Below are 56,091 nucleotides of genomic sequence, written 5' to 3' on the forward strand. Positions count from 1 at the left end.
CACCTTGCCACGCACCTCGCCGGTGGCCAGGTAACGCAGCGCCTCCGGGGTCTCGGCCAGCGGAACCACCCGATCGAGTACCGGCTTGATCGACCCGTCCGCGAGCAGGCCGGCAACCGTGTCCAGATCATCACGCTTGGTGATCGACAGGATGGAGACGAAACGCTGGCCGATGAACGGGGAGACGGCCAGCGCCCGCATGCCGCGATCCATCCCCATCAGGAACCGGCCGCCGCCCTCGCCGCCGACCAGCACCGTCGTGCCCTTCGACGTCAGCAGGGAACGCAGCGTGCCGACCGGGCACCGGCCCGCGGTGTCGATGATGACGTCGTACCGGGCCTTGATCTCGGGTTGTGTGCCCACATCGTGGTACGTGACGTGCGCCGCGCCCAGACCGCGGACCACGTCGGCCTTCGCGGGGCGGGCGACGCCGGTCACGTCGGCGCCCAGGTGCCGGGCGAGCTGGACGGCGAACGTGCCCACCCCACCGGCCGCTCCGAGGACCAGGACGCGCTGGCCGTTCTTGATCTGTGCGGTGCGGATCGCGTGCAGCGCGGTCACCGCCGAGACCGCACAGGCCGCGGCATCCTCGTGCGAGACACCGGCCGGCTTCGAGGCGATCTTCGTGATCTTGGCGCGGGCCAGCTCGGCGAAGGAGCCGTCACCCACCCCGAAAACCTCATCCCCTTTCCGGTACGCCGTGACGCCGTCGCCGACCCGCTCGACGACGCCGCTGAGCTCGATGCCGCGGGTCTTGACTCGCGGGGCGCGCAGCCCGAAGCCGATCCGGCCGATCAGCGGGGTCCCGGTCATGAAGTGCCACTGGCCCCGGTCGACGCCGGCCGCGTGCACCCGGACCAGCACCTCGCCATCGCCGGGTTCCGGCTCGTCGATCTCCCCGAGCCGTAAAACATCAGCGTTTCCGTATTTATCCTGAATAATCGCCTTCATTGTCTTCGCCCTCCGGATAGTGGAAAACCTCGTCGAGTGGCACCCGGAAGATCCGGGCGATGCGAAACGCCACCTCGAGCGACGGGGAGTAACGACCCTGCTCGATGGCGATGACTGTCTGCCGGGTGACACCCAGCCGGCGTGCGAGCTCGGCCTGGGTCATGTCGTCCGACAGTTGGCGCAGGTCCCGGATCCGGTTCGTGATCCGGGTCGGTTTCACCATGCGTGTTCGCGGGGCAGTCCGTAGCGGTACGCGGCGATCTTGGCGGTGGACGCGAGCACGGCGGACAGGACGAAGCCGAGCAGGATGACGTTGGCGATCCACTCGTAGCGCACCTCGGCGAGCGCGAGCAGCAGCGCCGCGACCGCGCCCGCGACGACGGTGGAGTTGCCGATCGCGTCGCCGAAGTGGCCGATCGCGCGGTCACGCTCGTCGCGCGGCTCTCGCGGCGAGCGGATCGTCACCGCGATGTGCAGCACGATGTTCACGACGATGGCGATCCCGATGGACCAGAGCATCGCCGGTGCGTAGCCGGCGCCGGCGATCGTGACGGCGGCCAGATAGCCCAGATAGCTCAGCACGCTGACCGGACCAAAGATCCATGCGCGTTTCTCTTCGCTGGTCATGGATCCACGGTAGAGGGCCGTGTCAAAAAAGTTTGACACGACCCTCTGTCGGGTTTCGTCAGTCGACCTCGGCGACCGCCTGCGCGAACTGCGCCGAATACAACCTCGCGTACGCCCCGCCGGCCGCGATCAGCTCGTCGTGGGTGCCCTGCTCGACGATCGTGCCGTCCTCCATCACCAGGATCACGTCGGCGTCGCGGATCGTGGACAGCCGGTGCGCGATCACGAAGCTGGTCCGGCCCTCGCGGAGCGTGCTCATCGCCCGCTGGATCAGCACCTCGGTGCGGGTGTCGACGGAGCTGGTCGCCTCGTCCAGGATCAGGATGCTCGGCTTGGCGAGGAACGCCCGCGCGATCGTGATCAGCTGTTTCTGGCCGGCGCTGACGTTGGAACCCTCTTCGTCGATCACCGTGTCGTAGCCGTCCGGCAGCGTCCGGCAGAAGGCGTCGACGTGTGCCGCCTCGGCCGCCCGGTGCACCTCGTCGAGATCGAACGAGTCGGCCCCGTACGCGATGTTGTCCGCGATGCTCCCGCCGAACAGCCACGTGTCCTGCAGGACCATGCCGATCTCCTCGCGGAGCTGTTCGCGCGGCATGGTCTTGATGTCCACGCCGTCCAGCGTGATGCGCCCCGAATCCACGTCGTAGAACCGCATCAGCAGGTTGACCAGCGTGGTCTTGCCGGCGCCGGTGGGCCCCACGATCGCCACGGTCTGGCCCGGCTCGACCGACAGCGACAGGTGCTCGATCAGCGGCTTGTCCGGCAGGTACCGGAACGACACGTCCTCGAACGTGACCCTGCCGCGCACCTGTCCGAGATCCACCGCGGGCGGCTCGGGGCTCTGCTCGGGGGCGTCCAGCAGCGCGAACACCCGCTCGGCGCTGGCCACCCCGGACTGGATCAGGTTCGCCATCGACGCGACCTGGGTGAGCGGCTGGCTGAACTGCCGCGAGTACTGGATGAACGCCTGGACCTCGCCCAGAGTCAGCGAACCGGACGCCACCCGCAGACCGCCGACGACCGCCACCAGCACGTAGTTGAGGTTGCTCATGAACATCATCGCGGGCTGGATGAGCCCGGAGATGAACTGGGCGCGGAACGACGACGCGTACAGCTTCTGGTTGTGTTCCTCGAAGGTCTGCTGCGCCTCCTGCTGCCGGCCGAACACCTTGACCAGCGAGTGGCCGGTGAACATCTCCTCGATGTGGCCGTTCAGCTTGCCGGTGGTCGACCACTGCGCCACGAAGTTCGGCTGCGACCGCTTGCCGATCCGGGTGGTCAGCAGGATCGAGACCGGCACGGTCAGCAACGCGATCAGCGCCAGCAACGGCGAGATCCAGAACATGGCCCCGAGTACGCCGACGATGGTGAGCAACGCCGTGACCATCTGCGCGAACGTCTGCTGCAGCGTCTGCGCGATGTTGTCGGTGTCGTTGGTCGCGCGGCTGAGCACCTCACCGCGCGGCTGCTGGTCGAAGTACGACAGCGGGAGCCGGGACAGCTTCGCCTCGACATCCGAGCGCAGCTTGTAGACGCTGAGCTGCACGACCCGCGCGGTCAGCCGGCCCTGGAACACGCCGAACAGCCAGGCGGCCAGGTATAGCAAAGCGATCCAGCCCAGCAGGTGCGCCAGCCGGGTGAAGTCGATGCCGTGACCGGGCGTGAAGTTGACCGCGTTGAGCAGATTGGCCCGCGTGTTCTGGCCCTGCGCGCGCAGCGCCTCGACCGCCTCCGCCTTCGTCACGTTCGGCGGGACGGACTTGCCGATCACCCCGGCGAAGATGATGTCGGTGGCGTGCCCGAGCAGCCGCGGCCCGAGCACCGAGAGGAACACACTGCAGATACCGAAGAACAGGATGACCCCGACCACGACCCGATGCGGCTTGAGCAGGCCCAGCAGCCGTTTCGTGGAGCCCTTGAAATCCTGCAGCTTCTCGGTGGGCGCGCCACCGGACATCATCATCCGCATGGCCGGCGGTCCGCCCGCCATCGGCCTTCGTGCCGGCGCGGTCACGCTGCTGCCTCCTGCTCCGTCAACTGCGAAAGAACGATTTCCCGGTACGTCTCGTTGTCCGCCATCAGGTCGGCATGGGTGCCGGTGCCGACGACCTTGCCGTCGTCCAGCACGATGATCTGGTCGGCGTCCCGGATCGTGCTGACCCGCTGCGCCACGATCACCACTGTCGCGTCCGCGATGTACGAGGTCAGCGCCGCTCGCAGCGCCGCGTCGGTGGCGTAGTCCAGTGCCGAGAACGAGTCGTCGAACAGGTAGATCTCCGGCCGGTGCACCAGCGCGCGGGCGATCGCCAGCCGCTGCCGCTGACCGCCGGACACGTTCGTGCCGCCCTGCGCGATCGGCGCGTCCAGGCCGCCCTCCATGCGCTCCACGAAGTCGCGGGCCTGGGCCACCTCGAGCGCCTCCCACAGCTGCTCGTCGGTGGCGTCCGGATTCCCGTACCGCAGATTGGACCCGATCGTGCCGCTGAACAGGTACGGCCGTTGCGGGACCAGGCCGACCGCCGTCGACAGCAGGTCCGGGTCGAGCAGGCGTACGTCGACGTCGTCGACCAGCACCTGGCCGCCGGTCGCGTCGAAGAGCCGGGGGATCAGATTGAGCAGCGTGGTCTTGCCACTGCCGGTGCTGCCGATGATCGCGGTGACCTCGCGCGGGCGGGCCGCGAGGCCGACGCCGCTGAGCACCGAGGCCTCGGCGCCCGGGTACTTGAAGGAGACGTCGCGCAGTTCCAGGTATCCGTGCTTGCCGACACTGGTCACCGGCTCGGTCGGCGGCACCACGCTGGACTCCGTGTTCAGCACCTCCTCGATCCGTTCGGCGCAGACCTCGGCCCGCGGGATCATCACGAACATGAAGGTGGCCATCATGATCGACATGAGGATCTGCAGCAGGTAGCTGAGGAACGCGGTGAGCGCGCCGACCTGCATGGCGCCCGACTCGATGCGGTGCCCGCCGAACCAGAGAACGAGCACACTGGACACGTTCACGATCAGCATGACGGTCGGGAACATGATCGCCATGAGCCGGCCGGTGCGCAGCGAGTAGTCGGTCAGTTCGTCGTTGGCGTCCTGGTAGCGCGCCTGTTCACGGTCGTCGCGCACGAACGCGCGGATGACCCGGATGCCGGCGATCTGCTCGCGCATGATCCGGTTGACGCCGTCGATCCGCTTCTGCATGTGCCGGAACAGCGGCCGCATCCGCCTGATGATCAGGCCGACCGTGACGACCAGGACCGGCACGATGACCAGCAGCAGCCCGGACAACGGCACGTCCTGCCGCAGCGCCAGCACCACGCCGCCGACGCACATGATCGGCGCGGAGACCATCAGCGTGAAGGTCAGCAGCACCAGCATCTGAACCTGCTGCACGTCGTTGGTGGTCCGGGTGATCAGCGACGGGGCACCGAACTGCCCGACCTCGCGGGCGGAGAAATCCTGCACCCGCGCGAAGATGTCGCGCCGGACGTCGCGGCCGACCGCCATGGCCGTCCGGGCACCGAAGTAGACGGCGACGATCTGCGCGGCGATCTGGAACACCGTGATGCCGAGCATCACGCCGCCGATGCGCATCACGTACATGGTGTCGCCCTTGACCACGCCGTTGTCGATGATGTCGGCATTCAGCGTCGGAAGATAAAGCGTGGCCAGGGTTTGCAGGAATTGGAAGAGAACGACCAGGGTGATCGCTCTCCGGTAGGGCCCGAGATGGGCGCGTAACAGTTTGATCAGCACGTTGGCTGAGCCCCCGTTTCGTCTTTTACGTCCTCGCGCTTCAATAGCCCGTCGAGCAGCAGCGACACGGTCTCCTCGCTGCTGAAGCCGTCCGGGTCGCCGAACGGCCCGTACGTGTTGGCACCGCAGAAAAGCAGGAGCAGCCGGACCACCTCGGTCGGCGAACGCCGCAGCCGGGACGCGTCCGGCTCGACCACCGAGCACAGCGCGGCCTGCAGGCGCTCGCGGGACGACGCCATCCGCTCCTGGGCCTTGGAATCCGTCGCCCCCGCGAAGATCAGCTTGCGGGCGGCGGTCATCAGGTGCGCGTTTTCCGCGAACCGGGCATGCACCAGCTCGGTCGCCTGCACCAGACGCTCGCGCAACGGAAGCGACCGGTCGATCGCGTCCAGCCCGTCGAGCGTGCCCTGCGGGTCGAGCGCCTTGACCACCGAACACACGACCAGCGAGCTCTTGCTCTCGAAGACGCCGAAGATCGTCCCCTCGGCCACGCCCGCGGCCGTCGCGATCTGCCGCGTGCTCACGTCGAGACCGTGCTCGTGCAGCAGCGGGATGGTCGCCGCGATCAGCGCCTCGCGGCGCTCCTCGGGGGCGAGCGCCGGCACCCGTCTACGCCTGTTCTCCACGGCGCCGACTCTAACTGAGCGAGCACTCACTCATCCACTGACATTTGTCATGGGTATTTATGTCCGGGCATGGCGACGGGGGCGGCCAAGAGGCCGCCCCCGTCTTCGTCGGGTCAGGTGGTACTTACTTGATGGTCACGTTCTGGCCGTCCGAGTAGCCCGGGAGCAGGCCGTCCGGCCCGTAGCCCTGGACGAAGGCACGCAGCTTCCAGGAGCCGCGGCCGGGCTTGATGTTGCCCTTCCACTGGCCCTTGCTGTCCGTGGTGCCCTTCCACGTGGTGTTGGCCCACTTGCGGCCGTCCCATCGCTGAATGATCACGGGCTGGCCGGGATCCTTCGGGTCGCTCGTCACGGTCAGGTCCACCGAGCCGCGCGACGGCGGGCCGGCCTTGAAGTACGGGTCCTGCTCGACCTGGACCTTCTTCTCGGCGGACTCCGAGTCGTTACACCTCGTCTTGAAGCGGTAACCGCTGCCGATCCACCGCGAGAACGAGTAGTTGCCGTTGCTGTCCGCCTTGGTGGTGGTGATCCGCTTCAGCTCGGAGTCGTCGCCCCACGGCGCACCCCACAGCTCAACCGTGGCACCGGGCTCCGCCTTGCCCTTGATCGGCACCGCGGCGCCGCCGGTCACCTTCGCCGGGGTCGTGATGGTCGTGGCGGTACCGCCGGTGCCACCACCGCCCTCGCTCGACTGGATGGTGACGTCACCACTGCCGTCGGTGACCGAGGCGCCGGCCGGGCCGGGGCTGCCGAGCTTGACATAGAACTTCTTGGCGCTGGTACGCGTCTTGTTCGCGATCGGCACGATGACGTTCTTGGTCAGCTCGCCCGGGGCGAAGCTCAGCGTTCCGGTCTTCGTCGTGTAGTCCGAGCCGGCCTTGGCCGTGCCGTCGGTCGTCCAGTACGGGACGGTGACGGTCTGGGTGGTCGAGGTCGCGTCGCTGGTGAAGGCCAGGTTGACCGGCACGTTGACGGTGCCCGCGTTACCCATGGTGGTGGCGTCGCCGACCGAGGCCGACGGCGGCAGGTCACCGGGATCGTCATTGATCTTGTAGACCCCGGAGGTCTGCTTGAACCCGATCGGCGTGCCCGAGACGACCTCCTTGACCAGGATGCTCGCGGTCTCGGTCGGCTCGTCGATGTTGTCCGGGTCCAGGTAGACGAGCGCCATCGCCGAATTCCACAGCGGACCGGGCGGCGTGCCGTGCGGGATCGTCATGGTGTCGGTGTTATCGGACTCCAGACTCATATTCCCCATCTGGAAGGAATAGTCCGTGTCCTTGGTGGCCGTGTCTCCGGGGTTACCCCCGAACGTCATCGAGAGCGGCAAGTCGTATTGGGACTGGCCGACGAGGTCGGCGGAGATGCGCAGGAAGGTGCCTTCCGATCCGGACGACTCGTTGAACTTGATGGTCGGCGAGTCGTCGTCGTTGCGGATCGTCAGCACGGCCTCGTGGCCACTGGTACCGCTCACCTGCTGGTCACTGTCGGTGGCGCTCACCTTGACATTCACGGTTTCGTCGTGCTCGAAGATCACGTCGCCGTTGACCTTGAGCTCGGCGTATCCCACGGTGTCGCCGGCCTTGATGATCAGCGGGCTGGACGGCGCGTCGTAGTCGTCGCGGCCGACGTTCAGCTCGTCGGAGCTGGGTTCCTCCGTCGCACCGTTATCGTCCTGATCGCCGTCGGTCGCCTCGACATCGAGCGAGACATCCTTGTTCGTCGGGCCGCTCAACGTCACCGGGATCTTGGCGGTCGTGACGCCCGAGTTACCCTCGTTGATCGCGAAGTCGCCGATGCTGTACGTGGGTGCCGTCATGTCGTCGTCGGTGATCGTGAACTCGTAGGCGTTGTCGTCGCCCAGGCTGCCCTTGTCCACCGAGCCGTTCGGGCTGGTGAACGCCACGGTGAACGTCTCGCCGTGCGGCTCGTACACCTTGTCGCCCACGATGGAGACCGGGATCTTCGCGCTGTCGTCTCCCGGAGCGATCGTGAGGGTGCCGTCGGTGCCCTTGTAGTCGACACCGTTCGTCGCCGTGTCGGCGTCCGACCCGAACATGTAGTTGAGCCGCACCGGGATGGTGGACTTCTTGGAGAGCTTGACGTAGACGAATCCGGCCGTCTCGCCGCTGTTGCCCTCGGGGTCGTAGGTGTCGGAGTCCGTCTCGTCCTTGACCGAGTAGACGGTGAGGCTCGGCGCCTCGGACGCGTCGTTGATGCCGCCGGTCGCGCTGGTCTGGCTGCCGAGGGTCGCGTTCATCGGGCTCGAGATCGACACCGACATCATCTCGGGGCTGGCCTCGATGACCTTGTCATCAATGGTCTTCACCAGCACCAACGACGATGTGGTTCCCGGCTCGAACGAGTACTTCGCGCCGGCGATCGCGTCGTAGTCGCCCGGGGCGACGGCTCCGTACTTGTCGCCGGACGTCACGCCGTTCGCCGTGGTGACCTTGACGTTGACGTCCCGCTCGGACGGTCCGGAGAGGGTGAGCGGGAAGACGAGTTCGTTGTCCTCGGTGGTCTCGCCGGCATCCTCGATGGTGACCGAGGGTGTGGCCTCGTCGTCCTGAATGTAGGCCTTGGCGACGCCGGCCCCGGGAAGCAGGGTGAAGACGTCACCCGCGCTTCCAGCGGCGGTGACCGAGAAGTATTGAGTGTCGGCCTCGTCCAAATCGTCGTCGTACAGCGTGACCTTGTAGGTACCGGTCGTCTTTCCGGCCGGAACGTCAATGGTGGCGCCGTCCGGGATCTTGTCGTAGTCACGCAGCGAATCGTCGTCGGCACCCGATTTCGCGGTGTCGCCGTTAGCTCCGGAGGTGATCGGAATCTTGAGACCACCGTCCGGGGCCGGAGACGTCAGCCGAGCGGTGATCGTCACCTGCTTCTGGACGGGCACCGCCTCCTTGGTGTCCGGGTCGATCTTGCTGCCGGCGGTTTCCAGCACCGGCGTGCTCGACGCGGAGATCTGATACTGGTTCGCGGCCGCGTACGCGGGCGAACTCACCATCACGACGGGAACTAGGCCGATTAAGCCGGCGACGGCCGTCGATACGGCCGCCCGCACGGGCTTCGGGCCACGCAGCATGAGCGGTACAGAGCCGCTCCTGCCCGCATGGGCTTCTGGATAGCGCATGTCTTTCCTTCTCCTTCGGCGGCTGGGCTGCCTCCGGCGGGGAGGCCCCTGGCTTTGCGTCCCCGTCTCGCGACGGGTATGCCTGTTCGGGTACCGCACCTGAGGGGCGGCGAGGTAGCGCCGGCTAGGGCCGGCGGACCAGCGCAAACACCGGCTGAGAGAGATCCGGCAGGAGGCTGCGCCTTCCGTAATCTAACCGGCTTATCATCCCTTTATCGGCGGATCGCTTCATTGGGCGTAAATGGGGCGGTCAGTCGAAAAGAAGCGGCCGGGAGCCCTCTCCCGGCCGCTAAAATGCGATTACGAAACAGACAAAATAGCCCTAAGAGCGCACCACCAGACGCAAGGCCAGCGCCGGGCAGCGATCCACCGCAAGCTTCGCCGCCGATTCCAGTTCCCCCGGTACGCCCATCGAAGCGCGCGCCGCCGGATACCCCCAGTCGTCCGTGGTGAGCAGTTCGGGCAGCAGCTCGGCGCACAGACCGCGTCCGTCGCACGCCGTCCAATCGATGTGCATCGTCTTCATCGGGCCGCCTCCGCGAGACACCGTCCGTGCAGGTGCGCGTCCACGTCCGCGGCGAACATCCGCATCGCGCTCCCGATCAGCCGCGCGGTCCCGTCCGGGTGCTTGCACGCGCCCCGCCCTGCTACGAGCCGCCGCATCCGGTCCACCTCGGCCGTCATCCCCGGCCAGATCCGGTGGTTCGCGAGGTCGCGCAGCGTCCCGGCCAGCCGCGGCAGCCCGTTGACGCACGGCCCGCACTGCCCCGCCACCTGCCCGGCGAGATAGCCGGCGATCCGCGCCGTCTCCCGCAATCCGCACGCCGACGCGGCCAGCGCCACCACGACACCGGCCCCGGGCGCCGCGCCGAACGCCGCCAGCGCCGCCGAACTCACCGGAAGTGAAGGATCCGCCGGCACCCAGCCCCCGTGGTAGCCACCGACCAGCACCGCCGACAACGGTCCAGCCGCCCCACCGGCGGCCGCGAGCAGCTCCCCCAGCGGCACCCCGTACCCGGCCTCCACGACCCCGGGCGCCACCACCGCACCACTGACCGTCGCGAGGAACGTCCCCGGCTCGTCGGCCGTCCCGCGGGCCCGGAACCACCCCGGCCCGTACCGCGCGATCAACGCAAGATGGGCGAGCGTCTCCACGTTCTGCACCAGCGTCGGCACGGCGGAAGCCGCCAGCCGCACCAGCTTGTCGGCCGGCACCGCCGCACGCCCCGCGACCGCCGACGCCACGGCCGACGCCTCGCCCGCCACGAACGCGTCCGGCGCCGCCGTCAACCGCACCGGCACCGCGTCCCGCCGCTGCGCCAAGGCCGCGGCCACCGAAGGAAGGGACGCCGCCGGGGCGTACAGGAAAGCCTTGCCCTCCCGCGCCAGAAGCTGAAGGCCGTCGAGAATCAAATGCGGTTGGTACGCCATGAGGAACCGGTCTTTCGCGCTGGCCGGTTCGCCCTCGGCCCCGTTCGCGATGACCACGGCCGGCCGCCCGGCGACGGCGGCGAGCTTGCGCCACAACGGAAAACCCGCGCCGCCACGGCCGGTCAGCCCCGAATCCCGGGCGAGCCCGAAGACCTGAGCACTGTCGAATGTGGATGATATTGGCTCCGCAGGCGTGCCGAGCAGGCTGGTCATCGAACCCCCTCCGAAACGAGCAGACGCGCGGCCACCCGCCGACGCGTACGCCGGTCGAAATCGGGTGTGAGACGCCAGCCCACCGCCGCAATCACCAGCGCCGCACCGGACATCGCGGTCGCCCACAGCCACCACGTCCCGCGATCCGTGCCGGTGCCGAGCCCGTGCAGCAACGCCACCGGCCAGCAGAGGTAGGCGAGCCAGTGCACGGCCCGCCACCCCGAGGCCCCGATCCGCCGCCGCAGCAGACTGGTCACCACGATGGCGGCGAGCAGATCCAGGCCGACCGTGCCGAGCCCCAGCCAGAGCGGCCGATAGTTCCCCGCGAACGGCACCACCAGGTCGAAAACGCGAAGCTGCGCGTACGGATCGAACAGCAGGCTCAGCACGTGCCCGCTCAGAAAGACGACGGCGGTCAGACCGACGTTGCGGTGCAGCATGCTGACGGCGAAGCGGGGCAGCCCGAACGGCGTACGACCGGACCGCGCCGCCACACCCAGCGCGACCACCAGGCTCAGCAGCACCAGCGAGACGACGCCGCTGCCCCGCCCGAAATACCAGAGCGCGTCGGTCACGACGGCCACCCGCCCGCGAGCACCACGCCGCCACCAAAGCCGACCAACCGGCCGAGCGCACCGGTCATGACGGCCACCCGCCCACCCGCACCACGTCGCCGCCGAAGCTGACGAGCCGGCCCGGCGCACCGGACAGCGCCGAGACCGCGCCGTGCCCGCGCACGATCGCGGCCGTGCTCAACGTGTTCGCCCGCAGGCAGGTGTGTGCGGCGACGGAAACCGTGCGCCACACCCGTGAAGCCGGCCGCCCGGTGCGCGGATCGAGAATGTGGTGCAGGCGGTCGCCCCACGTGCGCGAGACCGTGCTGGAGGTCGCGAGCGCGGCCCCGGCCGGCAACGCCACCGTGCATTGTGGATCGCCGGGCCGGTCCCGCACCAGCACCCGCCAGCCGCCGGACGGACCGGGGCCCGCCGTCGCGATGTCCCCGCCGAGCGCGACCAGCACGCCGATGCCCAGCCGGGCGGCGACCAGCGAAGCCGCCCGGTCCGCGGCGACCGCCTTCGCCGTGGCCCCGAGATCGAGCAGCACCCCCTCGGGGACCACCAGATCGCGGTCGTCGAGGCGTACGGATCGCCAATCGGGGTTGGGGAAAACGCGCACCCGGCCGCCGGTGATCCGGGCGAAGTCGCGGTCGTATCCGAGGCCGCACATCGCCGCGCCGACCGTCGGGTCCACGTCGCCGCCGGTCTGCTCGGCCGCGTCCAGCGCCGCTCGCACCAGCGTCGCCAGCAACGGGCTCACCCGCGTCCGGCCCGCCGCGCACGCCCGCCGCAGCTCGGAATCGGCCCGGAAGCGGCTGCACGCGGCATCGATCGCGGCGAGTTCGGCGCGGACCAGCGGCACGGCGAGAGCCAGCCGTGCCGGGTCCGTCACCACGATCCGGGCGGTGGTGCCCCAGACCGTCCACTGTGCCGTGTCGGTGTCCACCGGGAGCGTCTCGACAAGCGGCATCAGGAGCCTCCCGACGTGGCTTGGCCGCCGCCTCCGGCGCCGTCGAGCGACGGAAAATCGGAGCCGGCGCCGCCCAGCGACGGGGAATCGCCTCCGGTGCCGCCCCGCGACGGGGAATCGGAGGACGAAGCCGAGGAATCGGACGACGCGCCGGACGACGCCGGGGAATCCGAGACCGACGCGGAATCGGATGAATCCGACGCGTACGCGGCAATCCCGACGGCCAGCGTGCCGGCCGCACTGACCGTGACCAAAGCTCCGGTGATCAGCGCCGTCCGGCGCAATCCGGCATCCCGCTCCATCCGATCCCCCTTCGTTGATGCTTCAACCGAGCTTCACCAGGGGTCTTAGCGCTGACCTGTGCCTTTGTTAGGTGCCAGCTGTGACTCTGGCCATGCTCGGTTCGGCGAATCGGGTCGTTTCGACTACGTTCGGTACGCGTGACACATGATGTCGACGTTCTCGTCGTGGGTGCCGGCCCGGCGGGACTCAGCGCGGCTCGCGCCGCGGCGGCAGCCGGTGCCTCCACCCTCGTGCTCGAGAAGCAGAACGAGGTCGGATACCCGGTCCACACCAGCGGCGGTTCGTGGGTCAGCGACATGCGCGCCCTCGACGTACCCGAGCACCTCTACCACCCGGTCGACGACGTGACCCTGCTCGGCCCCGCCAGCCAGGTCTCGTGGCGCCTGCCGGACACGGTCTGCATGATCGACGTCCGCGGCCTCTACCAGCATCTCGCCGAGAAAGCCGTCGCGGCGGGCGCCCAGCTGCGCGTCCGGCACAGCGTCACCGACGTGCTCCGCGACGGCACCCGCATCGCCGGCGTCACCGCGAACGACCACCGCGGCACCCGGATCGAGCTGCGCGCCGCGGTAACCGTGGACGCCAGCGGCTTCTCCCGCCGGATAGGCCTCAAGGCGGGCATCGGCGAGCCGTTCCGCCGCTACGGTTTCGGCGCCGAGTACGAGCTGGTCGCCCCGAACTTCCCGGACCGCACCATCTACGTCGTGGTCGGCTCCGAGGTGGCCCCGGACGGCTACGCCTGGCTGGCGTCGGTCGCGCCGGGCCGGGTGCGCGTCGGGGTCGGCACCATCCACTCCGACGGCAACGTCGACCCCCGCCTGTACCTCGACCGCCTGAGCGAGATCCCGCAGCTGCGCGACCTCCTCGCCGCGTCGAGCCCGGTCGAACTGCACACCGGTCTGATCCCCGCCGAGGCGCCGCTCGAGCGCATGTCCGCCGACGGCCTGCTCATCGTCGGCGACGCGGCCGGCCAGGCGTCGACGCTGATCGGCGAGGGCATCCGCTTCTGCATGTACTCCGGCGACATGGCCGGTTCGGTAGCGGCCGACGCGGTCAAGGCGGGCAACGTCAACGCGGCCGAGCTGGGCCGCTACGACAAGATGTGGCGCCGCCGCTTCGGCCGCTCCATCGAGTGGGCCTACCGCATCAACCGCTACATGGCCTCCGAGTCGGGCGGCCAGGGCGGCGCGGGCTGGGACGACTACGTCTCCACCATGGGCGAGATCGGCATCGAACGCGCCGTCCCGCTGATCCGCGGCGACTTCACGGCGTCGAACCTAGCCGCCTTCGCCGCGACCAAGCCGTGGCTGTTCGGCCGCCGCGGCGTCAAGGCACTCTGGCAGCTCAAACGATAAAGACCGATGTCGCAGCGGGGTGGGGTGGTGCGGTTCGCTGCTCCCGCCGAGGGCCGCGGCGGGCACCCCTCGATCAGCGGCCCTCCAGCAGCCGCCTTTCCTCCTCGGGTGACAGCGGCTCGGTTGCCTCGCGCGTCGCGTTCCACTCGTCGACGGCGGTGACGGTCTCGGCGACCGGGTGGAGCGTCAGGCCGGCCGCAAGCGCGCGGGTGTTGTCGACCAGGTTGGCCGCGCTCCAGTCCGGGTCGCCGATCCAGAGCGGCACGCCCATCCACGGGTCCACGCCAGCGTTCCGGAGCTCGGTCGTAGACATCCAGACCAGGTCCTGGTTGCCGCCGGCGGCCGTGCGGCAGGCCGCGAGCAGATCGGCCATCGGCAACGGTGATCCGACGACGTTGAACACCGGGGCGCCGCCGGCCGCAAGCTCGCCGGACGCCCCGGCGACCAGGAAGCCGGCCAGATCCCGTACGTCGGTGAACTGCATCGGATCGTTCGGGTCACCCGGCGCGAGAACCGGCCCGGGTCGCCGGAAGCGCCGCGGCCAATAGCTGAATCGCTCGGTCGGGTCGTGCGGACCGACGATCAGCCCGGGCCGGGCGATCAGCGCGCCGTCGCCAAAGCGCTCCAGCACGACGCCCTCGCACGCCGCCTTGCGCCCGCCGTAGGAGTCGTCGCCCAGCAGCGCGGCGCCCTCCACCGGCGGCACGCTCTGGTCGGCGTACACCGAGACCGACGAGACGAAGACATATCGATCGGCGGTCAGCACGCCGGTCGACAGCGCGACGACCGCGGGGTCATACGCGGCGCAGTCGATGACCGCGTCGAAATGCCGCCCGGCCAACGCCGACAGGTCCGCCGTGCGGTCGCCGAGCACCGTTTCGACGTGCGGATAGAGCCCGGGAGCCGTCCGCCCCCGGTTGAACAAAGTTACCTCGGCGCCCGCGTCCAGCGCCCGGTCGACGACGGCCCGCCCGACGAACCGGGTGCCGCCCAAGACCAGTAAATGCATGTGATTGATGTCCTTCGCAGAAGATGAGTCGTTTTCCGGGCATGACAAAGGGAGCTCAGCTCTCGCATGGCCCCACCCCGAACTCGATCGTCTGCGTCCACACCGGACACCTAGCACCGCATACTAGCCTGCGAGGATGGCACGCTGGTACCGGGGCGATCTGCACACCCACACGCGGCGGTCGCACGCGGGCGAGCTCACCCCCGCGCAACTGGTCGCGGCCGCCCGCGCGGCCGGGCTGGATTTCATCGCCATCACCGAGCACCAGGCCACCGACACGTACGCCGAGCTGCGGGCGCTGGCCGGCGACGATCTGCTGGTCATCCCCGGTCGCGAGGTCCTCACCGACCACGGTCACTGGCTCGACCTGGGCGCCCTGCGCGTGGTCGCCCACCCGTTCGGCCCGTATCCGTCGAGCGACCCCGGTGAGTTCGACGTCGTCGAGGTCTGGAACGGTTCGTGGAGTTCGGATCTGCCCTGGAACGCCGACAACGAGGCCGCGCTGGCCTACTGGGGACGCGAGCTCATCGAGGGCCGCGTGCGCCCGGCGATCGGCAACAGCGACGTGCACCTGCCCGGCCAGCTCGGCACCCCACAGACGGTGGTGCTGGCCGACGCGTTGTCCCCGGCGGAAATCCTCGCGGGGGTCGGCACCGGCCATTGCTGGGCCACCGAGTCGTCCGATGTGGACCTCAGTTTCACCGCCCGGACGTTCGGCCACGACGCCGACATCGGCGACCGCCTCGAAACCGGAGCCGCCCCGGTCGCGCTGCGGGTCGAGGTCAGTGGCGCCCCGGCCGGGCTCGTCACGTTCCGCACCGCGCACGGCCGCCTGCACGCCGAAACCCTGCCGCCACCGGGGCAGCCGGCCGTCATCGAGTGGGCGACCAGCGCGCGGGAGTCGGGTTTCGTCCGGGTCGAGGTGCGTCACCCCGACGGTCGCATGGCCGCCCTCACCAACCCGATCACCCTGGCGTGAGCGCGGCGTGGGCAACCGGTCAGAGCAGGCCGTGCTGCATGGCCGTGGTGACCGCGGCCGTCCGGTCGGCCACGTCCAGCTTGTTGAAGATGCGCAGCAGGTGCGTCTTCACCGTGGCCTCCGAGATGAACAGCCGCTTTCCGATGTCGGCGTTCGTCAGACCCCGCGCGACCAGTCCCAGGACCTCCGACTCGCGGGCCGACAACGCCGGCGGCGCGGGCTTACGCACCTGCCGGACCAGCGTCGACGCCACGCTGGGCGCCAGCACCGTCTCCCCGCGCGCCGCCGCCCGCACCGCGTCCGCCAATTCGGTCGGCGACGCGTCCTTCAACAGGTAGCCGGACGCGCCCGCCTCGATCGCCCGCAGGATGTCCCGGTCGGACTCGTAGGTGGTCAGGACCACGACTCGTACGCCCGGAACGCTCGCCAGCATCGTGCCGGTGGCCGACACCCCGTCACCCCCGGGCATGCGCAGGTCCATCAGGACGATGTCGGGTCGCACCGTGGCGGCCAGCTCGATCCCCTCCGGCCCGGACGATGCCTCGCCCACCACGACGAGATCCGGCTCGGACTCGAGCATGCCGCGCAACCCGTGCCGGACCACCGGATGGTCGTCCACCAGCAGGATCCGGATCACGCCGGCACCTCCAGCTCGATCGTCGTGCCCATGTCCGAGTCGGAGCGTACGACGAGAACGCCATCGACCTGCTCGGCCCGCGATCTCATGCCGGTGAGGCCGTAGCCGACCGCCGAGGACGGCGTGAACCCGCGGCCGTCGTCGCGTACGACCAGGCGGACATTCTCCGGCGTATAGGCCAGCAACACCGCCGCTTCCCGGGCCTGGGCGTGCCGGCGGACGTTCGTCAGCGCCTCCTGCGCCGCCCGCAACAGCACGACGGCCACCGCGGTCGGCAACTCCCGCTCCTCGCCGGAGACCCGGAACGTCGCGGGTGTGCCGGTTTCCTCGGTGAAGCGAGCGGCCTGCCGGCGTACGGAATCGGGCAGTGAACCGGAAGCCAGCGCCGAGGGTGACAGAGCCGCGACGAGTGCCCGGGCCTCGGCCAGATTCTCTTTCGCGGTGCGCACCGCGAGCGCCAGACGTTCGTCGGCAAGTTCCGGATCGGCCGCCTGCAACAGCGTGATGATGCTGGTGAAGCCCTGCGCGAGGGTGTCGTGGATCTCGCCGGCCAGGCGGGCCCGCTCGGTCGCGACACCGGCCTCGTGGGACAGCCGCCCGACCTCGGCACGGCTGCTCTCCAGTTCCTCGATGAGGCGGGCGCGGTCCTCGCTCTGCCGCATCACGCTGGCGATCCAGAAGCCGAGCCAGATCCCGCCGGAGGCCGAGATGAGAGCGATGAGGGCCTGCATCCGGACCGCCGCGGCGCTTTCGGTCGTCGCCGCGGCCACCGGTACGAGGTTGACTACGACTACGAGCACGACGGCCGTCCGGAGCCGCACCATCTGGAATATCAGCGGTATGACGCCGAACAGGAGCCAGGTGGCGGACGGGTCGGCCAGTACCGCCAGCCCGAACAACGCGATGTACGCGACGGCGAGCAGCAGGGCCGCCCGGCTCTCGCTCCCACGGCGGACCAGGTGCCGGCCGATCGTGGCGTGCAGGATCGCGAGCACCGCGATGCACCCGACCGCGGCCAGCTCCCGCACCGGCGACACGTTGTGGATGACGAGGACCGCGGCGGTCACGGCGAGCGCGACCACCGCGAAATAGGCCTCCCAGCGTGAGATCAGATTCACCGATCGCGCTCGGACCATCGAAACGTCACCAGGCACAACACCAATCCGACCACACACCAGGCTCCTAGCACCAAGGCCGTGCGGCCTAGTTCCCATTGACCGGCGACCTCGTTCACCTTCATACCGTCCGGCAGGAACACATACCGGAAGCCCTGCGCCATCCACTTCACCGGGAAGATCGAGGCGACCGCGTTCAGCCAGTGCGGCAGCTCGGTCGGCGGATAGATGAACACCCCGGAGATGAACTGCAGTGCGACCACCGGCACGTTCAGGATCGCGCCGGCGGTGCGAGCGTGCCGCACGATCGTACTCACGGCCATACCCAGCAGCGAACACGCCACCACGGACAGCAGGAACAGCCACAGGAAGGTGAGCCAGTGGCTCGCGTCCGGCAGCGACATCCCGAAGACGAGCACGCCCACGGCGATCAGGACTACGACCTCGGCGACGCTCAGGGCCAGTACCAGGATCAACTTCCCCAGCACGTACGACGTGGAAGTGATCGGCGTGCCGTGCAACCGTTTGAGCGTCCCGTCCTCGCGGTCCATGGCCAGGCCGGCGCCCATCGTCACGAACGCGGTGGACAGAATCCCGTACGCGATCATGCTGGCCGAGAAGACGTGGCTCGCGCTCACCCCCGGCTGGTCGTAGCTGTCGCCGAAGATCGTGCCGAACAGCAGCAGGAGCAACGCCGGGAAGGCGAAGGTGAAGACGACGGCGGTGCGATCGCGCCGGAACTGCAGGATCTCCACCCGGCCGCGGCTGATTCCGTGGGTGATGGTCATCGGTTCGCCCCAATGAGTCGCAGGTAGGTGTCTTCGAGACTGGGCCGGGTGACGGTCAGCGTGGACAGGTCCGCGTCCTCGGCGACCAGCTTGCGGATCAGCTCGGTTGGGTCGGTGACCCGCTCGGTGTGGCCGTCCCAGCTGACCGTGCGCGTCTCCGGGCCGCCGAGCGTGGCCGGCGTCCCCTCGGCGACGATCCGCCCGGCGGCGATCACCGCGAGCCGGTCCGCTAGGGTCTCGGCCTCGTCCAGGTAATGCGTGGTGAGCAGGATCGTGGTGCCCTCGGCGGCCAGGGCCTTGATGAGATCCCAGAACCGGTGCCGGGCTTCCGGGTCGAAGCCGGTGGTGGGCTCGTCCAGGAAGAGCAGCTCGGGCCGGCCGACGATGCCGAGCGCGACGTCGACGCGGCGGCGCTGACCGCCGGAGAGCTGGCGGATGCGGGTGTCGCGCTTGTCGGTGAGCCCGACGAGCTCGATCACCTCGTCGGCCGGGCGGGGGTCCGGATAGAGCCCGCCGATGTGCCGGACCATCTCGGCGACGGTGAGGTCGGCCGCGTCGTCGGTGTTCTGCAGGACGATGCCGAGGCGGGCGCGCCACGCCGAGCCCGCCGTACCCGGGTCCTCCCCGAGCACGCGGACATCACCGCCGTCGCGCCGCCGGTGCCCCTCCAGGATCTCGGTGGTGGTGGTCTTGCCCGCGCCGTTGGGCCCGAGCAGAGCGAAGACCTCCCCGCGCGCGACCGTCAGGTCGATGCCACGAACCGCTTCGTGGCCGCGATAGCTCTTACGAAGTCCGCTGACTTCAATCGCTGTCATGCATCGAATGGTGTCGTGCCGGAGCCCTCGCGGGGGACGACCGCCCGACCGTCATCGGATGTCCACCGATCGATGGACACGCTTCGCGATAGGCGTCTCGGGGTTGCTCGGCTTTCCCGCGAGCGTCACCGCGGTGCGTCGTCCGTGAAGCCGGGCGGCATCGTGCGGTCGGTTGATCAGCGCTCGCCGACGGATTACTCGCCGGCTTTTTGTCTGATTAGATCGCGTTTGCGGTCCGGTTCGGAGCGTTCGGTGTAGACCTTGGAGAGTTGTGGTCGACATGTGGGCGCAACTCTCCAAGGTCTCGATTTTCGGCCTCGGCGGCGGCTTCCAAAAGCCGCGAAGTCGTAAAAATCCACCATCCAGTGTGGAGGAGCGTCCACAATGTGTAACTGTTCAGCTGGTTCCGTCGGCCGGGAGTCCCCGTGCGAGGCGGCGCCGCCAGGCCCGGGCAGGTCCCAACTCCCGACAATGGGCGCCCCCACCCGGGTGTGGGCAGTCGCAACGCCGGGAAGGCCGTGGCTCCCCACACCGCGGCCACCCCCACCCACGCGTGGGGAATCGCGACGCCGGGAAGGCCCTGGCTGCCCACACCACGGCCACCCCCACCCACGCGTGGGGAATCGCAACGCCAGGAAGGCCGTCGCTCCCCACACCACGGCCACCCCCACCCACGCGTGGGGAATCGCAACGCCAGGAAGGCCGTCGCTCCCCACACCACGGCCACCCCCACCCACGCGCGGGGAATCGCAACGCCAGGAAGGCCGTCGCTCCCCACACCACGGCCACCCCCACCCACGCGTGGGGAATCGCAACGCCGGGAAGGCCGTGGCTGCCCACACCACGGCCACCCCCACCCACGCGTGGGAAATCGCAACGCCGGGAAGGCCGTGGCTCCCCACACCGCGGCGACCCACAGCAGGTATGGGCACCCGCCACGGCCGGAACGTCCCAGCTCCCCACAGCGACGGCCCTCAGGTCCGCCACGCAAGGCCAACCCATCGGAGGGTGAGCGGCGCGAGAACCAGCTGAACAGATCCACGATGTGGTCTGCCCGTCTCACAGTGCGGGAAGCTCTGCTGGATCGGCGAGCACCGAGGACGCCGTTGGCCGCCACGACCGGGCGTGAAGAGTCGGATTCCGCCACGACCCGGCTCGGCCACGGGGCGATCCGGACCCCGGAACGTCTCTACTGGCTCAGCAACACCTCCGCGCAGGCCCGGACCTCGTCGACGAAAATCTCCGGAACCTCGAAGGCGGCGAAATGCCCGCCCCGCGACGGCTCGCTCCAATAGCGAATGTCGGGGAAGCGGCGCTCGGCCCAGCGGCGTGACGGGCGGGGCACCTCGTAGGGGAAGACCGAGCAACCCGTCGGAACGTCGACGCTGTCGGTGCTGCCGTCGTGGAACAACGCCCGGATCTCGGCGAAGCTCTCCCAATACATCCGGGCGGCGGAGGCACCGGTCGCGGGCAGCCAGTACAGCATCAAGTTGTCGATCAGCCGGTCGTGGCCCAGCACGCTGCGCGGGTCGGTCCAGGCGTGGAACTTCTCCACGATCCACGTGGCCAAGGCCGCCGGGGAGTCGACCAAGCCGTACCCGATGGTCTGCGGGCGGGTCGCATGCAGGAAGGAATACCCGTCGCCGGAGTCGTCGGACAACGCCTCCAGGGCGGCGCTCTCGGCGGCGGTCAGGTCGGCGAAGGTCGCGGGGTCGGGCGCCACCAGCGGCGGCATCAGATGGATGCCGAGGACGCGCGACGGGTGGCGCTGGGCCAGCGACGTGCTGATGCTCGTGCCCCAGTCGTGGCCCTGGGCGAGGAAGCGGTCGTAGCCCAGGCGGGCCATCAACGCGGCCCACGCGTCGGCGGTGCGGTGCACGGACCAGCCGGGCGCGGACGGCTTTTCGCTGAACCCGTAGCCGGGCAACGACGGGCACACCACGTGGAAGCCGGCCGCGGCCAGCGGGTCGATCACCTCGGCGAACTCCACGACGGAACCCGGCCAGCCGTGCGTCATCAGCAGCGGTACGGCGTCCCGGCGCGGCGACCGCACGTGCACGAAGTGGACCGTCAGGCCGTCGATCGGGGTGCGGAACTGCGGATGCCGGTTCAGGCGTGCCTCGGCGGCGGCCCCGTCGTACGACTCGGCCCAGTGACGGCACAGCTCCTGGGCGTACGGCAGCGGTGTGCCCTGGACCCACCCGGCGCTGGTGGCCTGCTCGGGCCAGCGGGTGCGGCGCAGCCGTGACCGCAGATCGTCGACGACCTCGGCACCGAGCCGGACCCGGAACGGCTCGATCATGACCGTGCCGGTGGGCCGGCCGCGATGCGCCCGCGGATCTCGTCACGCCGCGTCCAGCGCGTCTCCATCCACCAGGTGCAGCCGGCGTCGGCCCAGGGCGCGACGACCGCCGCCGCCTCCGCCGGGGACGTCTCCCCCTCGGCGAGAACGTCGAAACCCGCTGGGACGCCCTTCTCGGCGAGCCACGCGGTCATTTCCCGTACGGCGTCCGGGCCGCCCTCGTAGCCCGGGATGATGCCGTCGCAGCGCGGCACCCGGCGCATGGATTTCGGGCGCGGCCACACGCCGACCACCCAGATCGGAATGCGCGCCTGCACCGGAGCGATCGCGGCCGGGTCGCCGCGCGGCGGCTCGCATCGGTAGTGGCGGCCCTCGAAGCCCTTGCCCGCCCACAGCGCCCGCATCAGGTCGATGCCGTCGTCCATCATCTCGGCCCGCGTGCGCAGATCGGCCTCGGACCCGATGCCGGGCAGGCCCGCGTCCAGCGCGCCGACCCCGACGCCCAGGATCGCCCGCCCGCCGGACAGCTGATCGACGGTCGCGACCTGGCTCGCCACCTTCCAGGGGCGGCGCCACGGCAGCGGCGTCAGGATCGTGCCCAGCCGCACCCGGCTCGTGGCGACGGCCATCGCGGCAAGCAGGCTCCAGGCGTCGACGCCGTAGTCGGTCTCGGGCACGAACACGCCGTCCCACCCCGCGTGCTCGGCGAGAATGGCCTGCTCAACCTGCTCGGGGGCGGTGCCGCCGGGGAGGATCACGCCGTACCGGAGATTCATGGGGTCTTTTTAGCAGGGGGGTCCGACAAGTTTGTGAAGCGACGCGGTCTGCGAGCATCGAGCCCATGACCGCCATCGCCCGCCTCGCCGCCGTGTCCCTCGACGCCCACGACCCATCGGTTTTGTCCCGGTTTTACCAGGATTTACTCGGCCTCGAGGTCTCCTACGAGTCCCCCGATTTCGTCGCGCTCCGCGGCGCGCCCACGCTGATCACGATCCAGCGGGTCGTCGACCTGCCGCCGGTGTCCTGGCCGACCGGGCCGATCCCGAAGCAGATCCATCTGGAGCTCGGCGTGGACGATCTGGACGCGGCGGTGCGCGCCGCCATCGAGGTGGGTGCCCGGCTCGCCGACGCGCAGCCGTCCCCGGACCGCTGGCGGGTCATGCTCGACCCGGCCGGTCACCCGTTCTGCTTGACGACCTTGGTCCCGACCGCTTCCTGAAGGCCGCGGGCGGCGAGCCGGTCGGCGCGCTCGTTCTCCGGGTGCCCGGCGTGCCCCTTCACCCAGTGCCACTGGACGTCGTGCCTGCTCACCGCGGCGTCCAGGCGCTGCCACAGATCAACGTTCTTGACCGGTTGCCGGGCCGCCGTCTTCCACCCGTTGGCCTTCCACCGGGGCAGCCACCTGGTGATGCCATCGCGTACGTAAATGCTGTCGGTGTAAAGCTTGACCGTCATCGGCGACCGGGTCAGCGAGTCGAGCGCCTCGATCGGCGCGGTCAGCTCCATCCGGTTGTTGGTGGTCGACGCCGCCGACCCCCCGCAGAGATCTTTTTCCTGCGTGCCGTACCGCAACACGGCACCCCAGCCGCCCGGACCGGGGTTGGGCACACAGGCACCGTCGGTGTAGATCTCCACCACGCTCATGGAGTGAGGGTAGCCATGCTGATGCCACCCACAGGTCGCCACCCGATTCGGACACGTATGGTGAATCGGTGGTAAGTGAGGATGCGGTCGACCTCCAGGACGTTGTCGTACGCTACGGCGCCACGACCGCTGTCGACGGGGTCTCGCTGCGCATGTTCCGCGGCCGGGTCCTCGCGCTGCTCGGTCACAACGGCGCCGGCAAGACCAGCCTCCTGCAGGTCTGCGAGGGGTTCCGCAGCCCCGACGGCGGCCGTGCCCGGGTGCTCGGCCTCGACCCGATCGCCGACCATGACGCGCTGATGCCCCGGCTCGGCATCATGCTGCAGTCCGGCGGCGTCTACCCGTGGGCGACGACCGGCGAGATCCTGCGCCTGTTCGCCTCGTACGCGTCGAACCCGATCGATCCCGAGCAACTGCTCGACCTGCTCGGCCTGCGCAAGATCGAGCGCACCCGGTTCCGGCGCCTCTCCGGCGGCGAGCAGCAGCGCCTGTCCCTGGCGATCGCGCTGGTCGGCCGGCCCGAGCTGGTCTTCCTCGACGAACCGACGGCCGGCATGGACACCGAGGCCCGGCACACCACCTGGCGGCTCATCGAGCAGCTCCGCACCGACGGCGTGTCCGTGCTGCTCACCACCCACCTGCTCGACGAGGCCGAACGGCTCGCCGACGACGTGGTCATCATGCGGTCCGGCGTGGTCGCCGCGACCGGCTCCCCGGCCGAGCTCACGGCCGCCGCGGGCATCGACCTTCTTTCGGTACGCGCCGAGCCCAGCCTCACCCTCGACGGACGGCTCGCCGGCCTCGACATCAAAGAGAACACCCCTGGTGAGTACGCGATAACGGGCCCCCTGGACGCCACCACGATCGCCGAGGTGCTGAGCTGGTTCGCGGACGCCGGCGCCCGGGTCACCGCGGTGAACACGCGCCGGCGCACCCTCGAGGACGTCTACCTGGCCCTGACCACCGGTGAGAAGGCAGCAGCAAAGCGATGAGCGGTACTTTCGCCCCCGCCCCCGGCCGTGCCCCGATGCGCGCGGTGCTGCGCAGCCAGGTCCGGATGGAGTTGACCCTGACCGCGCGCCGCGGCGAGGCGGTGGTGCTGGCCATGGGCGTCCCGCTGCTGGTCTTACTCGGCGCCGGGCTGACCCACGCGACCAATGTGCCCGGTGGGGACCGCTTGGCGTTCGTGGTTCCCGGCGTGCTGGCGCTGACCGTGATGTCGACGGCGTTCACCGGCCAGGCGATCACGACCGGCTACGAACGCAGCTACGGCGTCCTGAAACGGCTGGGCGCGTCCCCGCTGACCCGCCCCGGTCTGCTGTTCTCGAAGATCGCCGCGGTGCTGGGCCTGATCGTGGTCCAGTTGCTGGTGCTGGCCGCCGTCGGGGTGGCCGTCGGGTGGCGGCCGCACTTCGGGCAGCTGCTGCCGGCCATCGGCATCACCGTGCTGGCGACCGCGGCGTACAGCGGCTTGGCGCTGCTGCTGGCGAGCGTCCTGAAGCCGGAGACGACGACCGCCGCGGCGACGTTCATCTACGTCCTGATGCTCGCGGCCGGCGGCATCATGTTCGCTGCCCCGAACCTGGGCACGGCCGGCTGGTTCATCCTCCCGCTGGCCGCCCACGCCGAGGCCCTGCGCCAGACCTTGTCCCACGACGCTGCCGTGCCCGGCTCGATCTGGCTGAGCCTGTCGCTTTGGACCCTCGTCTTCGTGTCAGCGGCCGCTCGGAAGTTCCGCTGGGAGTAGCGCTGGGCGCCACCGTGTTCGCGCGCGGTCGGCCACCTCGCTCTTGGGCGTAACCATTCACGCACGTCGCCGTGGCGGGTCGAGTGTTCTGGGCGCCCCGCGCCCTCGCTCGGGCCGCCACGGCCCTCGGCGGGAGCAGCGAACCGCACCACCCACCCCGCTACGACAGGCGGCTCTTGATCTCAGGCCAGCCGAGGCAGGTAGGCCGCCCAGACCTTCTTCGGCACGCACATGCGCCAGGCGTCCAGCACCAGCTCGGTCATCTCCTCCTCGTCCAGCTCGGCCATCCACGCCTCGACCCAGTTGAAGCGCATGTCTGACTCGCGCGGCAGATGGAACACGCGCGGCCGGGACTCGACCAGAAGCGGCCTCTCCTCCTTCGGAAAAGCGAACCCCATCTCGGTCTCGTCGCGGGAGAACGCCACATACACGATCTTCCCCACCCGGAACTTCACCCGATCGCTGATCAGGTGCTCTGAGCTGCGCGGCAGATCCCGGGCGACCTGCCGCACGTCATCGACGGTGACCATGCCGAAACTCTAGGCGGGGGGTACGACAAAAAAGCTCGGCGTTCGCACCCCGCCACGTCGCCAGCCCACGGAGCGCCCGGCCGCGTCGGAGAAGCTCTGCTGCACGGCGGCGACACGGGTACGCAGATGCCCGACGGTCGCGACCCGCGCCTGCCACTGATCGCTCAGCTCTCGTCGGCCGCTTGTCGCTTTGCTCGGGCGCGGCGCTTGCCCTCGTGCATCGCCTGCACGCGGGCGACCGGAATGGTGTGGCCCTCCTCCACCAGGCCCGGATCCAGCGCCTGCGGCGGCGGCATCTCCGCGGCCCAGACGTCCCGGTCGGCTAGCAACGCCGGGGCGGTGTGGATCGTGAAGTCGGCCGGGGTCACCGCGTCCAGCTCGTCCCAGGCCAGCGGGAAGGACACCCGCACGCCGGGGCGGATCCGCGGGCTGTAGGCGGCCACCACCGTCGCGCCGCCGGAGCGGGTCGCGTCCAGGAAGACCTTTCCGTGGCGGTCGTCGCGAATGAACGCTGTGGTCGCCAACTCCGGGTCGATGCGCTCGGCGCGGGCCGCCACCGCCCGGGTCGCGGCGGCGACGTCCTCGACGGCGGCCTTTCCGTCCAGCGGCACGAACACGTGTACGCCCTTCGAGCCGCTCGTCTTCACTGCCCCGGACATCCCGGCGTCGGCGAGGGCCTGCCGCACCAGCCGCGCGGCGCCAACGGCCAGCGAGAACGCGCCTCCCTCGGGCGGGTCGAGATCCATGATCAGGTGCGTGGGGTGAAGGTCGCCGGCGACCATGAGCGCGGGGTGGTACTCGAGGGCGCGCTGATTGCCGAACCACAGCAGGGTCCGCCGGTCGTTGCACAGGCCGTAGGTCACCTGCCGGTGGGAGGCCTCTGCCCACACCTCGGTGCGCGGCACCCAATCCGGCGTGTATTTGGGCAGATTTTTCTGCATAAATTGGTCCTGCCCGCGCAGCAGGCGGATCACCGACAGCGGCCGGTCCCGCAACACCGGCAGGATGCGGTCGGACATCACGTCCAGATAGTCGATCAGATCCCGCTTGGTGGCGCCCGCCCCCTCGTACAGCTCCTGATCGAGGTTGGTGAGGTTCACCCCGTCGCGTTCCTCGCCCTTCTCCGCCATCGCCCCATCGTGCCCGAAATCCATCGCCCCTGCTCGCACCCCCCAAGATCAAGAAGGCCCAACAGCGTGGGTCCCCCGCAACACACACCCGGGAGGGACGCATCTGCTGCTTGCGGAACGATTCGGCGGCGACGACCCGCTCGACGAGGCCGGCACGTTTCAACCCGATGACCGACCGCCGTCGAGGTAATCGCGCGCCCATTTGTCGTCTTCGCTCCGGTTCGGTGTCGTCTGATCGGCTGTCCGCCGCCGGATTTCGAGACCTTGGAGAGTTGTGGCTCGTATGTGGGCGTAACTCTCCAAGGTTGCGAAATCAGGGGGAAAAATGTCCGTCGCAAAAGGCGTGTTACGGACAAAGCAATCGTCCTTTTCGGACTGCCGTCCGCGATGCGGCCATCCGCGTCCGGATGGTGGAACTGTTCAGCTGGTTCTCGCGCCGCTCACCCTCCGATGCGGTGGCCTTGCGTGGCTGACCTGAGGGCCGTCGCTGTGGGGAGCTGGGACGTTCCGGCCGCGGCGGGTGCCCACACCCGCTGTGGGTCGCCATGGTGTGGGGAGCCACAGCCTCCCCGGCGTCGCGATTCCCCACACGTGGGTGGGGGTGGCCGCGGTGTGGGGAGCCGCAGCCTCCCCGGCGTCGCGACTGCCCACACCCGGGTGGGGGTGGCCGCGGTGCGGGGAGCCACAGCCTCCCCGGCGTCGCGATTCCCCACACGTGGGTGGGGGTGGCCGCGGTGTGGGGAGCCACCGCCTCCCCGGCGTCGCGACTTCCCACACCCGGGTGGGGGTGGCCGCGGTGTGGGCAGCCACAGCCTCCCCGGCGTCGCTACTGCCCACACCCGGGTGGGGCGCCCGTTGTGGGGAGCTGGGACCTGCCCGGGCCTGGCGGCGTCGCCTCGCACGGGGACTCCCGACCGACGGAACCAGCTGAACAGTTCCGGATGGTGAGACAACGACCAAGGCCAGCGCGTTGACGGCGGCTCAGCGCACGTTTGTGATGTGTGCGGGCGATCGTCATGTGCGACACGCCGCCGGGCTGCCGGCTACGGATTAGGGTGGCCGGGCCGCGCGGGGTCCGGGTGCTCACGCCGCCCGGCTTGGCGACAACGGGCGCCGAGTGGAGGTTCGGGCGGACGCGATCTAGGTGCTCAGGCCGCCCTGGCGATCGCCACCGCTGGGAAGATCATCAGCAACGTCAGGACGACGTAGGTGGCGCCGATGCCGAAGCGCTGGTTGCGGGTGGCGATCACGGCCGCGGTGAACGGGCCGAGGACGATCAGGAAGGCCGCCAGCGTGAAGACGTCGTCGTCGCGGGTCTCGCCGGTCCAGCCGTAGATCATCAGCAACGGGACGATGACCAGCCAGGCCAGCGTCACCATGACAACCTTCAAGGTCACTCGGGTACGGCGTACGGCGTCAGCGGGGTCTTTGTGGAGGGCGAACGCCATCCGTGCAGCGAAACCGTCAGCGGACCGTCTCTCCGTCGTCACGACTCGTAGCCTAGAACGCCCGGCCGGGATGCACATCCACCGCAAAAGGGATGCCCACCCGGAAGGGCCCGGACCGTGGGGATTCCGGACGGTGGAACCCCCACAGACCCGACCGGGCGTCAGCTCTTGACGGAGCCGGCCATCAAGCCGCCGATGAACCAGCGCCCCAGCAGCACGTACACCAGCAGCGTCGGCAGCGACGTGATCAAAGCCCCGGCCATCGACGCCGCGTAATCCGGGGACTGCGCCCCGGCCAGCGCGTTCAAGGCGATCGTGATCGGGCCGTTCCGCGTATTGGACAGGAAAATCGCGAACAAATAGTCGTTCCAGGCCGACGTGAACTGCCAGATGATCGTCACCACGAAACCGGGGATCGAGATCGGCAGGATGATCCAGGCGAACGTTCGCAGCAGGCCCGCCCCGTCAACCCGGGCCGCCTCCACCAATTCCTCGGGAACCGTCGTGGCGTAATAGTTCCGGAAGATCAGGGTGCAGATCGGAATCCCGTAGACACAGTGCACGAACACCAATGTGGGAATGCCGGGCGGGATGCCGATCGTCGTCACGATGTCCCGCAGCGGGATCATCACGGCCTGGTACGGGATGAACATGCCGAACAGGATCAGCGTGAACACCAGGTCCGCACCCGGAAAGCGCCACCTCGACAAAACGAACCCGTTCGCGGCCCCGATGACCGACGAGATCACCGCGACCGGGATGGCCAGCTCGAACGTGCGCAGAAACGCCGGCCGTAACGCGGTCCACGCCTTGTCCCACGACGCCACGGTCCAATGTGCCGGCAGGTTCCACTGGCTGGTGACGCCGATGTCCGAGCCGGCTTTGAAACTGGTCACGATCAGCACGTACATGGGCATCAGCACGATGATCAGGAAGAGCAGGGCCAAGGCGTACTTGATGATTGAACCCGGACCGAAAGAAGACTTGCGCTTGGCGACAACGGTCTCTAACGAGGACGGCGGGGCGATAACCGCTGTCATGAGTTCTTCTCCACCCGATTCGTGTAGATCAGGTACGGCACGATGACGATGGCGACCAGCAGCAACAGGACGATCGAGATCGCCGCCGCCTTGGCGTAGTCGCTGGTCAGCAGCGACTGCCAGACGTAGATCGCGGGCACCTCGGTCAGCCACTGCGGACCGGAGACGCTCATGATCAGGTCGAACATCTTCATCGACATGTGGCCGATGATGATGAGCGCGGACAAGGCGACCGGGGTGAGCTGCGGAAAGATGACATTGCGATAAAGCCGGTACGTGCTCGCGCCGTCCATCGCCGCCGCCTCACGCAACTCGTGCGGAATGCCACGGAACCCTGCCAGGAACAGCGCCATGACGTACCCGGAAAGCTGCCAGACGGCCGGTATCGCCATCGATGCCATGCCCCAGGTCGGGTTGGTCCACCACGCGCTTTGCAGGAAGTCGAGGTGCATCGCGACGAAGACGGCGTTGAGGCCACCGGCGTTGTCGTCCATGTTCGGATTCATCAGCCAGCGCCACACCACGCCCGACGCGACGAACGACACCGCCATCGGGAACAGGTAGACCGTACGGAAAAAGCCTTCGGCCCGGACGCCGCGCTCCAGAATGAAGGCCCAGAGCAGGCCGAAGAACATCGCCCCGACCAGGAACACGACGGTGAAGACGGCGAGGTTCTTCAGTGAGTGAACGAAGCGGTCCTGGATGTCGTTGGTGAACAGGTTCGTGTAGTTGTCGAGCCCGACGAAGCCCTTCGACCCCAGGGCGGTGTGCTCGTCGGAGACGGACACCTTCGTGGTCCAGGCGATCAGCCCGTAGACGAAAACGGCGAGCAGAATGAGCGACGGGGAGAGCAGCAACAGGCCCGGTCCCCAGTGCCGCAGGCGGCGCATCAGGGCTCCTTTGCAAGGGCGGGGCCCCAAAAGCCCCGCCCGATATCAACTACTTCTTGGCGAACTGCTGCGCGGCGGCGGCGAGCGCCTTCTGCAGCGCGGCGGCGTCCTGCTTGGTGGAGTAGGCGCCCATCGCCGAGTTGGCGGCGCCCTGCCAGCCCTGCGAGCAGGCCGATCCGTGCGCACACGACGGCACCTGGGTCGCGGACTTCCAGTCGGCCATGGCCGCCTGCTGGTACTTCGGGTAGTCGGCGGGCGCGGCGTCGGTACGGGCCGGGATCGAGCCCTTCTTGGTGTTGAACGCCTTCTGACCGTCGGCCGACCCGACCGTCTTCAGCCAGCACTTGGTGCCCTCGGCGTTCTTGGCGCCCTTCGGCAGCACGAACGAGTCGGCCAGCCACTGGAACGTGGTGCCGTTGCCCGGGAAGGTGAACCAGGCGTAGTCCTGGAAGCCCTTGGCGTCGAGGTCGGCGGCCTCCCAGTCACCCATCAGCTGGTACGCGGCCTTGCCGTCCATGACCAGCTTCTCGGCGTCGGTCCAGTCCAGGGCGTCGCGGTCGGTGTTGGTGTAGCTGAGCAGCTTGGTGAAGTCGCCGATCGCCTTGGTGACGTCCGGGCCGGCCCAGTCGGTCGAGCCGTTCCACAGCCCGGTGAACTTCTCCGCACCGAGGTCGGAGATCAGCACCGACTCGAACAGCATGAGCTGCGTCCAGTCCTTGCCCAGGGCCAGCGGCGACTGCACACCCTTGGCCTTCACCTTGTCCAAGTCGGCGATGAAGGCGGCCAGGTCGGTCGGGTCGGACGTGATGCCCGCGTCGGTGACGACCTTCTTGTTCGTCCACACCACGTTGGCCCGGTGGATGTTCGCCGGCACCGAGTAGATCTTGCCGTCCACCGTGAGGTTCTGGATCAGGCCGGGCGGGAACGCCTGCTTGAGGCCCCAGGTGTCGTAGTCGGCGCTGAGGTCCTCGACCTGACCGGCGTTGATGTAATCGGAGAGTTCGGCACCGGCGTGCGCCTGGAACGTGTCCGGCGGATCGCCCTGCTGCAACCGGGACGCGAGCACCGTCTTCGCGTTGGCGCCGGCACCGCCCGCGACCGCGCCGTTCACGAATTCCTGGCCCGCGCAGTCCTTGCCGAACTGCGAGACGAGACCGTCCAGGCCGGCCTTCTCACCGCCGTCGGCCCACCACGTGAAGACCTCGACCTTGGTGGAGCCGGAGCCTCCGTCGTCGCTGCCGCCACAGGCCGACGCGGTGAGCAACGCGGCGACCCCGACGACGGCGACAGCCGCCCTCTTCCCCCAGCGCATGGTTATCTCCCATCGAGACATTGACATCGATGTCACATAAGCTGGGGAGAACCGTGCACGGTGGACTGCCAAGAAGTCAACTGACGTGCGAAGATTTTCAGACGTAAATTTTATGGTCGTCGTTCCCCGGAGCCCCGGGGAATCACCGACGTCGAGATCACGATGGTCCGGGCCGGGCCGATGTGCCCGCTGATCCGCTCGTACGCCAACCGGGCCGCCTCCCGCCCGATAGCGCTCATGTCGTGCGCCACCACGGTCGTCCCGAGGACGTCGGCGAGGTCGAAGTCGTCGAAGCCGATCAGCGCCGGCGGGTCGGCGACATCGCGCATGGCCCGCAGCGCGCCGGTGGTCAGCCGGTTGTTCGTGGTGAAGACCGCGCTGGGCGGCCGCTCCCCGGCGAGAAGATCGCGCACGGTCTGCTCGGCGTGCCGCACATCATGGACGTCCGTACGCAGGTAGGGCTCCCACGCCGTGTTTCCGGCCGCCCGCATCGCGCCCACAAAACCGTCGATGCGCCCGCGCTGCGGTGCGACCTGGGCCAGGTCGGCAACCAAGGCAATACGACGATGCCCGTACGCCAACAGGTGCTCGCCGGCCTTCTCCGCCCCGCCCACGTTGTCGATGAGGACGGCGTCGGCGGCGAGCCCGTCCGGCGGGCGGTCCAGGAAGACGAACGGCACCCCGCGGTTGCCCTCGATCGCCAGGTATTCGTGGTCCTGGCCGCTCGGGATCACCAGCAGCGCCCGCACCCGCCGCTCGAGGAAGGCGTCGACCAGGTTGCGCTCCAGCGCGGCGTCCTCGTCGTTGTTGGCGGTGACCAGCAGCAGGCCGTGCTGACGCAGCTCGCGCTCGATGCCGCTGGCCACCGCCGAGTAGAACGGGTTGGTCAGGTCGCCGCTGACCAGGCCGACGAGCGCGCTGGTGGCGCCACGGCGAAGCTCCCGGGCGATGCCGTTGAGCCGGTACCCGAGCATGTCGGCGGCGTCGCGCACCCGGCGCCCGGTGGACGGGGCGACGTTGGGCTCACGGTTCAACGCGCGGGACGCCGTCTTGAGGCTGACACCGGCGAGGGCAGCGACCTGTGTCAGCGTCGGCCGGCGCGCGGCCGGATCGTCGGCGGACATAGTGCTCCTCGTTGCCGGGCCGGGCACTCATTATGACATCGATGTCTTCTCGACCTCGGTCCCTAGGGCCTCCGGGGTCATGTCGCGCGTCGGGAGCGATCTGGATCACGGATTGTCAAAATTGTTGACCCTTCGGCTTCGTTCGATCGGGGTACGTCAAACGGGCCATAGCTCACGATCGATCCCGATGGGCAGAATCGGGGTATGAACGCGCCTGGGGACTCCGCGTTGATCGTCGTGCTGCTCGCCGTCTTCGTCGCTTGTGCCGCGTACGCCGCGGGCCGCATTCACCAGCGGTGGCAGGCGGCGCAGGATCGCGAGGAGGCGTACCGCGACGGCTACGAGAACGGCACGAGCAATGTGTTCAGCACGGCGGTGCGCATGCTCGGCCCCAAAAGGTCGGCACGAGGCGCCGCGCCGGTGCGGACCGCTGCCGACCGGGGCCCGAGCGCAGTCCAGAACCCGAACGCAGTCCCGAACCCGAACGCAGGCTCAGGCTCGAACGGAGGCCCAGGCCCGAACGCAGGCTCAGGCCCGAACGCAGGCCCAAGCCCGAACCCGAACGCGGATCCGGGCCCGGACGAGGCAACGCCGACCGAGCCATCAGCCTCACTGGAAAAGCCAGACCAGGCGAAAAAGTACGAAAAATCGGATTTCTCCCGCGGCGTTGCCAGCGATGCTGGCGGCGCGTTGCGGGGCGGCGACAGCGATGCTGGTGGCGGGTTGCGGGGCGGCGGCAGCGATGCTTTGCGCAGGCTGCGCGGCGGCGATAGTGGTGCTGGTCGCGGGCTACCGGGCGGCGGCAGCGATGCTGGTCGCGAGCTGCAAGGCGGCGAGGCCAGCGGCCGCCGAGCGGGTTCGCCCCCAGCATTGGGTTTCCCCGCACCCCAACCCCCGCCCCCGTACGCGATCACCGAGCCGAGCGCCGTCGGCGGCGTCTTCTACCAGCGACTACGCGACCCTCGCACCATCGACGGCGAGCCGCCGGTGATGGGCGAGCGCCCGACCATGCCGCACCCCCGCACGGAAGCCGGTGCGCCAAACGCGAATCTTGACGAGTCCGGCGAAGCGAAGCGACCCGAGGTCATCAAAATTCGCGAAGGTGACGAGCCGGTAGCGAGGCGCCGGGGCGGGCACCGGGCCAAGCCGCCCGAAGAGGACACGACCATCAACCAGGCCGTGGCGACCGACAGCGAAGCCGCCGACACCCAGCCAGGCACCTCATCCGGCCGGCACACGGTGCCGGACGAACTGGTCCGGGCCACCACCTATCGACTACCCCCGGACCGGATCTTCCGGGCCAAGGTCAAGGAGAGCACCCCGCTACCGGACGAGCCGACGACCCGGCTTCCGTCCGTCCCGAAGCCCCGCGACGAGTCGTGAAACGCTCAGCGATATAACCCGTACAGCCGCTCCACCCGGATCCGGAACACCACCCGAGCGTCGGCGACCATCGCCGCGCGGAACTCGTCCCAGTCCGGGTGCTCCTTGTCGCCGGCCAGCCGGTACACATCGATCAGTTCCTCGACCGTGCCGTCGTCCGGCTCGGTGGACGGCTTGCTGACCTCGGCCGAGCCCTCGGCCACCGCGTAGCTCCAGCCGCCCGGACCGGTGACCTTCAGGCTGACCCGGGGGTCGCGGAGCGCGTTGTGCACCTTGGCCAGCGTGGCCCGCGTGGAGAATCGGATCACCCGGTCGTGACCGCCGTACGGCCCGGCGGCGTACAGGATGTCGGACAGCTGCGGCCGCCCGTTCTTCTTGATCGTGGCAAGCGTCCCGAGGTGGGTGCCGGTGACGAGACCCCACAGTTGTTGCTCAGACATGCAACGACAGTAGTGCGGCGTCCACGGTGGCCGGAAACCCACACGTTCGCTCACCATGACATCGATGTCACGAAGTGCTTGTGTTCGGCACCTGGCTGGGGTTATGTTCTTCCTGGCCAAATTCACCCATGTTGAATTGTGTTCATATCTATGCTCCCTTCCTGGGTGTCCGGGTGGTGCTCCGACCACCTCGGTTCCACGCCCGTCGACGTGCTCCACGAGTCCGTGCACATGTCCGAAGTGTTCGGCCTGCGGCTCGCCGACGGCCGCCTGGTCGCGGTGAAGTCCCGTGCGTCACAGAACGGGCGCGAGGCCACCTGCATCGAGGTGCAGCGTTTCCTTTCGGCCGAGGGTTTTCCGGCGGCCGCCCCGCTGACCGGTGTGTCGGTGGAGGCCGGCCGGGCCACGCACGCCGAGGAATGGCGGCCGGGCGGCACGCTGCGGCGCGGCGACGACCCGGCCACCGCCCGCCTGTTCGCGCGGCTGCTGGCGCGTCTGACCACGTTGGCCGCGGACATCCAGGTGGGCGGCAAAGAACCGGGTGCGATCCAGCCGCCGCTGCCGAACCCGGAGTGGACCCGCTGGGACCACGACGGCCCCGGCGTCTGGCCGTTCCCCGGCGACCGCGACCACCTGATCCCGGTGCTGGTCGCCGACGCGGCGCAACGCATCCGGGACCGTCTCGCCGTCGTCTACCTGCCGCGCGTGCTGGGCCACGCCGACTGGGAGACGCAGAACATGCGCTGGCACGGCGACGAGCCGTGGATCGTGCACGACTGGGACAGCCTGGCGTGGCTGCCCGAGGCCGCGATAGCGGGCGCGGCGTCCGGCGCGTTCGCCAGCGCCGAGGTTCCGACGCTGGCGCCGGTGGCCAGCTCGGTTGCGTTCCTGGAGGAGTACCAGCGGCGGCGCGGCCGGCGCTTCGACGACAACGAGATCGAGGTCGCCTGGGCCGCGAGCCTGTGGCTGGCCCTGCACAACGCCCGCGGCGAGGCGGTGCGCGGCGAGCCCGCGGTGGCGCTGGCCGCCGTCCAGGACCAGGCCGAGCAGCGCCTGGAACTCGCGGGGGCGTAGCGCCTAGGTGAGCTCCCGCCAGAACCCGACCGTCACGGGCCGCGCCACCGACGACGCCGCACCCAGGCCGAATTCGCGGAACAGCCAGTCGTCCAGGTCGGCCCCGTAATACACCACGTCGGTCTGATAGATCGACAGCACCGGATGCGCTCGCGGCCCACCCGGCAGGTAGCGGTGCGAATAGACCGGGACCATCCGCGGCACCGTCATCAGGTACCGCCGCGCCACCGCCGCGGCCGCCTCGTCCCCGGCCGGGCGCGCACCCCACCCCTCGTACCAGAAGGAATTCTCGGCGACGTCGAACAGGACGCCCTCGATCGGCCAGGCCAGCCGGTCGCGCAGGGCCGTGCGGTCCGGGTCGCGCCAGTCCGGCCAGCCCCGGCCGGTGGGCACGCCGGCCGCGAGGAAGCCACGATGATCGGGGGCGAAGGTGAAGCCGAACTCGCGCTCGATCGCGTCCAGCTCGGTTACGGTGAGCCCGGCGGCGATGGGGAAACGGCCGGAGGCGGCAAGTAGTTCCGCAGCGGTCACGCGCATACCTTATTTGGTGTACGCCGTACTCGGGAGGTGGCCATGGAGGTGACCGCCGCCGGACGACGCGCCGCCCTGCCCCGGGCCCTTAGCGTCCCGGCCATGACCAGATTCATCGCACCCGCATTGACCCTGATCGGCGTGCCGGTCGGTCTCGTGGCCACCGGCGGCAACACGCAGACGGTGATGACTTTGTCACTGGCCGTCTGGCTTGCTGTTCTTGCTTTCTTCGTACGGCGTTGGCCGCTCACCGTCGCGATCATCTCCCTGTTGTCCGTGGCTGCGTTCCGGACGGCCGACCTGATCGGGTCCGGCTGGGTCTGGCCCGCCACGGCGGCGTTCGTCGCGCTGGCCCTGGCCGGCCGGCTACGCGCCGCGATCGTCACCGCCCTCGTCGCGTTGACCTTCGGCTTCGCGTGGGACGCCTTCACCGCTCTCGACCATGGACCGGAGTGGGCCCTGGTGCACGTCGGCGGCGAGAAACTGTGGCTGGTGGCGGTGCTGGCAGCCGGCGTGGCGTACCGGAACAACCTGCGCTGGCGTGACGAGCTGGCCCACCGCCTGGCCGAGGACGGCCGGCGACGCCGGGCCGAGGAGCGCGTGGAGATCGCGCGCGATCTGCACGACGTGGTGTCGCACACGCTGGCCGTGGTGGGCGTGCACCTGAACGTGGCGCTGGACGCGTTCGACGCGGACCCGGCCGAGGCGCGCGAGTCGCTCAAGCTGGCTCAGGACGTCCGGGGCCGGGCGATGACCGACCTGAAGTCGCTGGTGGACGTGCTGCACGACGGCCCGGTGGCCGGCCTGGACGGCTTGGACCGCCTGGTCGAGCAGGTGCGCTCCCCCGGGCTTTCGGTGTCGCTCAACGAGTTCGGCGAACGCGCCGACGTGGCCGCGCCGGTGGCGACCGCGGTGTTCCGGGTGGTGCAGGAGTCGCTGACCAACACGGTCCGGCACGCGTCGGCCTCGCACGTCACCGTGACGATCCGGTATGCGGCGGCCGGCGTGGTGGTGGACGTGCGCGACGACGGGCACGGCGCGGACGCGATGGTCGACGGCAACGGGATCACCGGCATGCGCGGCCGGGTGGCGGCGCTGGGCGGGGCGCTCACGGCCGGTCCGGCGGACGGCGGATTCCAGGTACGGGCGACGATCCCGCAATGACGATCTCCGTGCTTCTCGCCGACGACCAGCATCTCGTACGGGCCGGATTCCGGAGTTTGCTCCGGCGCGATCGGGACATCGCGGTCGTCGGCGAGGCCGGCACCGGCGACGAGGCCGTGCGGGCCGCCCGCGACCTGCGGCCGGACGTGATCCTGATGGACATCCGGATGCCCGGCATGGACGGCATCACGGCGACGAAGGAGATCCTCGCCTTCTGCGACGCCCGGATCATCATCCTGACGACGTTCGAGACCGACGAGTACGTGTTCGCGGCGCTGGCGGCCGGGGCGAGCGGCTTCCTGACCAAGGAGATCGATCCGGACGGGCTGCGCCGGGCGGTGCGCGTGGTGGCCGACGGTGACGCCCTGCTCTCGCCGAGCGTCACCCGCCGCGTGGTCGGCCAGTTCGCGCACCGCCCGGTCCCGGCGGCGGCAACCGACGGGGGAAACCGCCTGGCCGTGTTGACCGAGCGGGAACGTGAGGTGGTCCGCCTGGTGGCGACCGGCCTGTCCAACGACGACATCGCCCGCGAGCTGGTGATCAGCCCGCTGACCGCGAAGACGCACATCACCCGGGCGATCACCAAGCTGGGCGTCCGGGACCGCGTCCAGCTGGTGATCATCGCCTTCGAGGACGGCCTGGTTTAGAGGACCTTGGTGCCGTACATCTCGCCGAGCGGGTCGGCCAGCAGTTCCAGCCGGGCGCCGTCCGGGTCGCGGAAGTAGATCGAGGTGCCGCTCTCCTCCTCGTACGGCACGCCCGCGGCGTCCAGCTTGCCGCGCAGGTGCCGCCACCGCTCCGGGGTGACCGAGATGGCGATGTGGTGCAAACCCCCTAACACCTCCGCGTACGGGCCGAGGTCGAGCCCGGGCAGGTCGAAGAACGCGAGCAGGTTGCCGTTGCCGATGTCGAAGAAGAAGTGGTTCGAGCCCGGGTAGTCCCGGTTCTCGAAGATCTCGGTCAGCGGGAACTCGAGCACGCCCTGGTAGAAGTCGATGGTCCGGCGCACGTCGGCGCAGATCAGCGCGAAGTGGTGCAGGCCGCGAGCGCTCGACGGCGGTCGCTGCGGCGCCTCCCGCAGATAGTCGTCCCGGATACGGTCGCGTTCGGCTGCGATGGCCTCGAGGTCGATCGTCACGGCCTGCCCTCTCACTTAAATTCTGAAAAACCCTCCGAGGAACTTATGCGCCAACTCTCGGTCACCGCGTGCGGTCCCCGCGTTCGTACGCCCGTACGCGGTCAGCACGAAGCTCCCCGGATCGAACTCGATGGCACACGACAGGTCGTCGATCGGCCCGGCCGTGGTCGCGGCACCCTCGGGCCCGACCGCCACCCGGGTGTCGCCGGCGTTCGCGCCCGAGGTGATCCGGATGCCCAGCTCGATCGGCTCGGTGTCCGGCCCGACCACCGGGGTCGACGCCCACAGCACGTAACACAGCGGGACGAGAAGGTCCGCCGAGCGCGCCTCCAACGCGTGCGGCTTCCCGACGCCCTGCCGGATGTCCCAGCTGTGCACCGCGTAGTCGACGAGCTGGAAGACCGGGTAGAAGGGCACCGGCAGCGGACCCATGTACTTGTGCGGGACCAGCAGACCGGCCCAGTCCCCCTCGGTCAGATCCTCGGTGATGCCCAGCATCCGCTCGAACGCCAGAGCGAGCCGGTCCAGCGCCTCCTTGCGTTCCAGGGCCCGGAACTGCCGCGCGCCCCGGTCGACGTGCGCCGCCATGTCGCGCAACGGCACTGATTCGGGCGGGTTCGTGCCCTTGCGGGCCGCGTCGAAGCCCACGAAGTAGGTCTCGGTGGTGTCGATCAGGTGCCCGAACACGTCGCGCACCTGCCAGTCGCCGGCGCCGGTCGGGGCCATCCAGGTCTCCGGCTCCTCGGCGAGGGCGAACATGCCGGCCGCCTCCCGGCGTACGGCTTCGAGAAGATTGGCCTTGCTCTCGTAGCTCATGAAATTCCACGCACTCATCGAAAGCCTCCGCACAGAGGTCCGCTGGAGCGAAAGTGGTTGCCGTGGCAACCACATTCCTCCGACACCGGGCCCACGTCAACCACCGGCCGTACGATGCGGGAGTGACCACCGACGTCCGCTGGCTCGACGCCGGCCAGCAACGAGCGTGGCGGGGCTTCCTGGATCTGCATGCCAAGCTCGCGGCGAAGCTGAACCGCGACCTGCAACGCACCTCGGGTCTCAGCCTCGCCGACTACGACGTGCTCGTGCACCTGACCGACGTGCCGGACGGCCGGCTGCGCGCCTTCGAGCTGGGCGAGGGACTGCAGTGGGACAAGAGCCGGGTGTCCAAACAGGTCGCGCGGCTCGCCGACCGGGGCATGGTGGCCAAGGAGGCGTGCCCGGAGGACCGCCGCGGGGCGTACGTGGTGCTCACCGACGCCGGGCGGGCGGCGATCGAGGCGGCCGCGCCGGCCCACGTCGAGCTCGTCCACCAGATCGTGTTCGACACCCTGACGCCCCGGCAGATCCGCGAGTGGGCGGTGATCAGCGCCGCGGTTCTGCGACGGCTCGACGGCTAAGTCTCAACCGTTGGTTCAACGATACGGTTCATGGGCATGACAGCCTTGAAACTGCTCGCGCTGGGCGAGCTCGAGCCGCGCAACGATCTCTTCCGGGAGCTCGTCGAACGCGACGGCTACCGGACGATCGCGGTCGAGAGCGACTGCCTGATGGGCCTGGTCACCGACGACTACGTCACGTCCGGCATCGGCACGCTCGACGAGGTCATGACGCGTGGTTTCAGCCATCCGGACCTCGGCACGTCCGACGCCAACCGCGAGCTGGTGCGCTGGATGCACGCGTACAACGAGGGCCGGCCGGCCGCGGACCGGGTGCGTTTCGCCGGCTTCGACGGCCCGCTGGAGATCACCGCCGGCGCCAGCCCGCGGCAGGCGCTCACCACGCTGCACGGCTACCTCACCGCCCGGGTGGACGCCGGCCTGCTGCCCGCCACCGCGGAAACGCTCGACGGCCTGCTCGGCGCCGATGAGCGGTGGACCGAGCCCGGCGCGATGTGGGATCCGTCGGCCTCGGTGGGGCGCACGGCCGAGGCCCGCGAGCTGCGGCTGCTCGCCGACGACCTGGCGGCGCTGCTGGACGCGCAGACGCCCCACCTGATCGCCACGTCCACCCCGGAGGAATGGGACCGGGCCCGCCTGTACGCCCGTACGGCCACCGGGCTGCTGCGGTACCACTTCTGGGTGGCCGACACGTCCCCGAGCCGCTTCAACTGGCTGCTGTTCGTGCGGGCGTCGATGATGGCCGCGAACCTCCTCGCGATCGCCGAGCGAGGTCCGGCGCTGGTGCACGCCCACCTGGCGCACCTCCAGCTCAACGTGAGCAGCATGCGGATGGGCGGCCCGCCGCTGCGATGGTGGAGCGCCGGGGCGATCGCCGCGGCCCACCTCGGCGAGGGCTACGCCGTTCTGGACGTTCCCGGCTAATTCTGGTCGGTCGCCGGTTGCCAGTCGACGTCGTGCTGGGCGCGATAGGCCGCGACCGCGTCCTCGATGGTGGGGCTGAAGCGGTCGATGGCCGGGCTCAGCCGGTAGCGTTCGATCTTCTGCTGGACCGGGGTCTTCATCTCCGCGAACACCAGCGAGACGCCGCGAGCGTTCAACGCCTCGTCCAGTTCGGCGAGCATGTCCGAGGCCGTGGTGTCGATGTCCGTGATGGGTTCGGCGGCGACCACGATCCAGCGCACCCGCGGATCCTCCCGGGCCACCCGCTCGATCTCGGCGCGGAACACCCGCGCGTTGGCGAAGATCAGCGGCGCGTCGAAGCGGAACAGCACGAGTCCGGGCAGCCGCTCGGCGTCCGGGTAGACCCGCACGTCGTGGTAGCCCGGCACGCCGGCGGCTCGACCCAGCGTCGTCTGGTACGGCCACCAGACCCGGCGGAACACGTTGAGGACGGACAGGGTGACCGCCACCGCGATACCGGGCAGGACGCCGAGCAGGGCCACGCCGAGGAACGCCGCCATCGAGACGCCGAACTCGGTGCGCCGCTGCCGCCACAACTGGGCGGTTCCGGCGAGGTCGGCGAGCATCAGCGACGCGGCGATGACCACCGCGGCCAGGGCCGGCTGCGGCAGGTCCTGCAGCAGACCGGGGAAGAACAGCAGCATCAGCAGGATGAGGGCGGCGCCGACGATGCCGGTCAGCTGGCTGCGGGCTCCGGACTGGACGGCCACCGCCGTACGGGAACCGCTGGTGCTGACCGGGAAGCCCTGGAAGAACGAGGCCGCGATGTTGGCCGCGCCGATGCCGATCATCTCCTGGTTGCCGTGCACCTGCTGGCCGGCGCGGGCGGCGAAGACCGACGCCGTCGAGATGGTGTCGGTCAGCGACACCAGCGTGATGCCGAGGGCTCCGACGACCAGCAGCCAGAGCTGGTCCCACGACGCGTGCGGCAGGGTGAACGGCGGCAGCCCCTGCGGCAACGGGCCGACCAGGTCCACGCCGCGGTCGCCGAGCTGGAACGCCCAGGTCACCGCGATCGACAGCACCACCGCGACGAGGATCGCGGGGATCTTGGGCAGCAGCCGTTGCAGGACCAGGATCAGCGCCAGCGCGAAGAGGCCGACGGCGAGCGCGGCGGGCACGATCTCGGAGTGCGCGACGCCGCGGACGAACGCGGTGAACTCGTCGATCAGGCCGTCCGCGTCGGTCGAGAACCCGCACAGCTTGGCCAGCTGGCCGACCAGGATCGTCACGGCCAGGCCGTTCATGTAGCCGAGGCGGGTCGGCTTGGAGAGCAGGTCGGAGATGAAGCCGAGCTTGGCGACGCCGGCGATGGTCATGGTGATCCCGACCAGCAGGCCGAGCATCGACGCGAGGGCGATCGCGACGCCCGGGTCGCCGCCCGAGCCGGCGATCGGGACGATCACCGCGGCGATCATCGGGCCCAGCGACGAGTCCGGGCCCAGTACGAGCACCCTGGAGGGTCCGAAGACCGCGTAGCCGAGCAGGCAGAGCACGGTGGTGTACAGGCCGGTGATCGCGGGCAGGCCGGCCAGCTCCGCGTACGCCATCCCTTGTGGGACGAGCAGCGTGGACAGCACGAGACCGGCGATCAGGTCCTTGGCCAGCCAGCTGCGCTTGTACGCCGACGCCGCGCGGACCGCGGGTACCCAACGTCCCAGCCCATCACCCATGGCGCCAGTCAGCCATGCCGCCGTTCGCGGTTCCTCATTCCCAGCGGGTGAAACGGCCGATGTGGCCCTTGCGCACTAACTCTATCTAGGTAGATATTGAGGGGCATGGTGCGCGTACGACGTCCGTCCCCGCAGACCGCCGCGGTGCTGAGCACGCTGGCCGCGGCGGGTGCGGGGTGGAGCCACGGCTACGACCTCTGCCGCGTTCTCGGGCTGAAGGCGGGCACGGTCTACCCGATCCTGATCCGGCTCGCCGAGCGTGGGCTGGTGGAGACGTCGTGGGAGACCGGCCCGCCGCGCGGGCGCCCGGCCCGGCATCGGTACCGGCTGAGCCCGGACGGCGCCGAGCTGGCCCGCGCCCTAGCCGAGCCTTCGCCCGCGCGTGCCGTCGCCCGAGTCGTCCCGCGGACGACCTGACCAGGAGGCCTCCGATGCTCGACATGTGGCAGCTCCTGCTCGACCTGGCCACCGCCGGCCTGCCGGAAAGGCGCCGCGCGTGGGGCTCCGCCCTGCGGGCCGAGCTCGCGGCGATCGAACCGCGGGCCGAACGGCGCCGGTTCGCCCTCGGCGGCGCCTGGGCCGCCCTGCGGTCCGGGCTGCCCGGTGGCGCGTGGATGCTGGTCGGCGGGGTTGCGCTCGCCGTCGCGGGCGGCACCTTCGCCGCCTCGCGCTGGTCGCTCGCACACGGCGCCGGCGGCATCCTCGGCTTCTGGATGACCACCCCGAGCGTGCTGCTGTGCGTCGTCGCGCTCGTCGCCGCGTGGCGCACCCGGTCGTTCGGCTCCGGGCTGCGCACCGGGGCGCTGGCCGCGCTCGCCGCGCTGCTGGCGGCACTCGCCGTCGGCGTTCCCGAGGCGATCGTCTGGGCCGACCGGCACGCCGGATATCTGAGCACCGGCGACGCGGTGCCGCCGACGTGGGAGTCGGCGGTACGCGACGTGCTGCGTCCGGAGTTCCTCCTCGCCATGCTGGTCTTCTGGACGCCGGCCACGGCCCTTGGCGCGGGGTTGGGGCGGCTGCGGCGCTCAGGTCGAGTCGCGGATGACCAGGGCGGGCTGGAAGGTCACCGAGCGCGGTAACCGCCCCGGCGCCGCGATGTGCGCCAGCAGCACCTCGGCCATCTCGGCGGCCATCTCCTCGACCGGCTGGCGGATCGTGGTGAGCAGCGGGCGGCAGTCCAGCGCCGCGCTGCTGTCGTCGAAGCCCACCACCGCCACGTCCTCGGGGATGCGTCGCCCGAGGTCCTGCATCGCGCGCAACGCCCCCTCGGCCATCAGGTCGTTGGCCACGAACAGACCGTCCACATCGGGGTGTTCGGCGAGCAGCCGGCGGGCGGCGGCCTCACCCCCGGCGCGGGTGAAGTCGCCCTCGATGGACGGGACGTCGGCGAAGGCCAGGGCCGCCCGGAAGCCATCGAGGCGTTCCAGGCCGGACGGGATGTCGAGCGGGCCGCTGATCGTGGCGAGCCGGCGCCGCCCGCGCTCCAGCAGATGCTCGGCGGCGAGACGGGCGCCGAGGCGCTGATCCACGTCGACGAAACTGACCGGGATCGGCGACGTGGGCCGCGCCGACACCACCGCCGGGATGCCCAGCTCGACGACCTGCCGCGGCAGCGTGTCCTGCTCGTGGCTGCTGATCAGCAGCACTCCGTCGACGTGACCCTGACGCAGATAGCGTACGACCTGGTGGTGATCGCTGGAGTCGGTGGGAATGACCACCAGGTGGATGTCGTGCGGGCGCAACGCGCCGGTGGCACCCGCGGTGATCCGGCCGAAATACGGATCGGTGAAGATCCGGTTCAGGAACGAGTGGTTGTCCGGGCGGTCCGGCTCGCTGATCACCAGGGCCACCGAGTTGGACCGGCGGGTGACCAGGCTGCGGGCGGCCACGTTCGGCACGTACCCGGTCGCGGCGATCGCGCGCTGCACCACCTCACGGATCTTCGCGTCCACACTGGGCGCGCCGTTGATCACCCGGGAGACGGTGGCGCGGGAGACACCGGCTGCCTCCGCGACCTGATCCATCGTCGGGTGCGGCCCGCCACGCTTATTCATGAGCTCCGTTCTAGAACCGGCTGGAGGCCGCGCTCGCACGCGGCCTCCAGCACTCACTCACTGGTACACGCGGACGTAGTCCACGAGCATCTGGGACGGGAACGGTGTGCTGGCGTCGATCGGGCCGGGGAAGTCGCCGCCGACCGCCAGGTTCAGGATCAGGTAGAACGGGTGGTCGTAGATCCACGGGCCGCGCGTGTTCTCCACGGTGTCCTTCGCCGCGTTGAACACGAGCCGGTTGTCCAGGTAGAACCGGATGCCCTTGCTGTCCCACTCGGCGGCCCACAGGTGGAAGTCCGACGACAGGTCGGCGCCCGCCGCGTACTTCTGGCCATAACCGCCACCCCCGTTGTACGCCGGTGCGTGCAACGTCGAGTACGCCTCGGTGGTGTTGCGGCCGAGCACCTCCATGATGTCGACCTCACCGTTGTACGGCCACGGGCGTCCGGTGAGGAAGTCGCTGCCCATCATCCAGAACGCCGGCCACAGACCGTTGCCCTTCGGAACCTTGATGCGCGCTTCGATCCGCCCGTACTGGACGCTGAATTTGTTGCTGGTGTTCATCCGCGCCGACGTGTACTGCCGTCCCTGGATGTCCTGCTTGCGGGCCTCGATGACGAGCTGGCCGGCGCCGTTCATCTGCGCGTTCTCGCTGTTCGGCGTGTAGTACTGGACCTCGCCGTTCTGCGGGACGCCCGGGTCGTACGTCCACTTCGCGGTGTCCGGCTTGCTGCCCGCGGCGCCGTTGAACTCGTCGGAGAAGACCAGCCGCGTGGCCGGGAACGTCGGGTCGGCGGGCTTGGCCGGCGGGTTCACCGGAGCGCCCCCGGTGCCGTAGACGCTGAACTCCCACAGCGAGTAGCCGTACGGGCCGCCGCGCGCGGTTCCGTACATCCGCACGTACCGCCCGGTGCCGGTGGCGTTGATGACGTCCTTGAGCCCGTCACCGGTGGTGGTGCTGAAGATCGGCTGCCAGTTGGCGTTGTCGTTCGAAACCTGGATCTGGTACGCCTTGCCGTACGCCGGATCCCATTGCAGGACGACCTGACTGATCTGTGCTGTCGCACCCAGGTCGACGGAGATCCAGCCCGGGTCCACCCAGCCGTTGGTCGAGCTCGTGGCCCAACGTGAGGCGGGGTCGTTGTCGAACGCCTTGTCCGGGCTGCACGGGTTGCAGTTGACGTCGTTCTGCCAGGTCGAGGCCGCGGCCGGCTTGTTGTACGAGAGCAGCCGCGCGGTGCCACCGGTCGGCGGCGGATCCGTGGTGCCGCCCGAGAAGACTTGGAACTCCCAGAACGAATAGCCGTAGATTTCCAGTGCACGCTGGGTGAGGTTGATCCGCACGTACCGTGCCGTGCCGCTGACGGTGATGCTCTGCTGACCACCGGTTCCGCTCGTCGTCCCGTACGCCTGTGCGTAGTTGACGCCGTCGGTGGAGAACTGGATGGTGAACGCCTTCGCGTACGCCCCTTCCCAGTTGATCGCGATGCGGCTGACACTTGTGGGCGCTCCGAGGTCGACCTGCCACCACTGGGTGCCGGAGAAGGCGCTGGCCCAGCGGGTGCCGTTGTTGCCGTCGACGGCTTCGGAGGCGAGGTAGGCGCCGGCCACCTCGGTGGACGACGCGGTCGCGGGCTTGCCTTGCGACACCACCGTCTCGGCGGCGCTGGCGCTCTGCCCGGTGGCGACGAGGAGCGAGGCGAGCAGGCCGAACAGGCCCGCACTGATCGTGGCGAAGCGGACGGGGGACCACCATCGGCGGCGGGTCCCGGCTGGGGATGTCATGGGCGACTCCAGATCGGGGGATATGCCAGAGCGGCCTGTCGGGGACCAGGCGTGAAAGCGCTCTTCGATAAGCCACTGTGAACCGCCGCATAAACCCGTGTCAATGCCTGGTAGCGCCCCGGGAAGCGCTTCCCGTGGTAGACCTCAGTTCCGGAACTCAAGCGGCGATCCGCTGGCGCAGCTCCCCACACCCGCCGACGCGCCGCCAAGGTGTGGGGATCCATCCCGCCCCCGCCGTCCGCAATCCCCACACCCTCAAGGCCCGCCCTCAGCTGTGGGGATCTACACCGCCCCCACCGTCCGCAATCGGCACACCCTCGAGCCCCGCCCTGCGGTGTGGGGATCTACACCGCCCCCACCGTCCGCAATCCCCACGCTCGCGCTCCCTACCCGCACTGTGGGAACCTGCGGCGTCTCGACCAAGCACCCTGACCGCGAAAGCTCTCTACGCGGTCAGGGCGAGGAACTGGGTGGCCTCGGCGGCAGGGAGGGGGCGGGCGAAGTAGAAGCCCTGGGCGTAGTCGCAGCCCATCTCGCGCAGCGCGGCCAGCTGGCCGTGGTCCTCGATGCCCTCGGCGACCGTGGCCATGCCCAGGCTCTTGCCCAGCTGGACGATCGTGTCGGCCAGCGCGGCGTCGTCGGTGGACGTGCCGCCCAGGCGGTCCACGAAGGAGCGGTCGATCTTCAGGGTGTCGACCGGGAAGCGGCGCAGGTACGCCAGCGACGAGTAGCCGGTGCCGAAGTCGTCGATGGCCAGGGTGACGCCCAGGGCCTTGAGGCGCTTCAGCTGGGTCAGGTTGTCGTCGGTGTCGGTCATCAGGACGCTCTCGGTCATCTCCAGGCAGAGCCGGTCGGCGGGCATGCCGGTCTCGGCCAGGACGTCGGCGACCACCTCGGCCAGGTCGCCCCGGTCGAACTGGCGCACCGACACGTTGACCGCCATCTTCAGCGGGCGAGCGCCCCACGACACGGCCTGGCGGCACGCCTCGCGCAGCACCCAGCGGCCCAGCGGGACGATCAAGCCGGTGGCCTCGGCCAGCGGGATGAACTCGCTCGGCGGGATCATCCCGCGGACCGGGTGCTGCCAGCGCACCAGCGCCTCGAAGCCGACGACCTCGTTGGTGCTCAGGTCGATGGTGGGCTGGTAGTGCAGGCGCAGCTGGCCGCGTTCCAGGGCGGCGCGCAGGTCGGCCTCCAGCTCGATCCGCGCGACCAGGCCGAGGAGCATCCCGGGGTCGTACACGGCGTAGCCGCTGCCGCCCGCCGACTTCGCCCGGTACATGGCCAGGTCGGCGTTCCGCATGAGCTGCTCGGCGGCACCGGGCGAGGCGAGCAGGCCGGCGGTGGCCAGCCCGATGCTCGCCTGCACGTGGATCTTGCCGCCGAAGCCGGCGAGGCCGCCGACGCCGCCGACGCCGCCGACGCCGCCGACGCCGGCGAGGCCGGCCAGGCCGGTGAACGGCTCGTCGAGCATCGCGATGATCCGCTCGGCCACCCGGACGGCCTCGTCCCCGCCCACCGGCGAATTGATCAGCACGGCGAACTCGTCGCCGCCGAAGCGGGCCACCACGTCCTCGTCGCGTACCGACGCGCGCAGCCGCTCTCCCACCCGCATCAGCAGCTGGTCGCCGGCCAGGTGGCCGAGGCTGTCGTTGACCTCCTTGAAGCCGTCCAGGTCGAGGAACAGCACGGTCACCTCGTCGGCCGCCGTCCGCTCGCGCAGCGCCTCGCCGACCCGCTCGCGGAACAGCGCCCGGTTCGCCAGCTGGGTCAGCGCGTCGTGGCACGCCTCGTGCACCAGCTGGTCCTGCAGCTGCTTGCGCTCGCTGATGTCGCGCGTGTTCAGCACCAGCCCACCCACACCCGGGTCGGCCAGCAGGTTCGTGATGGTGATCTCGGCCTGCCGCAGCCGGCCGTCGCGGTGACGTACCGGAAGTTCCAGGACCGTGGTCTCGTACGGGGTGCGCGCCGCCGCCCGCAGCGCGCGGGCCAGCCGCAGCCCGGACGGGACGTCCATCAGCGTGATGAGCCGGCGTCCGGTGACCTCGGCGGCCGGCCAGCCGAAGACGCGCTGCACCGACTCGCTCTGGTAGAGCACGTCGGAGGAGGGGCCGACCACGGTCACCACGTCCGAGCTCTGCTGCAGGAGCGCGTGGAAACGCTGCTCGCTGGCGAGCAATTCGGCGCTGCGGTCGTCGACCCGCCGTTCCAGCGTACGGGTGAGGTTGCGGTTCTCGCGCAGGGTGAGCAGCTGGCGGGCGATGATCAGCAGGGTCAGGACCGAGCGGAGGTAGGCGACGAACAGGTCGCCCTGGCCGGTCCGGACGTACCAGACGACCGAGATGACCACCGAGGTCAGCACGACGGCGTACGGCAGCAGGATGCCGAACGACTGGGCCGCGGAACACGGTGCGGGAGCGGCCGACGAGACCGCACTCGGCCTGGTGGCGGCGAGCAGGATCAGTGCGAACCCGGCGAACCAGCCGATGTCGGCCACGCCACCGGCCGCGTAGTCGCCGACCAGGTGCAGGTACGCGAATCCGATGTCCGAGATCGCGAACGCCACGATGCCGGCGCCGACCAGGGCGAGCTGCCCGCTGCGCCGCTGCCGGGCGAGCATGTAGATGACCATCGTGACGATCACGATGTCGCCCAGCGGGTAGGCGAGGCTGACGACCAGCGCGGCCGACGCCTTGCGCTCGGCCGCGATCAGCGGCGCGATCACGAAGATCCAGGAGACCATCACCAGCGAGGCGGCGATCATCAGACCGTCCAGAACGCTGCGTACGCGGTGCGCGAGCGCCTGACTGACGCTGGGCTGCACGAGCAGGCCGATCGGCGTGAGCACGTACATGCCGAGGTATCCGACGTCGGCGACCGACGGCAGCGCGACCGTGTCCAGGAAGATGCGGGTGCTCTGGCCGAGCCCCCAGCTCAACGCCCCGGCGCCGATGAGCGCCCAGCCCCAGCGGGCCCGCCCGGTCAACGAACGGGCGCGGAGCAGGCACGCAACCGCGGCGGCAGCCGCACCCAGGCACAGGCCGGCGCCGGCGACGTACGCTCCGGCGCCGGTGCCCATGGCCAGCGCGAACACGCTCACCAGCAGGGCGGCGACCAGGGACAGGCGCGCGGTCCACGAGGAGGTGATGGCTGCCATAACCGGCTCGATCGGGCCCGCACGGCCGTGCGTGACGATTCCGGCGGTTACAAAATGGGTGCATGGACATTCTCGTTGTGGGCGGGCACGGCAAAATCGCCCGTCGCCTGCTGAAGTTGTTGGCCGCTCAGGGGCACACGGCGCGCGGCCTGATCCGGAACCCGGCCCAGGCCGCGGACCTGCAAGCGGTCGGCGCGGTCCCGGTGCTGGGCGACATCGAGGCCGAGGACTCCCTCTCGGCGTACGTGAAAGGCGCCGACGCGGTGGTCTTCGCGGCCGGGGCCGGACCGGGCAGCGGCGACGCGCGCAAGCGGACGGTCGACCTGGCCGGGGCGCTCAAGCTGGCCGACGCGGCCATCGACCAGGGCGTACGCCGGTACGTGATGATCTCCACGGTGGGCGCGGAGGCCCCGGCGAACCGTGCGTACTACGAGGCGAAGGCGGAGGCCGACGCGTACGTGACGGCAACCGGCCTGGACTGGACAATCGTGCGTCCCGGGAGTTTGACGGACGAACCGGGCACCGGCCTGGTCAGCACGTACCGCGAGCTCGGCCACCGCGGCCGGGTCACCCGCGATGATGTGGCCGCCGTGCTCGCCGCCTGCCTCACGACCAGCTCGGCGGACACCGTCGGCGTGACCTTCGAACTTCTCGAGGGCACGACCCCGATCGACGACGCTCTGCGTTTTTAAGCGTGCCCGCAGTAACGTGACGTCCTATGGGGAGTGAGCCGACGGCACGGGGTCTGCTCGCCGCCGGCGGCGAGGCCGCTCTCGAGGCGGCCTTCAGCACCGGGGACTACGCGCCCGCGTGGCGCATGCTGGAGTCCGCCTGGGAGCGGGCGCACGCCGACGGCGACCGGATCACCGAGGCCGCCGCCCTCACCCGCCTGGGCATGCTCGCGCACTTCGCGGCGCTCAGCGACCTCACCCAGGCCGACTGGGAGAGCGAGGAGCGGCTGTTCGCCGCGGCCCTGACCATGCAGAAGGACGAGGGCGACCTGGCCGGGCAGGCCGAGTCGCTGCTCGGTCTGGGCCTGGTGCATCAGGTGCTGCGCGGCGACTGGCGGACGGCGATGCCCTTCTATCGGGAGGCGCTGGGGCTCGCCGAGGAGCACGCGGACGAGATGGTCCGCTCCGAGGTGCACCGCCACATCGGGTTCTACTACGTGTTCGTCACCGCCGACTGCGAGAAGGGCCTTCGGCATCTGCGCAAGTCCCAGGTGCTGCGCGAACGCTACGGCGACCCGCGCCGGATCGCGACCGGCACCCTCGCGCTGGGCGAGGCCGAGCTCGCCGCGGGCAACCGGACCACGGCGGTGCGCCTGCTGCGCGAGGCGGTCCAGCAGGCCCGCTCGGCCGGCCTGAGCGAGCTGCGGATCGACTGGGCCGAGCGCGCGCTACAAGAGGCCGAGGCCAAACCGGCCTGACAGTCGGATGTCCGACGGATTGATGCTTGTCAGTTCTGACCCGATGTTAGTTTGACGCACGGGTTCCATTTGGTGAAACACGGTCATAGGGGGCGGCCTTGACCGAGTCAGCCGACGCGCCATCCCTCCACAGAGTGATAGGTATCGATATTGGTACCACGTCGTGCACGGTCGCGGTCTGGGACGGATCCCGCGTGGTCGTGCTGCCACCCACCCCGTCCGTGGTCGGGCAGAACAAGGCGGGTCAGGTCGTCGTCGGCCAGATCCCGGCGGCCGGCCGGGAAAGCGCCGTCGCCGGCATCAAACGCGTGCTGGGCAGCGGCGAGCAGATCCGCTTCCGCGGCCGGACGTATCGCACCCGGGAGATCTGCGCGTTCCTGCTCATCGAGCTGAAACGGCAGGCCGAGGCGTACGTCGGGGGCCCGGTCTACGACGCGGTGATCACGGTGCCGTCCTCGGCGGGCGAGACCCAGCGCCGGGCGTTACGCGAGGCGGCCGGGCTGGCCCAGCTCAACGTCCGCCGGCTGCTCGACGACACGGTTGCGGCGGCGGCCGGGTTCGGCGCCGACCGCCCCGGCACGTACGCCATCTACGACCTCGGCGGCGGCACCTTCGACGCGGCGATCGTGCGGATCGGCCCGGGTGGCGTGGAGGTCCTCGGCACGGCCGGCGACCCCCGGCTGGGCGGCGACGACTTCGACGACCGCATCGCCGAGTTCGCGCTGCGCCAGATCCGCGAGCGCCACCACGTCGACCTCAGCCGGGACGCGCACATCCGGCGGCGGATCCGCTGGGAGGCGGAGATCCGCAAGCGGGAGTTGTCGGTGGCCGACTCGGTCACGCTGGACCTGCCGGTGCTCACCGCGACGGTCAGCGCCAGCGTGCCGCTGTCCCGCCGCGGGTTCGAGGCCATGATCGAGCCGGACGTGGACCGGTCGCTGGACTATCTGGGCGCGGCCATGCTCGCGGCCGGGGTCGGCCGGGCCGCCATCGAGCAGGTGCTGCTGTCCGGCGGGTCGACCCGGATCCCGTTGATCCGGCAGCGCCTGGCCCGCTATTTCGGGCTGACACCGACCGACATCCGCACCGACCTCGACCCCGAGGAACTGAACGCGCGCGGGGCCGGGTTGATCGCCCGCGATTTCGAGTCGGCGCCGCTGTTCGAGGGGATGGCGGCCGGCCTGTTGAGCGGGAATCTGCGGCTGCGCGCCGAGATGGCCGACCCGGCCCCGGAGCCGCCGATCAGCGAGCAGGTGCCCGACCCGGCCGCGCCGATCCCGGAGCCGCCGGCCGAGACCCCCGCCGACTTCCGCCGGGTCGCCGAACGCAGCCACGACGTGCTGAGCACCGGGCCGAACCACGGCCACGACGCCCTGCGCTCGGCGTACCTGGGGTTCGTACGCGCCGTCCAGGCCGCCGACGCCGACGCGCGGCTGGCCGAACTGGGTGAGGCGCTGACCGCCGAGTTCGCTAGGACCGACGACGCAGCAGGTACGTGTCCATGATCCAGCCGTGCCGCTCGCGGGCGTCCGACCGGACCTCCTTGATCTCGTCCGCCACGTCGGCCACCGTCCCGGACCGCAGGATCTCGTCCGGCGTGCCCACGTAGGCACCCCAGTAGATCTCCGCGTCCGGGTGGGCGGTGAACGCCTGCTGCGCGTCGAGCATGACGACCACGTCGTCGACGCCGTCCGGCCAGCCCTCGGCCAGCCGGCGCCCGGTGGTGACCTGGAACGGCTGCCCGACCCGGTTCAGCCCGACCCGATGCTTGGCGGCGAGCGCGGAAATGCTGCTGATGCCGGGGATGACCTCGTACTCGAAAAGGGTTTGGCCGCGCTCCAGGATCTCGTCGAGGATCGCGATGGTCGAGTCGTAGAGCGCGGGGTCGCCCCAGACCAGGAACGCGCCGATCTGGTCGTCGCGCAGGTTTTCGGCGATCAGCGTCTCGGTGATCTCGGAGCGCCGATGACGCCAGTCCGTCACCGTGCCCTCGTAGTCACTCGGCGTGCGGTCGCGGTCCGGATCGCGGCCTTCCGCCACCCTTTTACCCGGTCGCCCGTACGCCTTCATCAGCTGTTCCCGCAGTTCGATCATGCTGGCCTTGGTTTCACCCTTGTCCAGCAGAAAGAAGACGTCTGTGCGCCCGATCGCTTTGGCCGCTTGCAAGGTGAGGTGGTCAGGATCACCAGCACCGATCCCGATTACATAGATCTTCCGCACGCATAGCAGTCTGCCCCACGGCCCATGTCTCCCCCGTCACGGGCCGACCGGGAATCTCCCAGCATGATTACCGGTTCCCCCACCTGGGCCTTTAAAGCTCAGACAAGAAGAATCCGCTGGAGGAAACATCATGTTGCTTCGCAGCGCGACCGTCCGGGACCTGGACCGGCTGACAGCTCGTGTGTTCGAGTGCTCTGGCCGCAGTTCCAGCTGCCGGTTGGATGCGTATCGGATCGACGATGACTACTACATCGACATCGAGCTGCCCGGCGTTGACCCGGCGGACATCGACGTGACGGCAGGCGACGACAGCCTGACCGTACGCGCCGAGCGCAAGCCGACCGGAGGCAACGAGCAGCGGAACCCCGAGCGCAAGGCCGAGCCGTTCACCCGCGAGGTAGCCCTCGCCGAGCGACTCGACACGGACCGTCTCGAGGCTCGCTACGACAACGGCGTCCTGACCTTGAGGATCCCCCTCTTGGACGAGCCCGCCGCCGCCTGACCCCCGGGCGAACGCACAAAAGCCGCGCAGCTTCCACTGCGCGGCTTTTCCGTGCGCTCAGTGCTTGAACTGCAGCCAGTTCAGGTTGACGAACTCGGCGCCGTCCGGCCGGCTGAAAGTCAGATAGACCGCGTGCGTCCCGGTCACCGGCTTCAGCGTCACCAGCTCGGTGCGCCAGTTCTGCCATCCTCCGGTACGCCTGACGGACAGCGTTCCGGCGATCTCACCGTCCGGTTTGTCCAGGCGCACGGCCATCTGCCCGCCGTCCGCGGCGTCCGAGGCGACCCGGACTTCGAGCTGGGTAGCCGGCACCGGTCCGAAGTCGATGTCGTCGTAGCGCAGCGAGTCGCCGGGCGCGATCCAGCCCACGTTCTGCCCGCCGCCCTCATCCGTGGTGTCCTGGGTCTGGATGCCGTTGAGCGCGTCCGCGCTCTCCGCCTGGATCTTCCGATAGACCGTCGGGGACGGCGGGGGCGTCGTCGGGGCGGGCGGCGCCGAGGACGGCACGACCGCGGCGGCCGGCGGCGCGACCACCTTGATCGGCGCCGGGGTGTCCTGCCAGCGGCCCACCAGGTACCCGACGAGCAGCAGCGCGACGCCGGCGAGCCCCGTGAGAGCTCGCCGGCGAAGGACGTACGACCTGGTCCGGTAGACGGAGGGTGCGCCGCTCAGACGACCGCGCCTTCCTCGGGAAAGTGGCACGCCGCGACGGTGCCGTTCGGCTTGATCGTCAGCGGCGGCGTCTCAGTGGCGCACTTCTCCTGCGCCTTCCAGCAGCGCGTGCGGAACACGCAGCCGCTCGGCGGGTTGATCGGCGACGGCACATCACCCTCCAGCTTGATCCGGCCGGCCGGGCCCAGCTTAGTCACGTCCGGCACCGCGGAGAGCAGCGCCCGCGTGTACGGGTGAGCGGGGTTCTCGTAGATCTGCTTGCGGGTGCCGGTCTCGACGATCTTGCCCAGATACATGACCGCGATGCGCTCGCAGAAGTGCCGGACCACGGCCAGGTCGTGCGCGATGAACACGAACGCCAGGTCGAGGTCGCGCTGCAGCTTGCGGAGCAGGTTGACCACCTGCGCCTGGATCGACACGTCCAGCGCGGACACCGGCTCGTCGGCCACGATGATCTTCGGGTGCAGCGCGAGGGCGCGGGCGATGCCGATGCGCTGACGCTGGCCACCGGAGAACTCGTGCGGGTACCGGTTGTAGTGCTCCGGGTTCAGGCCGACCGTTTCCAGCAGCTCCTGCACGCGCTTCTTGACGCCGCCGGGCGGGTTGATCCCGTTCACCTGCAACGGCATCGCGATGATCCGGCCGACCGTGTGCCGCGGGTTCAGCGAGGCGTACGGGTCCTGGAAGATGATCTGCATGTCCTGGCGCAGCCGGCGCAGCTGCCGTCCCTTGGCATGCGTGATGTCCTGACCCTCGAACGTGATCTTGCCGGCGGTGGCCTCGATGAGCCGCACGAGCATCCGGCCCGTCGTCGTCTTGCCACAGCCCGACTCGCCCACCAGGCCGAGCGTCTCGCCCGGACGGACCTCGAAGCTCACCCCGTCGACCGCGCGCACCAGCAGACTCGAACCGAGCACGCCGGAGCGTACCGGGAAATGCTTCTGCAGGTTTTCGACCTTGAGCAGCGGCTCCCGGCTCGACGCGGGCGTGGCCGCGGAGTCTTCCGCCGCATCCACCAGATCTGTCATTGGGCCACTCCCGCGTGCGCGATGTCCTCTTGGTAGATCCGCAGGCGATCCGCCGCGGACAGGTGGCAGGCGACATGGTGGCCGTCCTGCCCGGTCGAGCGCAGCTCGGGCGCCTCGGTGAACGAGCGGTTGCCGTTCTGGCCGGCGTAGCGGCAGCGCGGGTTGAACGCGCACCCGGACGGCAGGTTGATCAGGCTGGGCGGGTTGCCCTTGATCGGAACCAGGTCGATCTCGGCGTCGCCGTGCAGCGACGGCACGCTGGCCAGCAGACCCCACGTGTACGGGTGCTGCGGCGAGCGCATGACCTGCTCGACCGATCCGGTCTCGATGGCCCGGCCGGCGTACATGACCAGCACGTCGTCGGCGATCTGCGCGACCACGCCCAGGTCATGGGTGATCATGATGATCGCCGAGTTGAACTCGCGCTGCAGGTCTTCGAGCAGGTCCAGGATCTGCGCCTGCACGGTCACGTCCAGGGCCGTGGTCGGCTCGTCGGCGATCAGCAGCGCCGGGTCGTTGACCAGCGACATCGCGATCATCGCGCGCTGCCGCATGCCGCCGGAGAACTCGTGCGGGTACTGCTTGGCGCGGCGCTGCGGCTGCGGGATGCCGACCCGGTCGAGCATGTCCACGGCCCGCTTGGCGGCCTCGGCCTTGCTCGCCGACGGATGATGCACCCGGTACGCCTCGGCGATCTGCACGCCCACCTTGTAATAGGGGTGCAAAGCGGACAGCGGGTCCTGGAAGATCATCGCCATGTCCTGGCCGCGCATCTCGCGGATCTTCTCATCGTGCATGCCGACGATGTTGGTGCCGCCGATCGAGATCTCGCCGGCCAGTTTGGTGCGTGCGGCGTTGTGCAGACCCATCACGGCCATGCTCGTGACGCTCTTGCCGGAGCCCGACTCGCCGACGATGCCGAGTGTCTGGCCGCGGCGCACCGAGAAGGAGACGCCGTCCACGGCGCGGACGAGGCCGTCCTCGGTCGGGAACTGCACCTGCAGGTCGCGTACCTGAAGGTAGGGGTCGTCTGGGGAAACTGACATGGGAACTCC

At 69.7% G+C, this 56,091-nt stretch carries 56 protein-coding genes and 1 riboswitch (1 of these 57 cut by a window edge); of the genes, 17 read left to right on the forward strand and 39 right to left on the reverse strand.

Annotated elements, in window-relative coordinates; genetic code table 11:
- The 12 genes from HH310_RS18525 to HH310_RS18580 form a co-directional block, all read right to left on the reverse strand.
- On the reverse strand, positions 1-951 hold the 5' portion of the coding sequence (locus HH310_RS18525) for an NAD(P)-dependent alcohol dehydrogenase (RefSeq protein WP_169176829.1). Its footprint begins 24 nt before the window's first position; the window shows 951 of its 975 coding nt (coding positions 1-951); it begins with the start codon at positions 949-951; the stop codon falls past the left edge of the window.
- Positions 929-1,174 (reverse strand): helix-turn-helix transcriptional regulator, encoded by a 246-nt coding sequence (locus HH310_RS18530; protein WP_169176830.1) that lies wholly within the window; start codon positions 1,172-1,174, stop codon positions 929-931. Before HH310_RS18530 ends, HH310_RS18525 begins: the two co-directional genes overlap by 23 nt.
- Positions 1,168-1,578, reverse strand: coding sequence for a hypothetical protein (locus tag HH310_RS18535; RefSeq protein ID WP_169176831.1), 411 nt, complete (start codon positions 1,576-1,578; stop codon positions 1,168-1,170). Before HH310_RS18535 ends, HH310_RS18530 begins: the two co-directional genes overlap by 7 nt.
- A gap of 58 nt (positions 1,579-1,636) precedes the next feature.
- Positions 1,637-3,568 (reverse strand): ABC transporter ATP-binding protein, encoded by a 1,932-nt coding sequence (locus HH310_RS18540; protein ID WP_169176832.1) that lies wholly within the window; start codon positions 3,566-3,568, stop codon positions 1,637-1,639.
- 20 nt (positions 3,569-3,588) lie between these two features.
- Entirely contained in the window at positions 3,589-5,325 is a 1,737-nt protein-coding gene (locus HH310_RS18545) for an ABC transporter ATP-binding protein (RefSeq protein WP_169176833.1), read from the reverse strand.
- Entirely contained in the window at positions 5,319-5,951 is a 633-nt protein-coding gene (locus tag HH310_RS18550) for a TetR/AcrR family transcriptional regulator (protein ID WP_169176834.1), read from the reverse strand. The genes HH310_RS18545 and HH310_RS18550 overlap by 7 nt, the downstream gene beginning before the upstream one ends.
- Before the next feature lie 124 nt (positions 5,952-6,075).
- Positions 6,076-8,961, reverse strand: a complete 2,886-nt coding sequence (locus HH310_RS18555) for a Calx-beta domain-containing protein (protein ID WP_248294151.1) — start codon at positions 8,959-8,961, stop codon at positions 6,076-6,078.
- A gap of 140 nt (positions 8,962-9,101) precedes the next feature.
- A riboswitch (cyclic di-GMP riboswitch) is annotated at positions 9,102-9,180 on the reverse strand.
- Between the two features lie 229 nt (positions 9,181-9,409).
- Positions 9,410-9,613, reverse strand: a complete 204-nt coding sequence (locus tag HH310_RS18560; RefSeq protein WP_169176836.1) for a ferredoxin — start codon at positions 9,611-9,613, stop codon at positions 9,410-9,412.
- Positions 9,610-10,731: an NADH-ubiquinone oxidoreductase-F iron-sulfur binding region domain-containing protein gene (locus tag HH310_RS18565; protein WP_169176837.1), complete on the reverse strand. Its 1,122-nt coding sequence runs from the start codon at positions 10,729-10,731 to the stop codon at positions 9,610-9,612. Before HH310_RS18565 ends, HH310_RS18560 begins: the two co-directional genes overlap by 4 nt.
- Positions 10,728-11,306, reverse strand: a complete 579-nt coding sequence (locus tag HH310_RS18570) for a ferric reductase-like transmembrane domain-containing protein (protein WP_312034188.1) — start codon at positions 11,304-11,306, stop codon at positions 10,728-10,730. The genes HH310_RS18565 and HH310_RS18570 overlap by 4 nt, the downstream gene beginning before the upstream one ends.
- Before the next feature lie 64 nt (positions 11,307-11,370).
- On the reverse strand, positions 11,371-12,258 hold the full coding sequence (locus HH310_RS18575) for an FAD:protein FMN transferase (RefSeq protein ID WP_169176839.1): 888 nt from the start codon (positions 12,256-12,258) through the stop codon (positions 11,371-11,373).
- Entirely contained in the window at positions 12,258-12,560 is a 303-nt protein-coding gene (locus HH310_RS18580; RefSeq protein WP_169176840.1) for a hypothetical protein, read from the reverse strand. Before HH310_RS18580 ends, HH310_RS18575 begins: the two co-directional genes overlap by 1 nt.
- 138 nt (positions 12,561-12,698) lie before the next feature.
- Between HH310_RS18580 and HH310_RS18585 the strand changes: the two genes are divergently transcribed.
- Complete coding sequence (locus HH310_RS18585; RefSeq protein WP_169176841.1) at positions 12,699-13,916, forward strand: NAD(P)/FAD-dependent oxidoreductase; 1,218 nt, start codon at positions 12,699-12,701, stop codon at positions 13,914-13,916.
- A 73-nt stretch (positions 13,917-13,989) separates the two neighbouring features.
- On the opposite strand, the gene HH310_RS18590 is transcribed toward HH310_RS18585, so the two are convergent.
- A complete protein-coding gene (locus HH310_RS18590; protein WP_169176842.1) occupies positions 13,990-14,925 on the reverse strand; it encodes an NAD-dependent epimerase/dehydratase family protein in 936 nt (311 codons plus the stop codon).
- A 136-nt stretch (positions 14,926-15,061) separates the two neighbouring features.
- On the opposite strand from HH310_RS18590, the gene HH310_RS18595 reads away from it, so the two are divergent.
- Positions 15,062-15,904: a CehA/McbA family metallohydrolase gene (locus tag HH310_RS18595; RefSeq protein ID WP_169176843.1), complete on the forward strand. Its 843-nt coding sequence runs from the start codon at positions 15,062-15,064 to the stop codon at positions 15,902-15,904.
- 19 nt (positions 15,905-15,923) lie between these two features.
- Here HH310_RS18595 and HH310_RS18600 read toward each other — a convergent pair whose 3' ends face one another.
- The 6 genes from HH310_RS18600 to HH310_RS18625 all read right to left on the reverse strand — a co-directional run bounded on the left by HH310_RS18600 (position 15,924) and on the right by HH310_RS18625 (position 22,337).
- Positions 15,924-16,541 carry a response regulator transcription factor gene (locus tag HH310_RS18600; RefSeq protein ID WP_169176844.1) on the reverse strand — a complete coding sequence of 206 codons (618 nt, stop codon included), beginning with the start codon at positions 16,539-16,541 and terminating at the stop codon, positions 15,924-15,926.
- Positions 16,538-17,659, reverse strand: coding sequence for a sensor histidine kinase (locus tag HH310_RS18605; RefSeq protein ID WP_312034190.1), 1,122 nt, complete (start codon positions 17,657-17,659; stop codon positions 16,538-16,540). The genes HH310_RS18600 and HH310_RS18605 overlap by 4 nt, the downstream gene beginning before the upstream one ends.
- Positions 17,656-18,444 (reverse strand): ABC transporter permease, encoded by a 789-nt coding sequence (locus HH310_RS18610; protein WP_169176846.1) that lies wholly within the window; start codon positions 18,442-18,444, stop codon positions 17,656-17,658. The genes HH310_RS18605 and HH310_RS18610 overlap by 4 nt, the downstream gene beginning before the upstream one ends.
- Complete coding sequence (locus HH310_RS18615; RefSeq protein ID WP_211192322.1) at positions 18,441-19,259, reverse strand: ABC transporter ATP-binding protein; 819 nt, start codon at positions 19,257-19,259, stop codon at positions 18,441-18,443. Before HH310_RS18615 ends, HH310_RS18610 begins: the two co-directional genes overlap by 4 nt.
- 1,189 nt (positions 19,260-20,448) lie before the next feature.
- Positions 20,449-21,561, reverse strand: a complete 1,113-nt coding sequence (locus HH310_RS18620) for an alpha/beta fold hydrolase (protein WP_169176847.1) — start codon at positions 21,559-21,561, stop codon at positions 20,449-20,451.
- The gene (locus HH310_RS18625; protein ID WP_169176848.1) at positions 21,558-22,337 is read right to left on the reverse strand and encodes an LLM class flavin-dependent oxidoreductase; all 780 of its coding nucleotides are present in this window, start codon (positions 22,335-22,337) and stop codon (positions 21,558-21,560) included. The genes HH310_RS18620 and HH310_RS18625 overlap by 4 nt, the downstream gene beginning before the upstream one ends.
- 65 nt (positions 22,338-22,402) lie before the next feature.
- Between HH310_RS18625 and HH310_RS18630 the strand changes: the two genes are divergently transcribed.
- Positions 22,403-22,780, forward strand: coding sequence for a VOC family protein (locus HH310_RS18630; RefSeq protein WP_169176849.1), 378 nt, complete (start codon positions 22,403-22,405; stop codon positions 22,778-22,780).
- Here the strand turns inward: HH310_RS18630 and rnhA are convergent.
- Positions 22,738-23,205: a ribonuclease HI gene (rnhA, locus tag HH310_RS18635; RefSeq protein ID WP_169176850.1), complete on the reverse strand. Its 468-nt coding sequence runs from the start codon at positions 23,203-23,205 to the stop codon at positions 22,738-22,740. The genes HH310_RS18630 and rnhA overlap by 43 nt on opposite strands.
- 68 nt (positions 23,206-23,273) lie before the next feature.
- Between rnhA and HH310_RS18640 the strand changes: the two genes are divergently transcribed.
- Both HH310_RS18640 and HH310_RS18645 read left to right on the forward strand, forming a co-directional pair.
- Positions 23,274-24,197, forward strand: a complete 924-nt coding sequence (locus HH310_RS18640; RefSeq protein WP_312034191.1) for an ABC transporter ATP-binding protein — start codon at positions 23,274-23,276, stop codon at positions 24,195-24,197.
- Complete coding sequence (locus tag HH310_RS18645; RefSeq protein ID WP_248294135.1) at positions 24,194-24,952, forward strand: ABC transporter permease; 759 nt, start codon at positions 24,194-24,196, stop codon at positions 24,950-24,952. The genes HH310_RS18640 and HH310_RS18645 overlap by 4 nt, the downstream gene beginning before the upstream one ends.
- Before the next feature lie 182 nt (positions 24,953-25,134).
- Here HH310_RS18645 and HH310_RS18650 read toward each other — a convergent pair whose 3' ends face one another.
- The 7 genes from HH310_RS18650 to HH310_RS18680 all read right to left on the reverse strand — a co-directional run bounded on the left by HH310_RS18650 (position 25,135) and on the right by HH310_RS18680 (position 32,426).
- The gene (locus HH310_RS18650) at positions 25,135-25,482 is read right to left on the reverse strand and encodes an MmcQ/YjbR family DNA-binding protein (RefSeq protein WP_169176851.1); all 348 of its coding nucleotides are present in this window, start codon (positions 25,480-25,482) and stop codon (positions 25,135-25,137) included.
- A 164-nt stretch (positions 25,483-25,646) separates the two neighbouring features.
- Complete coding sequence (locus HH310_RS18655; protein ID WP_169176852.1) at positions 25,647-26,612, reverse strand: DNA polymerase domain-containing protein; 966 nt, start codon at positions 26,610-26,612, stop codon at positions 25,647-25,649.
- Positions 26,613-27,760: 1,148 nt separating this feature from the next.
- Complete coding sequence (locus HH310_RS18660) at positions 27,761-28,060, reverse strand: hypothetical protein (protein WP_169176853.1); 300 nt, start codon at positions 28,058-28,060, stop codon at positions 27,761-27,763.
- A gap of 161 nt (positions 28,061-28,221) precedes the next feature.
- Entirely contained in the window at positions 28,222-28,977 is a 756-nt protein-coding gene (locus HH310_RS18665) for a carbohydrate ABC transporter permease (protein WP_396027528.1), read from the reverse strand.
- Between the two features lie 119 nt (positions 28,978-29,096).
- Positions 29,097-29,990 carry a carbohydrate ABC transporter permease gene (locus tag HH310_RS18670; RefSeq protein WP_396027527.1) on the reverse strand — a complete coding sequence of 298 codons (894 nt, stop codon included), beginning with the start codon at positions 29,988-29,990 and terminating at the stop codon, positions 29,097-29,099.
- Positions 29,991-30,039: 49 nt separating this feature from the next.
- Entirely contained in the window at positions 30,040-31,302 is a 1,263-nt protein-coding gene (locus tag HH310_RS18675) for an ABC transporter substrate-binding protein (protein ID WP_169176855.1), read from the reverse strand.
- Between the two features lie 110 nt (positions 31,303-31,412).
- The gene (locus tag HH310_RS18680; protein WP_169176856.1) at positions 31,413-32,426 is read right to left on the reverse strand and encodes a LacI family DNA-binding transcriptional regulator; all 1,014 of its coding nucleotides are present in this window, start codon (positions 32,424-32,426) and stop codon (positions 31,413-31,415) included.
- 204 nt (positions 32,427-32,630) lie between these two features.
- Here HH310_RS18680 and HH310_RS18685 point away from each other — a divergent pair, with 204 nt between their 5' ends.
- A complete protein-coding gene (locus HH310_RS18685; protein WP_169176857.1) occupies positions 32,631-33,809 on the forward strand; it encodes a hypothetical protein in 1,179 nt (392 codons plus the stop codon).
- A 5-nt stretch (positions 33,810-33,814) separates the two neighbouring features.
- On the opposite strand, the gene HH310_RS18690 is transcribed toward HH310_RS18685, so the two are convergent.
- Positions 33,815-34,249, reverse strand: a complete 435-nt coding sequence (locus HH310_RS18690) for a PPOX class F420-dependent oxidoreductase (protein WP_169176858.1) — start codon at positions 34,247-34,249, stop codon at positions 33,815-33,817.
- Positions 34,250-34,399: 150 nt separating this feature from the next.
- Here HH310_RS18690 and HH310_RS18695 point away from each other — a divergent pair, with 150 nt between their 5' ends.
- On the forward strand, positions 34,400-35,323 hold the full coding sequence (locus HH310_RS18695; RefSeq protein WP_169176859.1) for a phosphotransferase: 924 nt from the start codon (positions 34,400-34,402) through the stop codon (positions 35,321-35,323).
- Positions 35,324-35,326: 3 nt separating this feature from the next.
- Here HH310_RS18695 and HH310_RS18700 read toward each other — a convergent pair whose 3' ends face one another.
- Positions 35,327-35,854: a hypothetical protein gene (locus HH310_RS18700; RefSeq protein WP_169176860.1), complete on the reverse strand. Its 528-nt coding sequence runs from the start codon at positions 35,852-35,854 to the stop codon at positions 35,327-35,329.
- Positions 35,855-35,956: 102 nt separating this feature from the next.
- Between HH310_RS18700 and HH310_RS18705 the strand changes: the two genes are divergently transcribed.
- Both HH310_RS18705 and HH310_RS18710 read left to right on the forward strand, forming a co-directional pair.
- Complete coding sequence (locus HH310_RS18705) at positions 35,957-37,018, forward strand: sensor histidine kinase (RefSeq protein ID WP_169176861.1); 1,062 nt, start codon at positions 35,957-35,959, stop codon at positions 37,016-37,018.
- The gene (locus tag HH310_RS18710) at positions 37,015-37,665 is read left to right on the forward strand and encodes a response regulator transcription factor (protein ID WP_169176862.1); all 651 of its coding nucleotides are present in this window, start codon (positions 37,015-37,017) and stop codon (positions 37,663-37,665) included. Before HH310_RS18705 ends, HH310_RS18710 begins: the two co-directional genes overlap by 4 nt.
- Here the strand turns inward: HH310_RS18710 and HH310_RS18715 are convergent.
- The gene (locus HH310_RS18715) at positions 37,662-38,156 is read right to left on the reverse strand and encodes a VOC family protein (protein ID WP_169176863.1); all 495 of its coding nucleotides are present in this window, start codon (positions 38,154-38,156) and stop codon (positions 37,662-37,664) included. The two genes, HH310_RS18710 and HH310_RS18715, sit on opposite strands and share 4 nt — an antisense overlap.
- 15 nt (positions 38,157-38,171) lie before the next feature.
- Entirely contained in the window at positions 38,172-38,990 is an 819-nt protein-coding gene (locus HH310_RS18720; protein ID WP_248294136.1) for a maleylpyruvate isomerase family mycothiol-dependent enzyme, read from the reverse strand.
- Positions 38,991-39,094: 104 nt separating this feature from the next.
- On the opposite strand from HH310_RS18720, the gene HH310_RS18725 reads away from it, so the two are divergent.
- Both HH310_RS18725 and HH310_RS18730 read left to right on the forward strand, forming a co-directional pair.
- Complete coding sequence (locus tag HH310_RS18725) at positions 39,095-39,553, forward strand: MarR family winged helix-turn-helix transcriptional regulator (protein WP_169176864.1); 459 nt, start codon at positions 39,095-39,097, stop codon at positions 39,551-39,553.
- A gap of 36 nt (positions 39,554-39,589) precedes the next feature.
- The gene (locus tag HH310_RS18730; protein WP_248294137.1) at positions 39,590-40,477 is read left to right on the forward strand and encodes an erythromycin esterase family protein; all 888 of its coding nucleotides are present in this window, start codon (positions 39,590-39,592) and stop codon (positions 40,475-40,477) included.
- Here HH310_RS18730 and HH310_RS18735 read toward each other — a convergent pair.
- Positions 40,474-42,189 carry a SulP family inorganic anion transporter gene (locus HH310_RS18735; RefSeq protein ID WP_169176866.1) on the reverse strand — a complete coding sequence of 572 codons (1,716 nt, stop codon included), beginning with the start codon at positions 42,187-42,189 and terminating at the stop codon, positions 40,474-40,476. The two genes, HH310_RS18730 and HH310_RS18735, sit on opposite strands and share 4 nt — an antisense overlap.
- Positions 42,190-42,294: 105 nt before the next feature.
- Here HH310_RS18735 and HH310_RS18740 point away from each other — a divergent pair, with 105 nt between their 5' ends.
- Both HH310_RS18740 and HH310_RS18745 read left to right on the forward strand, forming a co-directional pair.
- The gene (locus tag HH310_RS18740) at positions 42,295-42,606 is read left to right on the forward strand and encodes a PadR family transcriptional regulator (protein WP_169176867.1); all 312 of its coding nucleotides are present in this window, start codon (positions 42,295-42,297) and stop codon (positions 42,604-42,606) included.
- Between the two features lie 14 nt (positions 42,607-42,620).
- Entirely contained in the window at positions 42,621-43,268 is a 648-nt protein-coding gene (locus HH310_RS18745) for a hypothetical protein (protein WP_169176868.1), read from the forward strand.
- Here the strand turns inward: HH310_RS18745 and HH310_RS18750 are convergent.
- The 3 genes from HH310_RS18750 to HH310_RS18760 all read right to left on the reverse strand — a co-directional run bounded on the left by HH310_RS18750 (position 43,215) and on the right by HH310_RS18760 (position 49,185).
- Positions 43,215-44,243 (reverse strand): LacI family DNA-binding transcriptional regulator, encoded by a 1,029-nt coding sequence (locus tag HH310_RS18750; RefSeq protein WP_248294138.1) that lies wholly within the window; start codon positions 44,241-44,243, stop codon positions 43,215-43,217. The two genes, HH310_RS18745 and HH310_RS18750, sit on opposite strands and share 54 nt — an antisense overlap.
- 57 nt (positions 44,244-44,300) lie before the next feature.
- On the reverse strand, positions 44,301-46,028 hold the full coding sequence (locus HH310_RS18755; RefSeq protein ID WP_169176869.1) for a discoidin domain-containing protein: 1,728 nt from the start codon (positions 46,026-46,028) through the stop codon (positions 44,301-44,303).
- 445 nt (positions 46,029-46,473) lie between these two features.
- Positions 46,474-49,185: a bifunctional diguanylate cyclase/phosphodiesterase gene (locus HH310_RS18760; protein ID WP_169176870.1), complete on the reverse strand. Its 2,712-nt coding sequence runs from the start codon at positions 49,183-49,185 to the stop codon at positions 46,474-46,476.
- Between the two features lie 62 nt (positions 49,186-49,247).
- On the opposite strand from HH310_RS18760, the gene HH310_RS18765 reads away from it, so the two are divergent.
- From HH310_RS18765 to HH310_RS18775, 3 genes are all read left to right on the forward strand, one after another.
- The gene (locus tag HH310_RS18765) at positions 49,248-49,877 is read left to right on the forward strand and encodes an SDR family oxidoreductase (RefSeq protein WP_169176871.1); all 630 of its coding nucleotides are present in this window, start codon (positions 49,248-49,250) and stop codon (positions 49,875-49,877) included.
- Between the two features lie 26 nt (positions 49,878-49,903).
- The gene (locus HH310_RS18770) at positions 49,904-50,614 is read left to right on the forward strand and encodes a tetratricopeptide repeat protein (protein ID WP_169176872.1); all 711 of its coding nucleotides are present in this window, start codon (positions 49,904-49,906) and stop codon (positions 50,612-50,614) included.
- A 134-nt stretch (positions 50,615-50,748) separates the two neighbouring features.
- Positions 50,749-52,119 carry an Hsp70 family protein gene (locus HH310_RS18775; protein ID WP_169176873.1) on the forward strand — a complete coding sequence of 457 codons (1,371 nt, stop codon included), beginning with the start codon at positions 50,749-50,751 and terminating at the stop codon, positions 52,117-52,119.
- Here HH310_RS18775 and cobF read toward each other — a convergent pair.
- Positions 52,085-52,834, reverse strand: coding sequence for a precorrin-6A synthase (deacetylating) (cobF, locus tag HH310_RS18780; RefSeq protein WP_169176874.1), 750 nt, complete (start codon positions 52,832-52,834; stop codon positions 52,085-52,087). The genes HH310_RS18775 and cobF overlap by 35 nt on opposite strands.
- Positions 52,835-52,964: 130 nt before the next feature.
- On the opposite strand from cobF, the gene HH310_RS18785 reads away from it, so the two are divergent.
- A complete protein-coding gene (locus tag HH310_RS18785; RefSeq protein WP_169176875.1) occupies positions 52,965-53,336 on the forward strand; it encodes an Hsp20/alpha crystallin family protein in 372 nt (123 codons plus the stop codon).
- 57 nt (positions 53,337-53,393) lie between these two features.
- Here HH310_RS18785 and HH310_RS18790 read toward each other — a convergent pair whose 3' ends face one another.
- From HH310_RS18790 to HH310_RS18800, 3 genes are read right to left on the reverse strand one after another with little or no spacing between them, the layout of a single operon-like run.
- Positions 53,394-54,038, reverse strand: a complete 645-nt coding sequence (locus tag HH310_RS18790; RefSeq protein ID WP_312034193.1) for a carbohydrate-binding protein — start codon at positions 54,036-54,038, stop codon at positions 53,394-53,396.
- Complete coding sequence (locus HH310_RS18795) at positions 54,005-55,036, reverse strand: ABC transporter ATP-binding protein (protein WP_169176876.1); 1,032 nt, start codon at positions 55,034-55,036, stop codon at positions 54,005-54,007. Before HH310_RS18795 ends, HH310_RS18790 begins: the two co-directional genes overlap by 34 nt.
- The gene (locus HH310_RS18800) at positions 55,033-56,082 is read right to left on the reverse strand and encodes an ABC transporter ATP-binding protein (protein WP_169176877.1); all 1,050 of its coding nucleotides are present in this window, start codon (positions 56,080-56,082) and stop codon (positions 55,033-55,035) included. The genes HH310_RS18795 and HH310_RS18800 overlap by 4 nt, the downstream gene beginning before the upstream one ends.
- Positions 56,083-56,091 lie beyond the last annotated feature (9 nt).

Origin of the sequence: Actinoplanes sp. TBRC 11911, assembly GCF_012933445.1 — a bacterium.
Classification (GTDB): domain Bacteria; phylum Actinomycetota; class Actinomycetes; order Mycobacteriales; family Micromonosporaceae; genus Actinoplanes.

Coding starts and splice junctions, on each gene's coding strand:
- HH310_RS18530 (WP_169176830.1), bottom strand. CDS start 1,174: ATGGTGAAACCGACCCGGATCACGAACCGGATCCGGGACCTGCGCCAA.
- HH310_RS18675 (WP_169176855.1), bottom strand. CDS start 31,302: ATGCGCTGGGGGAAGAGGGCGGCTGTCGCCGTCGTCGGGGTCGCCGCG.
- HH310_RS18770 (WP_169176872.1), top strand. CDS start 49,904: ATGGGGAGTGAGCCGACGGCACGGGGTCTGCTCGCCGCCGGCGGCGAG.
- HH310_RS18800 (WP_169176877.1), bottom strand. CDS start 56,082: ATGTCAGTTTCCCCAGACGACCCCTACCTTCAGGTACGCGACCTGCAG.
- HH310_RS18650 (WP_169176851.1), bottom strand. CDS start 25,482: ATGGTCACCGTCGATGACGTGCGGCAGGTCGCCCGGGATCTGCCGCGC.
- HH310_RS18690 (WP_169176858.1), bottom strand. CDS start 34,249: ATGTCTGAGCAACAACTGTGGGGTCTCGTCACCGGCACCCACCTCGGG.
- HH310_RS18735 (WP_169176866.1), bottom strand. CDS start 42,189: ATGGGTGATGGGCTGGGACGTTGGGTACCCGCGGTCCGCGCGGCGTCG.
- HH310_RS18620 (WP_169176847.1), bottom strand. CDS start 21,561: ATGATCGAGCCGTTCCGGGTCCGGCTCGGTGCCGAGGTCGTCGACGAT.
- HH310_RS18580 (WP_169176840.1), bottom strand. CDS start 12,560: ATGGAGCGGGATGCCGGATTGCGCCGGACGGCGCTGATCACCGGAGCT.
- HH310_RS18740 (WP_169176867.1), top strand. CDS start 42,295: ATGGTGCGCGTACGACGTCCGTCCCCGCAGACCGCCGCGGTGCTGAGC.
- HH310_RS18685 (WP_169176857.1), top strand. CDS start 32,631: ATGAACGCGCCTGGGGACTCCGCGTTGATCGTCGTGCTGCTCGCCGTC.
- HH310_RS18655 (WP_169176852.1), bottom strand. CDS start 26,612: ATGGCGGAGAAGGGCGAGGAACGCGACGGGGTGAACCTCACCAACCTC.
- HH310_RS18750 (WP_248294138.1), bottom strand. CDS start 44,243: ATGAATAAGCGTGGCGGGCCGCACCCGACGATGGATCAGGTCGCGGAG.
- HH310_RS18575 (WP_169176839.1), bottom strand. CDS start 12,258: ATGCCGCTTGTCGAGACGCTCCCGGTGGACACCGACACGGCACAGTGG.
- HH310_RS18760 (WP_169176870.1), bottom strand. CDS start 49,185: ATGGCAGCCATCACCTCCTCGTGGACCGCGCGCCTGTCCCTGGTCGCC.
- HH310_RS18795 (WP_169176876.1), bottom strand. CDS start 55,036: ATGACAGATCTGGTGGATGCGGCGGAAGACTCCGCGGCCACGCCCGCG.
- HH310_RS18565 (WP_169176837.1), bottom strand. CDS start 10,731: ATGACCAGCCTGCTCGGCACGCCTGCGGAGCCAATATCATCCACATTC.
- HH310_RS18555 (WP_248294151.1), bottom strand. CDS start 8,961: ATGGTGAGTTCGCCCGCGTACGCGGCCGCGAACCAGTATCAGATCTCC.
- HH310_RS18710 (WP_169176862.1), top strand. CDS start 37,015: ATGACGATCTCCGTGCTTCTCGCCGACGACCAGCATCTCGTACGGGCC.
- HH310_RS18560 (WP_169176836.1), bottom strand. CDS start 9,613: ATGAAGACGATGCACATCGATTGGACGGCGTGCGACGGACGCGGTCTG.
- HH310_RS18540 (WP_169176832.1), bottom strand. CDS start 3,568: ATGGCGGGCGGACCGCCGGCCATGCGGATGATGATGTCCGGTGGCGCG.
- HH310_RS18765 (WP_169176871.1), top strand. CDS start 49,248: ATGGACATTCTCGTTGTGGGCGGGCACGGCAAAATCGCCCGTCGCCTG.
- HH310_RS18590 (WP_169176842.1), bottom strand. CDS start 14,925: ATGCATTTACTGGTCTTGGGCGGCACCCGGTTCGTCGGGCGGGCCGTC.
- HH310_RS18755 (WP_169176869.1), bottom strand. CDS start 46,028: ATGACATCCCCAGCCGGGACCCGCCGCCGATGGTGGTCCCCCGTCCGC.
- rnhA (WP_169176850.1), bottom strand. CDS start 23,205: ATGAGCGTGGTGGAGATCTACACCGACGGTGCCTGTGTGCCCAACCCC.
- HH310_RS18730 (WP_248294137.1), top strand. CDS start 39,590: ATGACAGCCTTGAAACTGCTCGCGCTGGGCGAGCTCGAGCCGCGCAAC.
- HH310_RS18695 (WP_169176859.1), top strand. CDS start 34,400: ATGCTCCCTTCCTGGGTGTCCGGGTGGTGCTCCGACCACCTCGGTTCC.
- HH310_RS18595 (WP_169176843.1), top strand. CDS start 15,062: ATGGCACGCTGGTACCGGGGCGATCTGCACACCCACACGCGGCGGTCG.
- HH310_RS18660 (WP_169176853.1), bottom strand. CDS start 28,060: ATGGCGTTCGCCCTCCACAAAGACCCCGCTGACGCCGTACGCCGTACC.
- HH310_RS18745 (WP_169176868.1), top strand. CDS start 42,621: ATGCTCGACATGTGGCAGCTCCTGCTCGACCTGGCCACCGCCGGCCTG.
- HH310_RS18630 (WP_169176849.1), top strand. CDS start 22,403: ATGACCGCCATCGCCCGCCTCGCCGCCGTGTCCCTCGACGCCCACGAC.
- HH310_RS18665 (WP_396027528.1), bottom strand. CDS start 28,977: ATGCCCATGTACGTGCTGATCGTGACCAGTTTCAAAGCCGGCTCGGAC.
- HH310_RS18625 (WP_169176848.1), bottom strand. CDS start 22,337: ATGAATCTCCGGTACGGCGTGATCCTCCCCGGCGGCACCGCCCCCGAG.
- HH310_RS18645 (WP_248294135.1), top strand. CDS start 24,194: ATGAGCGGTACTTTCGCCCCCGCCCCCGGCCGTGCCCCGATGCGCGCG.
- HH310_RS18610 (WP_169176846.1), bottom strand. CDS start 18,444: ATGACCATCACCCACGGAATCAGCCGCGGCCGGGTGGAGATCCTGCAG.
- HH310_RS18615 (WP_211192322.1), bottom strand. CDS start 19,259: ATGACAGCGATTGAAGTCAGCGGACTTCGTAAGAGCTATCGCGGCCAC.
- HH310_RS18785 (WP_169176875.1), top strand. CDS start 52,965: ATGTTGCTTCGCAGCGCGACCGTCCGGGACCTGGACCGGCTGACAGCT.
- HH310_RS18680 (WP_169176856.1), bottom strand. CDS start 32,426: ATGTCCGCCGACGATCCGGCCGCGCGCCGGCCGACGCTGACACAGGTC.
- HH310_RS18720 (WP_248294136.1), bottom strand. CDS start 38,990: ATGAGTGCGTGGAATTTCATGAGCTACGAGAGCAAGGCCAATCTTCTC.
- HH310_RS18670 (WP_396027527.1), bottom strand. CDS start 29,990: ATGCGCCGCCTGCGGCACTGGGGACCGGGCCTGTTGCTGCTCTCCCCG.
- HH310_RS18535 (WP_169176831.1), bottom strand. CDS start 1,578: ATGACCAGCGAAGAGAAACGCGCATGGATCTTTGGTCCGGTCAGCGTG.
- HH310_RS18705 (WP_169176861.1), top strand. CDS start 35,957: ATGACCAGATTCATCGCACCCGCATTGACCCTGATCGGCGTGCCGGTC.